Raw genomic sequence first — 57,184 nt, forward strand, 5'->3', positions numbered from 1 at the left:
CGAGCATCGGCTCGACCCAGCGCGGGTCGTTGATGCCCTGGCTGTTGGTGTAGCCGTAGTGCTCGAGCAGGGCCAGCAGCAGCTTGACGTTCACCGAGCTGTCGTCGACCACCAGGATATAGGCGTCCCTGTGGAGCGGGGCGGTTGACTGCATCGGTCCTCCTGGCGGGCGATGGGGCGTGCGGCGGGAAAAGGGGGGGGCTGTCGGGAGCCGGCGCAAGGCTGTTCCGCAACGCTATCGGCAGGGGCGGCGAAAACTTTATGAAAATATGACATTTTTTGGACGTCCGACTGTTGACGCGCGTCGAGGCGCGATCCGCCCGGCGGGCGCGGTGCAGCTGGTGGTCCGCCGGCGACACCCGTTCCGGGCTCAACCATTCTCCAGGCCAGTCCGTGGCGTGCCGGGCCATCTTCCGCAGCGGGCAATTTCGCATCACGGCTTCAGAAGTGCGCCGCCGCTGCCGATAGATGGGCAAGGGCACGTCCGGGTGGCGTGTCGTCTTGTCCATCGGTCCGCACATGGAGTCTGCATGAATCCCTCCACGCTAATCGGCATCCTTTCCAGCGTCGCGCTGCTGGCGGTGGTGCTGATGTTTTCCGCCGAGGATCCGGCCCTCTTCCTCGACCTGCCCAGCCTGGGCATCGTGCTGGTGGGCACCATGGCGGCCACCTTCATCAGCTACCCGCTGGGCGAGGTGCTGCGGGTGTTCGGCCTGTTCGCCACGGTGATGCGCAACGAGAAGCTGTACACCCGCGACGACATGGAGGAGCTGGTGAACATCTCGCGGCTGTGGATGTCCGGCAACCTGCGCCAGATCGAGGAGGCGCTGCAGCACGTGCGCAATCCCTTCCTGCGCACCGGCGTCCAGCTGGTGGTCGACAACACGCCCGAGGAGGACATCATCGAGCTGCTGCAGTGGCGCATCTCGCGCCTGCGCGCGCGCGAGCATGCCGAGGCGCAGCTGTTCCGGGTGATGGCCAGCTTCGCGCCGGCGTTCGGCATGGTCGGCACCCTGGTGGGCCTGGTCAACCTGATGTTCCTGCTCGGCGACGGCGACATGACCGCCATCGGTCGGCAGATGGCGATCGCGCTGATCACCACCTTCTACGGCGTACTGCTGGCCAACCTGGTGTTCAAGCCGGTGGCGGTGAAGCTGGAGCGGCGCACCGAGCAGCGCGTGGTGGTGATGAACATGGTGGTGCAGGGCATCTCGATGATGTGCAACAAGCGCAGCCCGGGGCTGATGCGCGAGACGCTGAAGTCGTTCATGGCCCAGTACCAGGACGAGATCAACGACGGCGGCGCCGGGGCGCGCAGCGCCGATGGCCGCCGAGCCTGAGGAGCGCCGAGCGATGAGCGAACAGGCGACCGAGGGCACCGAGAACGGTGCCGGCAGCACGACGGCGATCCCCGCCAAGCAGGCGCTGCTGATGCGCCAGCGCGAGCTGGAGGCCGAGCTGGCCCATGCGCGGCAGGTGGCCGGGCGGGCCAGACGCAAGACGGGCGGCGACGAGGTGTTGGCCACCGAGCCGGAGGAGGAGAGCTGGCTGCTCACCTACCTGGACATGATGACCCTGATGCTGGTGCTGCTGGTGGTCATGCTGGCCTTCGCCGGCAAGGGCGCGCTGGACGGGCTGCGCCAGGCGTCCAGCCACCTGCGGCCGGCCCACGAGGGGGTGCTGCCGGCCAGCGACGGCCTGCTGCCGGAGACGGCCCTGCAGGTGCCGTCGCCCCTGCCGTCCAAGGCGCCGGTCGATCCGCTCAAGGGCCTGCCGCTGGACCAGCTCGGCGACGACATCGACGTGGTGGTCAACGAGAGCACGGTGAGCTTCCGCATCAGCAGCGAGATCCTGTTCAGCTCCGGCCAGGCCGATCTCAGCCTGGCCGGTCTGGCGGTGCTCAAGCGCCTGGTGCCGGTGCTCAACAGCAGCGACCACCGCATCGCGGTGGAAGGGCACACCGACTCGGTGCCGGTGCGCAGTGGCCGCTATCCGTCCAACTGGGAGCTGTCCGGTTCGCGGGCGGGCGGGGTGGTGCGCTATCTGGAGGCCAACGGCGTGGCCAGCGAGCGCCTGCGCGCGGTGGGCTATGCCGACACCCGGCCGCTGGGCGACAACGCTACAGCCGAGGGTCGGGCGAGCAACCGGCGCGTCGAGCTGATCATGGAGGCGCCTGGTTCATGATGGTGCACTGAGCTGCACCATCATGATGCGCGTGCCCGCCAATCGGGCGCGGGGGATTTCGGCTGCACGCAATATGCTGGCATTTTGATGGCATGGATCTTGCTGGGCGCAGTGGTCAATTCGCTGTAAGGAAGAACCACCATGTCGTCACTGCAAAGCAAGCTCATGGAACTGTCGTCTGCCGAGCGGCGCTGGCTGCCCTGGCTGGGCAGGACCGGCAAGCTGGCCATGGGCTGGTCGTGCTGGCTGAACCGCGACACCTGCCACGAGGTGGAGAAGGTCTTCGAGGGCATCGCCCAGACCCGCGGCCGCCTGCTGCAGAACTGGGCGCGCAGCCAGTGGGCCTGGCTGGCGGAACTCGCCGACTGCCTGGCGCGTGACTTCACCTGGCTGGACAACCGCCTTCTGCAGGACAAGCTCGGCCAGGCCGCGGACTGCACCGAGCTGTTCGTGGTGTCGCCGCAGGGGCTGGTGCTGGCCTCCAGCTGGGCCGCGCATTGCAACGCGCAGGATCTCGATCCCGCCGCCCTGGCGGCCGGCCTGCGCCAGCCGTTCCTGCACGGCCCCTACGTCGATCCGCTGACCCTGGAAATCGGCCCGTCCAGTTCGCGCTTCCACGACGAGGTGACGCTGATGTTCTATCAGCCGATCCGCCGCGACGATCAGTTGCTCGGCTGCCTGTGCGCGCGGGTGCCCAACGACGTGCTGGGCGACCTCATCCAGCGCGAGGCTGGCCACGTCTACGCCGAATCCGGCGACAACTACCTGTTCATGGTCGAGTCGCGCTTCGACCCGCGCATCCTGCCGGGCACCGCGCTGTCGCGCTCGCGCTTCGAGGACGACACCTTCAGCCACGGCGACAACCTCAAGGCCGGGGTGCGCACCCGCTGGGGCACGGTGCAGGTGCGCCGCCACACCGAGCTGGAGTTGCGCTTCATCGATCCGGCCACCGGCGAACTGCACCCGGGCGTGCGCGAAACCATCCGCAAGGGCGCCAACCTGTTCGTCACCTATCCGGGCTACTCCGACTACCGGCACGTGCCGGTGGTCGGCAAGGGGGTGACCTTCCGCCTGCCCGGCTCGCCGGATCGCTGGGGGATGATGTGCGAGGCCGACCTCGAGGAGGTCTACCGGCGCCGTTCGCTGACCTTCGGCCTGATGCAGACCTTCCTGCTGGTGATGGGCGGCTGGTACGCCGCCAGCACCGCCCTGCGGCACTACAGCGGCCTGCCGCAGGGCCTGCTGGATCTGCTCGAGCTCGGCCTGCTGGGGCTGTGCGCGCTGCTGTTCGCCGCCTTCGGTCCGCGGCGGCTGGCCGCGCGCATGCGCGAGATGAGCGGGGTGATCCGCACCATCGCCGAGGGGGGCGGCAACCTCAGCCAGCGCCTCGACCGCAGCGACATGGCCGGCGACGAGACCGGCGATCTGGCGCGCTGGATCAACAGCTTCATCGACAATCTCGACGGCATCGTCGGCGAGGTGATCCGTGCCTCGCACAGCGTCGGCCAGACCAACGCGCAGATGCTCACGCACAACAGCGAGGCCTGCACCACCTCGACGGCGGTGGCCGCGTCCATGGGCGACATGCTGCGCTTGGTCGAGGCGCAGCTGGCCGAGATCCAGCAGGCCTCGCTGACCGCCGAGGAAATGAAGAGCGCCATGGAGGCGGTGATCGGCAGCGCCCGCGAGAGCACCCAGGCGATCCGCAACGTGGTCGATCGCTCGGCGCGCAGCGTGCAGTCGCTGGACAGCCGCATGGGGCAGATCGGCAACATCGTCTCGCTGATCAGCGAGATCACCATCCAGACCAACCTGCTGGCGCTCAACGCCGCCATCGAGGCGGCGCGCGCCGGCAGCCACGGCCGGGGCTTCGCCGTGGTGGCCGGGGAGATCCGCACCCTGGCCTCGCGCACCGCCAGCGCCGCCGACGAGATCCGTCAGGTGATCGAGGGGCTGCAGACGGAAACCCGCGACGCGGTGGCCTTCATGACCCACGGCGTGGCCAACGTCGACGTCAGCCTGCGCCAGGCCGAGCAGGGCTCCAGCGAGAACCTGCGCCTGCAGCAGGCCGTGCAGCGCATGTTCGAGCTGATCAAGCAGCTCGACCAGCGCAGCCAGCACTACGGCACCACCATCCGCGGTGTCGACCGCGTCTCCCAGGACATGCAGCAGACCCTGCGGGTCCTGCAGGGCAGCACCTCGCGGGTCCGCCACACCACCAGCCGCTTGCAGCAGCTGGTGGGGCAGTTCGCGGTCAGTCAGGGCTGAAGTCTGCGGCACCGGCGGGCATGCTGATGCCGGCCGGTGCGGAGCGGGCTGGGCTCAGCCGCCGAAGGCGGCGGCGAGGGAGGCGGCGAGTTCGTTGTCCTCGGCGTTGTCCACCTCGCAGTCGAGGCCGAGCTTGGCGAAGGCGGCGACCTGGCTCCAGTCCACGGCGGCCAGCAGGTGGTCGCTGCCCAGGTAACTCTGCAGCACGGCGACCTGGACGACATCGGCGTAGTCGGCCTCGTCGCTGTCGCGGCTGAAGTTCAGGTGCTGCGAGGGAATCGAGGCGATCGACTCGGGGAAGTTCCACTGGTGCAGGATGCGGTTGCCGATGCTCGGGTGGACCTCGTCGATGACGAAGGTCAGGCTCTGCGGGTCCTGCAGCAGCTCGGGGTGGCTTTCGGCGTAGGTCAGCACCGGCAGGGCGCCGATCTGGTGGACCAGCCCGGCCAGGGCGGCCTGGTCCGGCACCAGGGTCGTGTAGTTGCGGCACAGCACGTAGCTGATGCTCGACACCTCGAGGCTCTTGCTCCAGATCTCGTGCATCTTGCGCTGGATCAGCGGCGACTTGGCGCGGAACATCTGCTCCAGCGCGACGCCGATGGCCAGGGTGCTGGTGTAGTTGATGCCAAGACGGCTGATCGCCATCTGCAGATCGGTGATCTCCGTGCGAGCGCGCAGCAGCGGGCTGTTGGCCACCCGGATCAGGCGTGCGCTGAGGGCGGTGTCGCTGCCGATCTCCCGCGCCAGCTCGGTGATGCCGATGTCCGGCTGTTGCACGGCATTGCGGATCCGCAGGGCCGCCTCGGGCAGGGTGGGGAGGACCAGTTGATCATCGCGAATGGCCTGCAGCAGCTCCCGACTGACCGTCTCTGCAAGTCGGCTCATGGCTTGGTGTTCCTTATCGATTCTGGATGTGACGCTGGTGGAGCGCAGGGCTGGCACCGGGGTCGGCAGTATTGCCGATCCGGCAGACGAGCGCGAGATAGCGGAACGGTTTCGTTGCCCCCGGCTGTGACGTGATACCAGGCTGCGCGTGGATGCGACACGGCCAGCGGCCGCTGCCGGAGGCGATGACGGCACGGTCGTCAGTCCGGATGGCCCGGCTCGTTCCCCGGAGCGGCGTGCTCCACCGCCTCGTCGACCACCTGCAGGAACGCCTCGATCAGCCTGCGCGCGCTCTGCTCGCGCAGGCACACCAGCGTCTCGGTCATCCGCTGCCGGCAGTCGCGGATCGGCAGGGCGTGCACCTGCGGGTGATCGCCCAGCTCCGCCGCCGACACCACGCCGACGCCCATTCCCGCCAACACCAGCTCGCGCACCGCCTCGCGGCCTTCGACCTCGATGGCCGGGCGCAGGCGCAGGCCGGCCTGGCGCATCTCCTCCTCGAGCAACTGGCGGGTCATCGAGCCCTGCTCGCGCAGCACCACCGGCAGGTCGTCGAGGTCGGCCAGGGCGATGTCGCGGCGCTGCGCCCACGGATGGCTGCGCGCGACGAAGGCCGCCAGCGGGCCGCGGCTCAGGGTCCGGCACAGCAGGCGCTCGTCCTCCACCGGACGGCCGACCACGGCGAGATCGGCGCGGTAGCCGAACAGACGACCGAGGGCTTCGTCGGTGTTGCCGGTGACCAGGCTGATGCGGATGCCGGGGTAGCGCGCGTTGAACCGAGCGATGTAGGGCAGCACGTGGATGGGCGCATCCACCGCCAGGGTCAGCTGGCCGGTGCGCAGGGCGCGCGAGCTGGACAGCAGCTCCTCGGCTTCGCCCTCGGCGGCGAACAGACGCTGGGTGATGGTCAGCAGACGCTCGCCCAGCTCGCTGAGCTGCACCGAGCGCTTGGTGCGGTGGAACAGCTGCACCCCGTAGTGCTCCTCGAGCTTGCGCACCTGGTCGGAGATCGCCGGCTGGCTGAGGAACAGGCGCTCGGCGGCGCGGGTGAAGCTGCCGTGCACCGCCACCGCGTGGAAGGCCTTGAGCTGGGCATGGGAGATCGCCATGGGTTTCTCGCATTAATAAGCTGTAGTTGTTTTTGAAATACCATAAAACGATTTTATTTATTAGTGCCGAATTGATTTGATCGTCGCCAGGCAGTCATCCACTGCGTCCTACCGAACAGGAGACGATCATGAGCAAAGCCGAATTCATCGCCGTATCCCAGCCGCTGCCCGCGCCGGCCCAGGGCGAGCCCTTCCTGCTCACCCCCGGGCCGCTGACTACCTCGCTGGCCACCAAGCAGGCCATGCTGCGCGATTGGGGGTCGTGGGACGGTGAGTTCAACCAGGTCACCGCCGAGATCCGCCGCGAGCTGGTGGCGATGGCCGGGGTGGCGGACGACAGCTACGTCTGCGTACCGCTGCAGGGCAGCGGCACCTTTGCCGTCGAGGCGGCGCTGGCCGCCGCGGTGCCGCGCGACGGCAAGGCGCTGGTGCTGATGAACGGCGCCTACGGCAAGCGCGCGCGGCAGACCCTCGACTACCTCGGCCGCGCCCACGTCAGCCTGGACAAGGGCGACTACCTGCCGCCGCAGCCCGAAGAGGTCGACCAGCTGCTGCGCGAGCACCCCGAGGTCACCACGGTGTTCCTGGTCCACTGCGAGACCAGCTCGGGCATCCTCAACCCGCTGCGCGAGATCGCCGCGGTGGTCAAGGCGCACGGCAAGCTGCTGATGGTCGACGCCATGAGCTCGTTCGGCGCGGTGCCGCTGACCGTCGACGAGATTCCCTTCGATATCCTGGTGTCCTCGGCCAACAAGTGCATCGAGGGCATCCCCGGCTTCGGCTTCGTCATCGCCCGACGCGACCTGCTGGAGGCCTCCCAGGGGCGCTTTCACTCGCTGAGCCTCGACCTGTTCGAGCAGTGGCAGTACATGGAGCGCAGCGGCCAGTGGCGCTTCACCCCACCGACCCACAGCGTGGTGGCCTTCCGCAGCGCACTCGAACAGCACCGCGCCGAGGGCGGGGTGGCCGGACGCCTGGCGCGCTACTCGCGCAACCGCGACGTGCTGGTGGCCGGCATGCGCGCCCTGGGCTTCCGCACCCTGCTCGAGGACCGCTGGCTGTCGCCGATCATCACCACCTTCTTCTGCCCCGAGCACCCGAACTTCGAGTTCAAGCGCTTCTACGACGAGCTGAAACAGCGCCAGTTCATCATCTACCCCGGCAAGCTGACCCTCGCCGAGAGCTTCCGCATCGGCCACATCGGCCAGATCGACGAGGGCATCGTCCACCAGTTGCTGCGCGCCATCGCCGACAGCCTGGCCGCGATGCAGGTGGACATCCGCCGCCCGGCCGCCTGAAGCGTCGGCCGCGAGTCCGGCTGGCTCGCGGCAGCCCACCCCGTGGCGGTGCGCGCCAGGCCGATCGACGGCCCTTCGCGCACGTCGCCCGGTGCGATAACAAGAACGACTTCCAGCTTTGAACTGCCGATTCCTACAAGCAAAAGAGGCCAGATTCATGACGCAGCACGCGAGCGGTTCGTCCTTCCGATTGTTCAGCAGCGATCTCCAGCGCTGGCGCTGGCAGATCTTCGCCATCACCTGGCTGGCCTACGCCGCCTTCTACTTCACCCGCAAGGCCTTCTCGGTGGCCAAGCTCGGCATCGGCGAGGACCCCGACTTCACCCTCGACAAGGCCGCCATGGCCAACCTCGACGCCCTCTACCTCGGCGCCTACGCCGTCGGCCAGTTCGTCTGGGGAGTGTTCGCCGACCGCTTCGGCACCCGCGTGGTGGTGTTCGGCGGCCTTCTGGTCTCGGCGCTGGCCGCCCTGCTGATGGGCACCTTCGCCACCCTGCCGATCTTCGCCACCTGCATGGTGGTGCAGGGCCTGGCGCAGTCCACCGGCTGGTCGGGGCTGTGCAAGAACATCGGCTGCTTCTTCGCTACCCGCGAGCGTGGCCGTGTGCTCGGCCTGTGGAGCAGCTGCTACGCCTTCGGCGGCCTGGTCGCCGCGCCCTTCACCGGCTGGTGGGCCTACCAGGCGTTCGGCGACTGGCGCATGGCTTTCGTCTCCGGCGCGGCGGTGGTGGCGGTGGTCGCCGTGCTGTTCCTCTGGCTGCAGCGCAACCGCCCGCAGGACGTCGGCCTGCCGGCGGTGGAGGAGGAGCACGCCGCGGTGGGCGAGCACCCGGGCTTCTGGGAATCGCTGCGCACCATCCTGCGCAACCGCACGGTGCTGGTGCTCGGCCTGGCCTACTTCCTGCTCAAGCCGGCGCGCTACGCGATCCTGTTCTGGGGGCCGGTGATGGTCTACGAGCGCATGCCGGAGCTGGGCAAGGTGGCCGCCGCGCTGGTGCCGTCGGCCTTCGAGGTCGCCGGCCTGGTCGGCCCGCTGCTGATCGGCCTGCTCTCCGACAAGCTGTTCGGCGCGCGGCGCTTCCCGGCCTGCGTGGTCAGCCTGCTGGCCCTGGCGGTGGTGCTGGCCCTGTTCGTCCCGGCCATGCAGAGCGGCAGCGTGCTGCTGGTGGTCGGCCTGCTGTTCCTCATGGGCCTGACCCTGTACGGGCCGGACTCGATGATCAGCAGCTCGGCGGCCATCGACTTCAGCAAGGGCGCCGCCGGCACCGCCTCGGGCTTCGTCAACGGCTGCGGCTCCACCGGCGCCATCCTCGGCGGTCTGCTGCCCGGCTACTTCGACACCGAAACCGTGTTCCTCGTCTTCACCTGCACCGCGCTGGTGGCCACCGTGCTGCTGATCCCGCACTGGAACAGCCGCCCGCAGGCCAGCGCCGAACCGGCCGTGGCCGGCGGCCCGCGCAAGGCCCTGGCCTGAGTCCCAATTCCTTTATCCGTCGTCATCCGGAGTAACCAGAAATGAACTATCAAGCACCCACCCAGCTGCAAGCCGCCATCCTCGACTGGGCCGGCACCGTGGTCGACTTCGGCTCCTTCGCGCCGACCCAGATCTTCGTCGAGGCGTTCGCCGAGTTCGGCGTCGAGGTCAGCCTGGCCGAGGCCCGCGGGCCGATGGGCATGGGCAAGTGGGACCACATCCGCACCCTGTGCGACGTGCCGGAGATCGCCGAGCGCTACCGGGCGCGCTTCGGCCGCCTGCCCAGCGACGCCGACGTCACCGCCATCTACGAGCGCTTCATGCCGCTGCAGATCGAGAAGATCGCCGAGCACTCGGCGCTGATCCCCGGCGCCCTGGAGGCCATCGCCGCGCTGCGCGATAAGGGCCTGAAGATCGGCTCCTGCTCCGGCTACCCGGCGGTGGTGATGGACAAGGTGGTCAAGCTGGCCGCCAGCAACGGCTACGTCGCCGACCACGTGGTGGCCACCGACGAGGTGCCCAACGGCCGCCCGCACCCGGCCCAGGCGCTGGCCAACGTGATCGCCCTCGGCATCAGCGACGTCTCCGCCTGCGTCAAGGTAGACGACACCTGGCCGGGCATCCTCGAGGGGCGCAGCGCCGGCATGTGGACGGTGGCGCTGACCATGTCCGGCAACGCCCTCGGCCTCACCTACGCCGAGTACCAGGCGCTGCCGGCCGAGCGCCGCGTCGCCGAGCGGGCGCGCATCGCCCAGCTGTTCGAGGGCGCGCGCCCGCACTACCTGATCGACACCATCGCCGAGCTGCCGGCGGTGATCGACGACATCAACGCCCGCCTGCAGCGCGGCGAGACGCCGCAAGGCTGCTGAGCCGTGCCCGGGGCCGCTGCGGCGGCCCCGGCCTTCGCCACATCGTGTCGCCACAACGCCAACAACAGAGGCCGCCAGATGATCTACGCACAACCGGGCACCGCCGGTGCCATCGTTTCCTTCAAGCCGCGCTACGGCAACTTCATCAATGGTGAGTTCGTGGCTCCGGTGAAGGGCCAGTACTTCACCAACACCACGCCGGTCACCGGCGAGGCCATAGCCGAGTTCCCGCGCTCCGATGCCGCCGACATCGAGCTGGCGCTGGACGCCGCCCACGCCGCCGCCGACGCTTGGGGGCGCACCTCGGTGCAGGACCGCGCCAACATCCTGCTGAAGATCGCCGATCGCATCGAGCAGAACCTCGAAGTGCTGGCCGTGGCCGAGACCTGGGACAACGGCAAGGCCGTGCGCGAGACCCTCAACGCCGACGTGCCGCTGTCCGCCGACCACTTCCGCTACTTCGCCGGCTGCATCCGCGCCCAGGAAGGCAGCGCCGCCGAGATCAACGACACCACCGCCGCCTACCACTTCCACGAGCCGCTGGGCGTGGTCGGCCAGATCATCCCGTGGAACTTCCCGCTGCTGATGGCCGCCTGGAAGCTGGCCCCGGCGCTGGCCGCCGGCAACTGCATCGTGCTCAAGCCGGCCGAGCAGACCCCGCTGTCGATCATGGTGCTGGCCGAGATCATCGCCGACCTGCTGCCGCCGGGCGTGCTGAACATCGTCCAGGGCTTCGGCCGCGAGGCCGGCGAGGCGCTGGCCACTAGCAAGCGCATCGCCAAGATCGCCTTCACCGGCTCCACCCCGGTCGGCTCGCACATCCTCAAGTGCGCCGCCGAGAACATCATCCCCAGCACCGTCGAGCTGGGCGGCAAGTCGCCGAACATCTTCTTCGAAGACATCATGCGCGCCGAGCCGCAGTTCATCGAGAAGGCCGCCGAGGGCCTGGTGCTGGCGTTCTTCAACCAGGGCGAGGTCTGCACCTGCCCGTCGCGCGCGCTGATCCAGGAGTCGATCTACGACGAGTTCATGGCCGTGGTGATGAACAAGGTCAAGCAGATCAAGCGCGGCAACCCGCTGGACACGGAGACCATGGTCGGCGCCCAGGCGTCCAGCCAGCAGTTCGAGAAGATCCTCTCCTACATGGACATCGCCCGCGAGGAGGGTGCCGAGATCCTCACCGGCGGCGCCGCCGAGAAGCTCGAGGGCAGCCTGGCCAGCGGCTACTACGTGCAGCCGACCCTGATCAAGGGCACCAACGACATGCGCGTGTTCCAGGAGGAGATCTTCGGCCCGGTGGTCGGCGTGACCACCTTCAAGGACGAGGCCGAGGCGCTGGCGATCGCCAACGACACCGAGTTCGGCCTGGGCGCCGGCGTGTGGACCCGCGACATCAACCGCGCCTACCGCATGGGCCGCGGCATCAAGGCCGGCCGCGTGTGGACCAACTGCTACCACCTGTACCCGGCGCACGCCGCCTTCGGTGGCTACAAGAAGTCCGGCGTGGGCCGCGAGACCCACAAGATGATGCTCGACCACTACCAGCAGACCAAGAACCTGCTGGTCAGCTACGACATCAAGCCGCTGGGCTTCTTCTGACCCTGCCGTTCTCCACGCGCCCCGACGCAAGGGTCGGCAGGTCGGGGCCGTCCGGGGTGGCTGCCGGTTTCCCTCAGTCTCCGGCAGCACCTCTTCGCAGCGCGGCTTCGGCCGCGCTCTTTTTTGCCTGCGCGAATCAGCCGGCCGCCTCGCCGAGCAGCGCCGCGATGGTCCGCTCGCCCAGCGCCGGGCCGACGCTCATGCCCAGCCCGGTGTGCATCAGCACCGCGGTGACGCCTTCGGCCGCCTTGGTGACCGAGAAGGGCGCCGGCCCGCGCCCGCCGTACACGCCCTGCCAGCGCTCGACCACCCGCAGCGGGGTGGCCAGGGTGTGCTCGGCGAGCTGCAGCAGCAGCTTGTCCACTTCCTCGGCGTTGAACGGCGAGGCGTCCTGGCCGTAGTCGTGGGAGTCGCCGATGATCAGCTCGCCGCTCGGCGTCGGGCTGACCAAGAGGTGGATGCCGAAGCGCTCCAGCGCCGGACACTCGCGGCGGATCTGCGCGCGCACCGCCTCGGCTTCCGGCAGGTCGTCGAAGGCGCCGTAGTGCACGCCGGACAGGCCGGTGAGCACCGCGTGCTGCAGGTCCAGCGCCTGCTGCGGGGCGACGCGCAGCATCTGCAGGCGGCAGACCTGCGGCTCGAGCGCGCGCAGCTGCTCGGCCAGCAGGGTCAGGTAGTCGTGACCGGAGCAGACGACGATCTGCCCCGCCTGGAAGCGCCCGGCGGTGGTGTGCAGCAGGCCCGGCTCGACGTCGCGTACCAGGGTGGCGAAGTGGAACTCCACGCCGAACTCGCGCGCCAGCCAGGCGGCCAGTGCCGGCAGCGCCTCGCGCGAGTACAGCTGCTGGTCGTCGAAGCCGTGCAGGGCGGCGCGGTGGTGGCGGAAGCGGCCGGCGTAGATGCTGCCCAGCGCCTCGCGGCCGAGCAGCTCGACACGGTAGCCGTGCTCGCGGGCGCGGCCGGCGCAGAACGCCTCCAGCAGCCGTTCCTCGGCTTCGCTGCGAGCGAACAGCAGCGAGCCCTCGCGCTTGACCGCGAAGCCCGCGGCCTGCGCCCAGCCGGCCCAGATCGGCCGGCTGGCGCGGGCCAGCTCGAGCATCGGGCCGGGCGCCTGGCCGGTGATCAGGCCCATGCCGAAGTTGCGCACCGAGGCGCCGAGGGCGCGCTCGCTGCGCTCGAACACGCGGACCTTGAGGCCGCGGCGGGCGGCGGCGAAGGCGTGGGCCAGGCCGAGGATGCCGGCGCCGACGATGGCGATGTCGCAGTGGTTGCTCATGCCGGGCTCCTCACTGCTTCTCGGACTTGCCGTCGTAGCGCTGGCGCCACTCGGCGAGGATGCGCTCGCGCTCCTTCGAGGCCCAGGCGAAGTCGTTGGCGATCAGGCGCTGCTCGTAGTCGGCCGGCAGCTCGCTGATGCGCTGGGCGATACCCGGCTGGGCCAGCACGGCGAAGTTCTGGCTGTACAGCTGCATGGCTTCCGGGCTGGCGGAGAAGTCGGCGAGCTTGCGCGCCGCCTCCATGGCGTCGCTGCCCTTGAGGATGGCGGTCGCCTCCACCTCCCAGCCGAGGCCCTCCTTGGGCAGCACGATGTCCAGCGGCGCGCCCTGGCGCTGCAGCTGGATGGCCGGGTACTCGAAGGAGATGCCGATCGGGAACTCGCCGGCGGCGGCCAGCTTGCACGGCTTGGAGCCGGAGTGGGTGTACTGGCCGATGTTGGCGTGCAGCTTGTCCATGAACGCCCAGCCCTGCTGCTCGCCGAAGGTCTGCAGCCAGGCGCTGACGTCCAGGTAGCCGGTGCCGGAGGAGGCCGGGTTGGGCATGACGATCTTGCCCTGGTAGACCGGGTCGGTCAGGTCTTCCCAGCGTACCGGCTTGGGCAGGCCCTGCTTCTCGGCCTCGACGTGGTTGAAGCACACGGTGGCGGCCCACACGTCCATGCCGACCCAGCTCGGCGGATTGGCGGCGTCGCGGTACTTGGCGTCGATCTTGGCGAGGTTCTGCGGCGCGTAGGCCTCCAGCATGCCCTGCTGGTCGAGGATCGCCAGGCTGGAGGCGGCCAGGCCCCAGACCGCGTCGGCCTGCGGGCGATCCTTCTCGGCCAGCAGCTTGGCGGTGATGATGCCGGTGGAGTCGCGCACCCAGCGGATCTCGATGTCCGGGTGTTTTTTCTCGAAGGCTTCCTTGTAGGCCTTGAGCTGCTCCACCTCGAGGGCGGTGTAGACGGTCAGTTCGGTGGCGGCCTGGGCCTGCAGGCTGAGGCCGGCGGCTACGGCGATGGCGAGGGCGAGACGTTTGCGCATGGTGGTTCTCCGGGAGTGAGTCAGGGGTTCGGGTCCTGGCGCCAGGCCTGGCTGCGGCGCAGCAGCCCGCGTGAGGCGGCGGCCAGCAGCAGGGACACGGCGGCGGAAGTGAGCAGGATCAGGGTGGACATGGCGGCGGCGCCGCCGACGTTGCCGGCGTCGTCCATGTTCAGCACGGCGATGGCGGCGAGCATGCTGTCCGGGCTGTAGAGGAAGATCACCGCCGAGACGGTGGTCATCGCCGAGACGAACAGGTAGCGGACGATGTCCAGCAGCGCCGGCAGGCACAGCGGCAGGGTGACGCGCAGGTAGTGGCGATACAGCGGTACGCGCAGCGACAGCGCGGCCGCCTCGAACTCGCCGTCGAGCTGGCGCAGCGCGGTGCTTGCGGTGATCTGCGCGGTGCTCAGAAAATGCGCCACGGTGCAGACGGTGAGCAGCAGCAGGCTGCCGTACAGGCCGCCGAGCGGGTTGCCCGGCAGGTTGAAGAAGAACACGTAGCCGAGGCCGAGCACGAGACCGGGCACCGCCATCGGCACGAAGCACAGCAGGCGCAGGACCTGGGTGAGGGCGTCCTGGCGGGTCTTCTCCAGCAGCCAGGCGCCGGTGAAGATCAGCAAACCGCCGATCAGCGCGCTGGCGGAGGCCATCAGCAGGCTGTTGAAGTACGGCTGCCAGCCGCCGGGCAGGTCGGCGAAGGCGTAGTGGCGCAGCGACAGCGCCAGGTTGTACGGCCAGAACTTGACCAGCGAGGAGTACACCGCCATGCCGAACACCAGCAGGAGCAGGCTGCACAGGGCGATCACTACGGCGAGGAACACGGCGTCGCGTCGCGGCGCAGGCACCGGGCGGTAGAGCTGGGCGCGGCCGCTCATGGCGTCGCGCTGGCGGCGGCGCAGCCAGGCGTCGACCGCGAAGCTGAGCAGCGCCGGCACCAGCAGCACCAGGCCGATCAGCGCGCCGCGGCCGAACTGCTGCTGGCCGACCACCGCCTTGTAGGCCTCCAGGGCCAGCACCTGGTAGTCGCCGCCGATCACCACCGGCACGCCGAAGTCGGTGATGGTCAGGGTGAACACCAGGCAGAAGGCGGCGAACACGCCCTGGCGGCTGCCCGGCCAGGTGATGCTGCGAAACGCCTTCCACGGACTCGCGCCCATGCTCGCCGCGGCGTCGAACAGCCGTGCGTCGGCCAGCGCCAGCGCCGAGAGCAGGATCATCAGCGCGTGGGGGAAGGTGTAGATCACCTCGCCGAGGACGATGCCCCAGAAGCCGTAGATGTTGTCGGCGAACAGCCCGCGCAGCAGGCCCTGGTTGCCGAACAGGTAGATCAGCGCGATGCCCGGCAGCATCGACGGCGCCAAGAGCGGCAGCAGCGAGATGCCGCGCCACAGGCCCTTGGCCGGGATCAGCGTGCGCTGCAGGGCGTAGGCGAACAGGTAGGCCAGCGGCACCACGATCAGCGCCACGGTCAGCGCCACCTTGAGGCTGTTGCCGAGCAGCCAGCGGAAGTTGGCGCTGGCCAGCAGCTCGGTCGCTGCGGCCAGACCGCCGCCCTGGCCCGGCTCGCCGGCAAAGCCGCGCCAGAGCATGGCGGTCAGCGGCAGCAGCACGGCGAGGACGAGGAGGGCGAGCATCAGCCACTTGCCGCCGTCGACGAACAGGCGGTCGGCGCGGGCGCAGCGCAGGCCGGCTTGGGCGCCGGCGGGGAGGGAGAGGGTCCGATGCATGTCAGGCGAACACCTGCAGGCGGTGCGGCGGCAGGGCGACCCACAGCTCGCTGGCCGGATGTGGCAGCGCCTCCGGGGCGACCTCGGCCTGCAGGGGGTGGCCGGGCAGCTCGGCCAGCTCGAAGCTCAGCCGGCAGCGGTTGCCGAGGAAGGTGATCTCGCGCATCTGCGCGCGGCACAGGTTGGGCTCGTGCACCGGCGGGTTGATCACGATGGCCTCGGGGCGGCAGAACAGCCGGCCGCGCGCGGCGCCGGTCGCCACCGGCAGGCGCAGGTCGAGGTTGCCGACCCGGGCGAAGCCCTCGCCGGAGCGCTCGAAGGGCAGCCAGTTGCCCTGGCCGACGAACTCGGCGACGAACGGGCTGGCCGGATGGGCGTAGATATCCCTGGGGGTGGCGTACTGCTCGACGCGGCCGTGGTTGATCACCGCGATGCGGTCGGCCATCAGCATGGCCTCGTCTTGGTTGTGGGTGACCATCAGGGTGGTGATGCCGAGCTGGCGCTGCAGGGCGCGCAACTCGGTGCACAGGTGCTCGCGCACGCGGGCGTCGAGCGCCGACATCGGCTCGTCGAGCAGCAGCAGCGAGGGTGCCGGCGCCAGTGCGCGGGCCAGGGCGACGCGCTGCTGCTGGCCGCCGGAGAGCTGGCCGGGATACTTCTTCTCGCTGCCGGTCAGACCGACCAGTTCGAGCATCTGCGCGACCCGCGAACGGATCGCCTCGCGCTCGCTGCCGGCCAGGCCATAGGCGATGTTCTGCTCGACGGTGAGGTTGGGGAACAGTGCGTAGGACTGGAACAGGATGCCGTAGTCGCGCGCCTGCGGCGGCAGTTCGGAGATGTTGCGCGAGCCGATGTGCAGGGTGCCGCCGTCCTGGCGCTCGAGGCCGGCTACGCAGCGCAGCAGGGTGGTCTTGCCGCAGCCGGAGGGGCCGAGCAGGCAGACCAGTTCGCCGGCGGCGATGTCCAGCGACACGCCATCGAGGGCGGTGAAACCGGCGAAGCGCTTGCGCAGCTCGTGCACGCGCAGGTGCGGGGTGGACGTGGGGAGCATGATGCGTTCCTCGTGGAGCGGTATGACGCGACGAGGGTCATGCTAGGGCGTCCGTGCGAAAGCCCTGTGGCAGTTGGGCAAAGACTGCCGATGGGTGTATCGGGATTTTTGCGAAGCTACGCTGACGTGCTGTTTTCGGTCAGTTCGCGCGCCACGGCGAGGAAGGCCGCCGGCAGGCGCGCCAGGCGGCGCTCCTTCAGGCAGTAGAGGTATTCGACGATCTGCGGCGCGTCCTCCAGCGCCAGCACGCGCAGCTCCGGGCTGTGCGGCACCTCGTGACGGGCGATGATGCTCACCCCGATGTTGCGCAGCACCGCCTCGCGGATCGACTCGCGGCTGCCGATCTCCAGCAGCGCCTGCGGGCGCACGCCGGCCTCGGCGAGCATCCGCTCTGTCAGTTCGCGGGTGGTGGAGCCGGCCTCGCGCATCAGCAGGCAGTGGCGGGCCAGGGCGGTCAGCGGCACGCTGCTCAGCGCCGCCAGCGGATGCTCGCGGTGCACCGCCAGCACCAGCGGATCGCGGCCCAGTTCCAGGCGCACCAGGCGCGGGTCGTCGAGGCGCTGCGAGGAGGCGGCCAGGTCGACGCGGAACTCGTCGAGCGCCTCCAGCACCTCCTGGGAATTGCCGATCTGCACCGCCACCTCGACCTGCGGCAGGCGCTCGCGGAAGCGCTTGAGCAGGTCGAGCACGTAGTAGGGCGCGGTGGCGCCGAGGCGCAGGCTGCCCTGCTGCTGGCCGCTGTTGCGCAGGAAGAACTCGATGTCGGCCTCCTGCTGCAGCAGCGCGCGCACCCTGGGCAGCAGCTCGGCGCCGACGTCGCTCAAGGTCAGCCGGCGGCCGCCGCGGTAGAACAGCTCGATACCGTAGCGCGCCTCCAGCTGGCGGATCTGGGTGGTCACCGTCGGCTGGCTGAGACCGAGCTTCTTCGCTGCCTGGGTGATGCTGCCCAGTTGCGCCACCTGGTAGAAGGCTTTCAGTTCGCTGCTCAAGATCGTCGTCTCTGCGGATGGAGCGCCTAGTCTAAGGCCTCGGCCGCGGGAGCTGTCGATCCGCCGTGCCCTCGCGGCCGCTCAGGGCAGCGCCTTGCGCGCCTCGGCGCCTGCCAGCCGGTCGAGGGTGGCCACGCTCTTGCCCAGGTACAGGCTGGCGCTGCGCGCGACCACCTGCTGTTCGCTGGTCTTCAGGCGCTGGCGGACGAAACCGTAGTTCTGCCGGACTTCACGCAGCTCGTTGCCGGCCTCGGGCAGCAGTTGCGCCAGGTTCTCGTGGCTGGCGCCAATCCGCTGGTCGAGTTCGCTGAAGCTGTTCTCGTGGACATCGAACGAATAGATACCGGTGCGGCTGAATGCCTGGCTCTCGTAGAGCAGCAGCATGCGGCCGATGTCCAGACTCAGGCTATGCAGGGTGGCCAGGCTTGCCTGCTGCTCGCCGGACGCCTGATAGGCTGCCGCGGCATGTCTGTCGAGGTCGCCCTGCGCGCGCAGCACCGGATTGAGCCAGACGCTGTATTCGATCTGGCTGTCCTCGGGCTGCTTCTCCAGCCGGGCGATGGCCGACTGCAGCTCGCGCAGCGCTGCGCTCAGCGCGGGTCTGTCCCGCAGCGGCGCGCTGAGTGCGTCGAGCTCGGCAAGATGCTGCCGGTAGGCCTCGCGCGCCGCGGGATAGAACGCCGCGGCCGGGTCCAGATTGTTGTAGTAGACCAGCAGGTTGGCGCAGAGCAGAAAGCCCCGGGTGCGGATCTCGTGCAGGCGCTGGGCGTCGGATACGTCCGCGCGCGCCGGGCCGCAAAGAATAGACAAGACCAATGCAAGAATAAGCCCGTTCTTCATGTTTTTTATCCGTGGGTGCGAATTGGCATCTATGTCGAATCCTGTCTTCGACGGTAGTTCGCCAGAAGTTGCAACACTCAATGACTCTTGCGTCCGGCGAAGTTGCCATTAGAGCCGCACTCCGTTGCCCGGCCATAGTCTGGATGGACGATGATCCCGCCGCTGGCGGCAATAGAATCGGAAGCGGAAACAGCGACCCCGTGAAGGAAACCCTGAACAGGTAGGCGTTGCCGTGCAGGCGTGGATCCAGAGGGCTCCGGCCCATTTCACGCAAGTGCGCCGGCAAGTGTCCGCTTCGGCGTTTTCCGAGCGTCTCCGACTGCTGGAAGGCTCGCGATGAAAATAGAAAAACAAACTCTGATTCTGCTGCTGTTGTTCGTCGTCACGGCCGCCATGCTGGTATTCGTGGCCGTGCACGATCCTTATGCCGAGCGATCCCGTAACGAGATCATGCACCTGATACTGCCGTTGATGAGCGGCGTGCCGTTCTTCAACTGACGAGTTTCCCCTGTGGTTTTCCCACACTTGCGCTGAGCGACTGGCGGCACTCCTGCAAAAGGGTGCCGCATTTTTTTGCCCGCAATTCGGCCGCCGCCCGTCATGACGCCCAGCCGGCGGCAGGAGTCCCGCCGGCTGGGCGCAGGCGTCAGCCGTCGCCGACCGTCAGCGGCGGCACCGCCGGCGCGCCCTGGCGGAACAGCGCGTAGACACGCAGCAGCAACAGCAGCGGCACCACCACCGTCAGGCTGCTGGCCAGCAGGGCATAGCGCAGCGACTCCTGGCCGAAGGCCGGCAGCAGCAGATCGCTGAGCATGCCGGTGGCCAGCGGGCCGAGGCCGACGCCGAGGATGGTGGAGAGGATGGTCTGCAGGGCCATCGCCGTGCCGCGCCGGTCCGGGGCGACCAGGTGGGTGATCAGGGTGTAGGACGGCGCCACCCACCACACGCTGAAGAAGCAGGCCAGCGCGCACCACAGCAGCGCCGTCGGCACCGCCAGGGCGCCGAACTGGGCGAGGGTGCCGGCCGGCCACAGCAGGTAGGCGCTGATCGCCAGGGCGCCGAGCAGGTTGCCGAGCAGCGGGATGCCGAGCAGCCACAGGCGGCTGCGCTGCGCCAGGCGATCGGTCAGCCAGCCGCTGGTCAGGGTGCCGATGCCGGCCACGCCGCCGCCGACCAGGCCGGCGAGCAGCCCGGCCTGCTGCAGCGACAGGCCGTGGGAGCGCACCAGGAAGCTGGCGTTCCACATCGCCAGGGCGTAGCCGCTCAGGGTGCAGAAGCCGCCGGCGATGAGCAGGCAGCGCAGCGCCGGCTCGCGCCACAGCTCCAGCGCGGTGCGCAGCAGGCCCTGCGGTGCTGCCGGTACATGACTGATCTCCCAGCGGCCGCGCTGCGGCTCGCGCACGGTCACGGCCAGCAGCGCAGCGATCAGCAGCCCCGGCAGGCCGATGAGGATGAAGGTGCTGCGCCAGCCGTGGGTTTCCACCAGCCAGGCGCCGACCGACAGGCCGAGCAGCGCGGCGAAGGTCGGCGCGGCGGTGAAGCAGCTGATGGCGAACGAGCGGCGGTGCGGCGGGTAGAGGTCGGCGATCAGCGAGAAGGCGGTCGGCGTCGCCGGCGCCTCGGCGCTGGCCACCGCCATGCGGATCAGCACCAGTACCACGAAGCCGCCGGCCAGCCCGCAGGCCATGGTCGCCAGCGCCCACAACAGGCAGGAGGCGGCGAGCAGGCGGGTGCGCGGCAGGCGGTCGGCCAGACGCCCGGCGGGCAGGCCGAGCACCGCGTAGACGGCGGCGAAGGCGAGGCCCGAGATCAGCCCCATGGCGCTGTCGCTGGCGCCGAACTCCTGCTTGATCGGCTCTATCATCACCGCGAGGATCTGGCGGCCGACGAAGTTGTCGGCGTACATCAAGGCCAGCAGGAACAGCAGGCCGTGGCTGTGCCACAGGCCGGGGGAGGGGGTGGCGCGGGCCATGGCGGCCTCCTTGGCGGGGGAGTCGTGGTGCGCAGGGCGCACCCTACGGGTCGTGTCTGGTGCATGCCGTAGGGTGCGCCGCGCGCACCATGGGCGCGGCGGAGGCTTCCCGGTGCGCATGGCGCACCCTACGGGGCGTGTCTGTGCATGGCCGTAGGGTGCGCCGCGCGCACCATGGGCGCGGTGGAGGCTTCCCGGTGCGCAGGGCGCACCCTACGGGTCGTGTCTGTGCATGCCGTAGGGTGCGCCGCGCGCACCATGGGCGCGGTAGAGGCTTCCCGGTGCGCATGGCGCACCCTACGGGGCGTGTCTGGTGCATGCCGTAGGGTGCGCCGCGCGCACCACGGGCGCGGTAGAGGCTTCCCGGCGCGCATGGCGCACCCTACGGGGCGTGTCTGGTGCATGCCGTAGGGTGCGTCGCGCGCACCACGGGCGCGGTAGAGGCTTCCCGGCGCGCAGGGCGCACCCTACGGGTCGTGTCTGGTGCATGGCCGTAGGGTGCGCCGCGCGCACCATGGGCGCGGTGGAGGCTTCCCGGTGCGCATGGCGCACCCTACGGGTCGTGTCTGTGCATGGCCGTAGGGTGCGCCGCGCGCACCATGGGCACGGTGGAGGCTTCCCGGTGCGCAGGGCGCACCCTACGGGTCGTATCTGGTGCATGTCGTAGGGTGCGCCGCGCGCACCATGGGCGCGGTGGAGGCTTTCCGGTGCGCATGGCGCACCCTACGGGCTCAGACCGGCAGGCCGCGCTGGCGGGCCATGGTCATCGCGGTGTCCTCGATCATGTCCTCCTGGCCGCCGACCATGCCGCGGCGGCCCATCTCGACGAGGATCTCGCGGGCCGACACGCCGTACTTCTTCTCGGCGCGCTTGGCGAACAGCAGGAACGAGCCGTACACCCCGGCGTAGCCCATGGTCAGGGCGTCGCGGTCGCTGCGGATCGGGAAGTCCATGATCGGCACCACCAGGTCCTCGGCCACGTCCTGGATGCCGAACACGCTGACGCCGGTCTCGATGCCCATGCGGTCGCACACCGCGACGAGGATCTCCATCGGCGTGTTGCCGGCCCCGGCGCCGAGGCCGGCGCAGGCGGCGTCGATGCGGGTGGCACCGGCGCCGATGGCGGCGATGGAGTTGGACACGCCCATCGACAGGTTGTGGTGGCCGTGGAAGCCGATCTCGGTGGCCGGGTCGAGCACCGCGCGCAGCGCGGCGACCCGCGCGGCCACGTCGTCGGGCAGCAGGTAGCCGGCCGAGTCGGTGATGTACACGCAGTTGGCGCCGAAGCTCTCCATCAGCTTGCCTTGTTTGGCCAGGCCTTCGGGGCTGTTCATGTGCGCCATCATCAGGAAGCCGACGGTGTCCATACCCAGCTTGCGGGCGATGCTGATGTGCTGCTCGGAGACGTCCGCCTCGGTGCAGTGGGTAGCCACGCGGATGGTGGAGACGCCCAGCTCGTGGGCCATGCGCAGGTGGTCGACGGTGCCGATGCCCGGCAGCAGCAGGGCGGAGACCTTGGCCTGCTTCATCAGCGGGATCACCGCCGACAGGTATTCCTCGTCGCTGTGCGCCGGGAAGCCATAGTTCACCGAACGCCCGCCGAGGCCGTCGCCGTGGGTCACCTCGATCAGCGGCACGCCGGCGGCGTCCAGGCCGCTGGCGATGTCCTTCATCTGCTGCAGGCTGATCTGGTGGCGCTTGGGGTGCATGCCGTCGCGCAGGCACATGTCGTGGACGGTGATTTTCTTGCCGCGAAGATCCATGGTCGGCTCCTTAGGCGAGGGCGGGTTGCGGGGCGAGGGTCAGTTCGCCCTTGAGGATTTCCTCGGCGAACATCTCGGCGGTGCGCGCGGCGGCGGCGGTCATGATGTCGAGGTTGCCGGCGTACTTGGGCAGGTAGTCGCCCAGGCCCTCCACCTCCATGAAGATCGACACGCGGTTGCCGTCGAACACCGGGCCGTTGACCAGCTTGTAGCCGGGCACGTACTGCTGGACCTGCTCGATCATCGCCAGGATGGCGGCGGTGATCGCTTCGCGGTCCGGCGCGGTCTCGGTCAGGCAGTGCACGGTGTCGCGCATGATCAGCGGCGGCTCGGCCGGGTTGATGACGATGATCGCCTTGCCCTGCTTGGCGCCGCCGACCTTCTCGATGGCGCCGGCGGTGGTGCGGGTGAATTCGTCGATGTTCTTGCGGGTGCCCGGGCCGACCGACTTGGAGGCGGCGGTGGCGACGATCTCGGCGTATTCCACCGGCTGCACGCTGGACACCGCGGCGACCAGCGGGATGGTCGCCTGGCCGCCGCAGGTGACCATGTTGACGTTCATCGCCCCGGCCTTGAGGTTGTGCTTGAGGTTGACCGGCGGCACGCAGTAGGGGCCGATGGCGGCCGGGGTCAGGTCGATCATCAGCACGCCCAGTTCGTTGAGCTTGCGGCTGTTCTCGGCGTGCACGTAGGCGCTGGTGGCGTCGAAGGCGATCTGGATGTTGTCTTCCAGCACGTGGGGCAGCAGACCGTCGACGCCGTCGCTGGTGGTCTTCAGGCCCATCTCGCGGGCACGGGCCAGGCCCTCGGAGGTGGCGTCGATGCCGACCATCCATACCGGCTCCAGCACCGGGCTGCGCTTGAGCTTGTAGAGCAGGTCGGTGCCGATATTGCCCGGCCCGATCAGGGCACATCTGATCTTCTTGGTCATGGTTTCGCTCTCGAAAATTGGGGCGTCAGGGCACGAAGCGCAGCGAGGCTTCGCCCAGGCCACTGAGGGAGAGGTGGATGCTGTCGCCGGCGGTCACCGGCACCAGCGGGGCGAGGGCGCCGGAGAGGATCACCTCGCCCTTGCGGAACGGGATGCCCAGTTCGCCCAGGGTGTTGGCCAGCCAGGCCACCGCCGCGCAGGGATGGCCCTGCACCGCGCTGCCCAGGCCGCTGCCGGCCGGTTGGCCGTTCTTGCTCATCTCCAGGCGCACGGCGGCCAGATCCAGGCTGCGCGGGTCGATGCGCTGCTCGCCGAGGGCGAACACGCCGCAGGAGGCGTTGTCGGCCACGGTGTCCTGGATGCGGATCTTCCACTCGTGGATGCGCGAGTCGACGATCTCGAAGCAGGGCACCACCCAGGCGGTGGCGGCCAGCACGTCCTCGGCGGTGATGCCGGGGCCGACCAGGTCCTCGGCGAGGATGAAGGCGATCTCGCCCTCGGCGCGCGGCTGGATCAGGCGGTGCTCGGTGAGGCTGACGTCGCTGCCGTCGGCCACCTGCATGCGGTCGGTGAGGAAGCCGAAGTCCGGCTGGTGGACGTTGAGCATGTCCTGCACGGCCTTGCTGGTGACGCCGATCTTCTTGCCGATCACCTGCTCGCCCTGCTGCTCGCGCTGGCGGAGGAAGCGCAGCGAGATGCGGTAGGCGTCGTCCAGGGTGATGTCCGGGTGGCGCTCGGTGAGCGGCGCCAGGGTGCGCCGGTCGCGCAGGGCGGCGAACAGCTCGTCGCCGAGGGTGTCGATCAGGGATTCGTTCATGCGATTGCCTTTGCTGTAGGGGCGAATTCATTCGCCACATCACCCCGGCAAGGCGAATAAATTCGCCCCTACAGGGGATATTTTGGGGCTTCAGCCCGGCCAGACGCTGTTCTCGGCGCCGCCGTCGACCTCGAGGATCTTGCCGGTCACCCAGCGCGCGGCCGGGCTGGCCAGGTACAGGGCGGCGCAGGCGATGTCCTCGACCTCGCCGAGGCTGCCCAGCGGGGTGCCGGTCTCCATCGCCGCGCGCATCTCCGCCGGCATCACCCGCTGCAGGGCGTCGGTGAGGATCGGTCCGGGGGCGATGCCGTTGACCCGCACCTCGGGGGCGAAGTCCTGGGCCAGCAGGCGGGTCATCTGGGTCAGCGCTGCCTTGGCGGTGCCATAGGCGCTGAACTGGCGCTGGGCGTAGCGCGCGGCGCCGGAGGTGATGTTGATGACGTTGCCGCCGCCGGCCGCGCGCATGTGCGGCACGCACAGCTGGGTGAGGTGGTAGGCCGAGGTGACGTTGAAGCGCAGGATCTCCTCCAGGCGCTCCGGGGTCAGCGTCAGCGGGTCGTTGGGACCGGCGCCGCCGGCGTTGTTGACCAGGTGGGTGATGCGCCCGAACTGCTCGCGGGCGGCCGCCACCAGCGCCTCGCGCTGCGCGCCGTCGTTGACGTCGCAGGTGAGGGCCAGGGCGCGGCGGCCGAGGGCGCGGACCTCGTCAGCCACGCCCTGCACGTCGGCCAGGGTGCGCGCGGCGCAGACCACGTCGGCGCCGGCTTCGGCGTAGGCCAGGGCGATGGCGCGGCCGATGCCGCGGCCGGCGCCGGTGATCACCGCGACGCTGCCGTCGAGGGTGAAGCGCTGCAGGATGTTCATGGCGTATCTCCTTATGGTTGTCAGCCTGTAGGGGCGAATTCATTCGCCATGGGCTGCAACGCGGCCCCAGGGGTTGCCAAGGGCAGGCCGGTGGCCTGCGTGGCGAATGAATTCGCCCCTACGAAAAACTCAGCGGGCGGCCCACAGGTCGGGCAGGCCCGGATCGGTGGCGGCGACCAGGCGCTTGAGCAGCACCTTGAGCGCCATCACGTCGCCGGGTTCCAGCTGGTCGGCGACCTCGCTCTCGACGGCCTTGGCCAGGGCGATCTCGTGCAGCGAACGCTCGCGGCCGGCGGCGGTCAGCAGGTAGCGGCGGGTGCCATCGCCGTCCTGCTCGCCGGCGATCAGCTCGTTGCGCTCCAGCTCGGCCAGCGTCTGCGCGCTCACCCGGTGGCCGGTGTAGCCGACGAAGGCGTTGAGCTCGTCGAGGGTCAGGTTGTCGCGGATGCACAGCACCGAGAGGATGAAGAACACGTGCTCGTCGAGGCTCTGCGCGGCCAGCAGGCGGCGCAGGCTGTCGAGCATCTGGTAGTGGGCGCGGCCGAGCAGGTAGCCGAGCAGGTCCTCGGTGTAGCTGCACTCCGGCGGCGGGGTGGCGCCCAGGCGCAGTTCCTGGCGCGGCTTGCGCGCGGCCAGCGCGTACTGGCCGCTCTGGAATGCCAGCGGCGGCCGCGCGCTGCTGTCGAAGGCGAGCACCTCGCCGACGAAAATCACGTGGTCGCCGCCCTCGTACTGGAAGGCGGTGCGGCACTGGAAGCGCGCGGTGCAGTCGGGCAGCAGCGGCGCGGGGCCGATTCCTTCGTCCAGCTCGATGCCGTCGAACTTGTCGCTGCCCTGGGTGGCGAAGCGCCCGGACAGCGGCTCCTGCTCGGCCGCCAGCACGTGCACGTTCCAGAAGCGGCTGTCGCTGAACGCCGCCAGGCTGCGCGCGCTCTTGGCCAGGCTCCACAGCACCAGCGGCGGGTTGAGCGACACCGAGTTGAAGCTGTTGGCGGTGATGCCGACCGCCTCGCCCTCGGCGGTGCGGGTGGTGATGATGGTCACCCCGGTGGTGAAGGTGCCCAGGGCGGCACGGAAGGCCTGCGGGTCGAAGGTAGCCGGAGCGTTCATGCTCTGCCTCGCTGGATCGGGGGTTATGGTGAGGCGAGTATTCGCAGCGCAGGTGGGACGTGGCATCGTCTCTATGGACGAGGCGTCGGCAAGGCGGCCCTCGCCACTATCGCCGCAGGGCGCCGCACCGGCCGCCGCCGCAGGGATTTCGAGGAGGTTCGATGAGTTCCGTGATTACATCCGTCGAGGGGCTGGCCACGCTGCTGGCCGCGCAGAAGTCCGCCTTCGTCGCCGAGGGCGCCGTCCCTGCCGCCGAGCGGCGCCGGCGCATCCAGCAGGTGATCGACCTGCTGGTGGCCTGGCACAAGCCGCTGGCGCAGGCGATGGATGAGGACTTCGGCCACCGCCCGGCGGGCTTCTCGCTGATGAACGACGTGCTCGGCTCGCTGGCCTCGCTCAAGCACGCCTGCGACCACCTGGAAGAGTGGATGCAGCCGCAGGAACGCCAGCCGTTCCCGCCCTACGACCAGCTCGGCGCCAAGGCGCGGGTGCTCTACCAGCCCAAGGGCTCGGTGGCCATCGTCGGCACCTGGAACGCGCCGCTGTTCACCCTGCTCAGCCCGCTGGCCTACGTGCTGGCCGCCGGCAACCGAGCGATCCTCAAGCCCTCGGAAATCGCCCCGCACACCGCCGAGGTGCTGGCCGCCGCCTGCGCCGAGCACCTCGATCCGCTAGTGGTCGGCGTGGCCATGGGCGGTGCCGAGATGGCCGAGGCGGTGACCCGCCAGCCGTTCGACCACCTGGTGTTCACCGGCAGCACCGCCATCGGCAAGCTGGTGATGCGCAACGCCGCCGACAACCTGGTGCCGCTCACCCTGGAGCTGGGCGGCAAGTCGCCGACCATCGTCTCGCGCAGCGCGGATCTGGCCACCGCCGCCTTCCGCATCGCCGCCGCCAAGGCCAGCAACGGCGGCCAGCTGTGCGTCAACCCGGATCTGGTGTACGTGCCGCGCGAGCAGACCGAGGCCTTCCTCGCCGAGCTGAAGGGCGCCTACGCCAGCCTGTTCCCGCAGGTGCAGGGCAACCCGGACGTGGTGGCGGTGGTCAACGAACGCCATCTGGCGCGGGTCGAGGGACTGGTGGAGGACGCCGTGGCCGCCGGGGTGCGCGTCGAGTCGCTGCCCGAAGCATTGCCAGCCGATGCCGCCGACCGCCGCCGGCCGCTGCGCGTGGTGGTCGATCCGCCGGCCGGCTGCCGCATCCAGCAGGAGGAGATCTTCGGTCCGGCCATGGTGCTGCTGCCCTACGACACCATCGACGCGGTGCTCGCCGACATCAACGGTCGCGACCGGCCGCTGGCGCTGTACTGGTTCGGCAGCGACGAGGCCGAGAAGCAGCGGGTGCTGGAAAACACCCTGTCCGGCGGGGTGACCATCAACGACGCGATGATGCACGCCGCCATGCAGGACGCCCCGTTCGGCGGCATCGGCGCCTCCGGCATGGGCCACTACCACGGCCGCGAGGGCTTCCTCGAATTCAGCCACGCGCGCACCGTGTTCGAGGCCGGCGCCTACGACCCGCGCCGCGAGTGGGGGCTGTTGCCGCCCTATGGCGAGCATTTCCTCGCGGCGATGGAGGCGCAGATTACGCCCTGATCGGCTCGTCATGACTCGCGGGCGGGAGGCTATGGTGGTGGTCTCCCGCCCGTGGTCGTTTTGGGACGCGAGTTCGTTTGCGAGGGTAGGGGGCTATGGCTGTTAGCTGTAGCCGGCTATAAGCAACACCCGCGCTTTTCTGCTGGTAGCTGCCAGGAGCGGCAGCAGTTTAGAAACCTTGTATCGGCCTCAACGGCGGCCCGGAGATGAAGCGCAGAGAGGCGTTCTTCTACCAGGTCGCCACCAGCGGCCACGCTGAAAGCGACCAGTTGCTGTGATCGACGCGGCTCGGCGTGGTTGATGCGCGACGCGAGGATCGGTTGGCGACCCTCGCGAATGGCTGTGGTGGCGGCGCTTACGCGAGCTGACTACTGCGCCAAGGCAACAAGTGGCGACTGGCAGGAATCGGCCATTAGCTGCCCTTCGTGACCGGTTGCCACCTTCCGACTACACAGTGTTATCGTTGTGCTCTGTCCCGACCGCAGACGCCTCAGGTGACGTTTTTTAGGTAATGCAATCTGAGAAAAAACGCCACTAACAGTCAGCAACGACGCGGTTTTCAGGGAATTTCGGTTTCTGCGAATATCGGAGATTTTTTGACCTTGCTTCCGTCCACCGGCCTCCAAGATGGCAATTTTTGACTGAGAAACAGATTAGGGCATGCACTACAGGGAAAAACAAAGGGCTAACGAAAAAGGCGTGGAATTTTATGTCGCAACCTGAAAGTGAAGAACAAATTTCGCATGAGCCTGAGAGCGAACGGTCAGAGAAGCGAACTCCTATTTATCAGATCCAATTGGAGGATCTATCTGTTGAGCATATTGATGAGATCAAGATGCTTGAGGAGGGCTGGTTTGTAGAGTTCAAGTCAATTTTTACCGATACGGCAAAAATTGCAAAAAGCATTAGCTCTTTTGCAAATGCTTACGGTGGCGTGCTAATTGTTGGAGTCCAGGAGGCCGCGAAAGGCAGAAAGTTTGATCATTTCACCCCGTTAAGCAAGAATGAAGCGGAGGAGACGATTTTACGACTTAGGCACGCAGTTGAGGCACACCTTAGTCCGTGCCCTTTTTTTGAAAGCAAACTAATTGCAATCCCGGAATTTGGCGTCGCCGACCCTCACGATAAATGGATTGTTTTTGTAAAGATTCCGAAAGGTGAAAAAGCGCCTTACTTGCACAGTAGTGGTGCTGTATACACAAGAAAAGGAGATTCATCTTCACCTGTTGCACTCACAGATCAAGGCCTATTAGAGAGATTATGGTCTGATCGCACCAAGAAAGTGGGGGAAATAGAGAGTAGAATTAATTTTCTGCGCGAGCAGTCTGCAAGCGATTTACCAAGGCTTGATATATTTATAGCAAGAACTGTGAGTCCTAGAAGGGCCGCCGGCGCCATTAATTTCAAGGACTTTATTGATGTAGCTAGTCAACCTGTTTTTCCAGGGAATCCTCCTCTCTTAGATAATTTCTACCCAATAGATAGTTCGTTTGTTGCTAGGCGCACAGAGGGCACCCTCGACAATTATGGAATAATGTGGGATTTCGATTGGCACAGATATATTCACCATATTCATATCCCTCTAGCCTGCCATGAATGGGACGGGTCTGGGCTTAATAATGAACGGTCTGGGAACGAGAGGATTGCAGCTCTTGAAGATTATCTCGCCACCAGAAAAGAATTTGAAGGGAAAAGGATTTTTATCGTAGACCTGACACTCTCCATCTTCATAATGTCGGCGATTTTTTACATGGTATCGAAGCTTCACCTAAATAGAGGCGACGAAGATAAGTTTGCTATAAACATAAAGGCATCCTCGATAAGAAAGGTTGTCGTTTATTCAGATCTCCCCAGATACAAGGAGCACCTGGAGAAAATGGGGCTTCCATTTGTTCATCGCGATATAGGGTTCCTGTCTAGCTCTATGAATCCTGATGACTGGCTGGAGTTCCCCATAGCCGAGAACAATAAAGTTCTATATGAGAATGCCAATCTCGATGTTAGAAATGCATTTTTGAATTTTATCGATATGGCTCAAGCTTTGGGCATTTCGCGACATGTATTGCTTGGTCAGCACGACCGCTCTAGTGGGGAGTCAACCGTTAGTGATTTGCTTGATGCATTTGGAAGAATAATTTCCACAAGCTTTTCATATTCGTGCTCTCCAAATCCGGCTAGTTAAGTTCGAATGCCTCACTCAACGCAGTCCATTTTTTGTAACTGATGCACTTAAATTTCGGAATCATCGGAGGATGTCGTTTGAAGAGCGTAGAAGAAGCGGTACTGCCGTCGACGCGAGCGACCTCCTCCTGCCGCGATCAAAACATGCATCGTTGGCCCCTCCCATCACACCCTCTCAATCTGCATCCTCAACCGCTGATCGACCAGTTCGGCCCGTGCCGATAGCGGCCCTTGGCGCAATGCAGCAGGCATAGGGTGCTCACACGACCAAGGGAGGCCCTTCGATAACCCAGATGGCAGCGTGGGAGCGCCAGGCGGGCATGGCGCGGCAGGGCGGTGAGGCCCATCCCCCGCACCATGATTCGCGGACCCGCTATCGGCTCAACTCATACGCACACATATTGACCGTCGTCGCCAGGTTCAGCGATTCGATGCTGCCGCAGCCGGCAATCGTGAAGGGCTGGGCATGCAAGGCGGTCAGCTGCTCGCGGGGCACGCCGCGGGCTTCGTTGCCGAACAGGTAGCAATCGAAGTCCCTGAAGCTGGCCGCCTGCACGCGCTCGCCCTGCATGTCCAGGCAGGCGATGCGGGCAAAGCGCGTGCGCAGCGAATCCAGCTCGACATCCAGCTCCAGCGGCGTATGGAAGATGGCGCCCATGCTGGCGCGCACCACCTTGGGGTTGTACGGATCGACGCTGTTGGGGCTGAGCAGGCAGCGAAAACCGCCGAACCAGGCCAGGGTGCGCAGGATGGTGCCGAGGTTGCCCGGGTCCTGGATTTCGTGCAGGTAGATGGCGCGCTCGTGCCCTGCGGGAGCGGCAAGCGGCGCGGCGGTTTCCGGCATCGGCACCACGGCAAGGATGCCTTGCGGGGTCTTGGTGTCGGCGATCTGCGCCATCTGGCGCTCGCTGATCACTTGCGTCTTGAACGGGCTTTGCCAGTGCTCGTAGGCGCCGGTCACGTACAGCTGACTGCGCAGCAGCCGCGGGTCGTGGACCGCGGCTTTCTGCAGCTCCAGCAGCAGGTGCTCGCCCTCCACCAGAAAATGCCCGAACTCGGCCCGGTACTTTTTCTGGTGCAGTTTCTTGATGTCGTCGAGTTTCATCGAGGCTCGCTCAGTGGCTCTGCGCGGCGGCCAGCATCGACTTGGCCACCGCTTCGGCGACCTTGATGCCATCCACGCCCGCCGACAGGATGCCGCCCGCATAACCGGCGCCCTCACCGGCCGGGAACAGGCCGCGCAGGTTGAGGCTTTGCAGGGTCTCCGGGTCGCGGGTGATGCGCACCGGCGACGAGGTGCGGGTTTCGATGCCGGTGAGTACCGCATCGTTGCGGTCGAAGCCGCGGATCTGCTTGCCGAACACCGGCAGCGCCTCGCGGATGGCCTCGATCGCATAGTCCGGCAGCGAGGGCGCCAGATCGCCGAGGCGCACGCCGGGCTTGTAGGAAGGCTCGACCTCGCCGAACTCGCTCGACGGCACGCCGCGGATGAAGTCGCCGACCAGTTGCGCGGGTGCGCAGTAGTCGCGGCCGCCCAGCTCGTAGGCGCGCGACTCCAGGCGCTCCTGCAGCTCCACGCCGGCCAGCGGGCCGCCGGGGAAGTCCTGCTCCGGGTTGATGCCGACGACGATGCCGGCGTTGGCGTTGCGCTCGTTGCGCGAGTACTGGCTCATGCCGTTGGTCACCACGCGCTCCGGTTCGGAGGTGGCGGCCACCACGGTGCCGCCCGGGCACATGCAGAAGCTGTACACCGCGCGGCCGTTCTTGGCCTGGTGCACCAGCTTGTAGTCGGCGGCGCCCAGCTCCGGATGGCCGGCGTATTTGCCCAGGCGCGCCTGGTCGATCATCGATTGCGGGTGTTCGATACGGAAGCCCACGGCGAACGGCTTGGCTTCGATGAACACGCCCTGGCGGTGCAGCATGCGGAAGGTGTCGCGCGAGCTGTGGCCCAGCGCCAGCACCACATGGCGGCTGCGCAGGGTTTCGCCGCTCTCCAGCACCACGCCCTCGAGCTGGCCGTCGTCGATCAGCAGGTCGGTCACCTTGCTTTCGAAGCGCACCTCGCCACCCAGGGCGATGATCTCCTCGCGCATGGTCGAGACCACGCCGGTCAGGCGGAAGGTGCCGATGTGCGGCTTGCTGACGTACATGATCTCTTCCGGCGCGCCGGCGCGGACGAACTCGTGCATCACCTTGCGGCCGTAGAACTTGGGGTCCTTGATCTGGCTGTAGAGCTTGCCGTCGGAAAACAGGCCGGCACCGCCCTCGCCGAACTGCACGTTGGATTCCGGGGTCAGGGTCTTCTTGCGCCACAGCGCCCAGGTGTCCTTGGTGCGCCGGCGCACGTCCTTGCCGCGCTCCAGCACGATGGGCTTGAAGCCCATCTGCGCCAGCAGCAGGGCGGCGAACAGGCCGCAGGGACCGAAACCCACCACCAGCGGTCGCTCGCTCAGCTCGGCCGGCGCCTGGCCTACCGGGTAGTAGTTGGTGTCCGGGGCCGGGCGGATGTTCTTGTCGTCGGCCAGGCGCGCCAGGATCGAGGCTTCGTCGCGGGCTTCCAGGTCGATGATGTAGATGAACAGGATGACGCTGTTCTTCTTGCGCGCATCGTAGCTGCGCTTGAACACGCTGAAGTTCAGCAGGTCGGCGTCGCGGATGTTCAGGCGCTTGACGATGGCCGCGCGCAGCTCCTCGGGGGAGTGGTCGAGGGGCAGGGACAGTTCGTTGATGCGAATCATGGGGTAATCCTGGCCGGTGTCTCCGGCAAAGGAAGCAACTGGGGGAGGGGAAAGGCGCGAATTGTAGCTGCTGGCGCCGCCCGCTGTCAGGCCGCCCTGCCGGGGCGGTGCCGCGCGAAGCCCTATCGGCGTATACTTGCCGCCATTTTGCGGCCCCATGCCCCCTGCGCTGGCCCGCTACTCACCTGATTTCCGTGGTTGGCTCCATCATGAAACGCTCCAAAAGCAGCAGCCGCTGGCTGAACGAACACGTCAACGATCCCTACGTCAAACAGGCGCAGAAGGACGGCTATCGCTCGCGCGCCGCCTACAAGCTGCTCGAGCTGAACGAGAAGGACAAGCTGATCCGCCCCGGCATGCTGCTCATGGACCTGGGTTCCGCGCCCGGTGGCTGGTCGCAGGTGGCGGGCCGTCTCGTTGGCGACCAGGGCCGCGTGCTGGCCAGCGACATCCTGCCGATGGACTCGCTGGAAAACGTCGACTTCATCCAGGGCGACTTTTCCGACGACAAGGTGTTCCAGCAGATTCTCGACAAGCTCGATGGCCGGCAGCCCGACCTGATCATCTCCGACATGGCCCCCAACATCAGCGGGGTTGCCGCCGCCGATCAGGCCTCCTCGATGTACCTGGCCGAACTGGTCCTCGACATGGTCCGCCAGGTGCTCAAGCCCAACGGCAACTTCGCGATCAAGATCTTCCAGGGCGAAGGCTCGGACGACTACCTGAGGGATGTCCGCAGCTCGTTCGAAAAGGTCGTGGTGCGCAAGCCCGACGCCTCGCGCTCGCGCTCGCGCGAGGTGTATTTCGTGGCCAAGGGCTTCAAAGGCTAAGCCAGCCACGGCACTGTTCGCGCAAGGCCTGCGAGCCGTCACGCCACGCCGCTACCGACTCCCCATCTTCCTCTGCCCAAGGCCCGGCCCCAGCGCCGGGCCTTTTGCTGTCCGCCGTCCACACGCTTCTGCCTAGTCCGGTTTGACGATGAGCGCAGCCGGGCCGCGCCGGATCATCGAGTCATGAGCAGATTCGCTCGATGAGATCGACGGAGGAGTAGGCGATGCATGTGATGCGAGAGAAAACCGCGGTAGAGATCGAGCTGATCGCTCGCGCCCGCCGCCTGGTTCCCGCCCTGCGCGAGCGGGCCGAGCGGGCCGACCGCGAGGGCAAGGTGCCCGACGAGACCATCCGCGAGATGCAGGAGGCCGGCCTGTTCCGCGCCCTGCAGCCGAAGCAGTGGGACGGCTACGAGGTCGACCCGCGCACCTTCTTCGAGATCCAGATGACGCTGGCCGAAGGCTGCATGTCCACCGCCTGGATCTACGGCGTGATGGGCGTGCACCCCTGGCAGCTGGCCCGCTACCCGGTCGAGGCCCAGCAGGACGTGTGGGGCGAGGACACCAGCACGCTGATCTCCTCCACCTACATGCCGGTGGCCAAGGTCACTCCGGTGGAAGGCGGCTACCGCATCAGCGGGCGCTGGGGCTTCTCCAGCGGCAGCGAGCACTGCCAGTGGTGCCTGCTCGGCGGCATCCTGCCGGGTACTGAGGAGCAGCCGGCCGAGCACGGCACCTTCCTGGTGCCGCGCAGCGACTACCGCATCGAGAAGAACTGGGATGTGCTCGGCCTGCGCGGCACCGGCAGCCACGACATCGTGATCGAGGACGCCTTCGTCCCCGCCCACCGCGTGCAGCGCACCAACAACTCCAGCCTGGCGGCCACCCCGGGGCGCGAGGTCAACACCAACCCGATCTACGCGCTGCCTTTCGCCCAGGTGTTCACCCGCGCGGTGTCCAGCTCATGCCTCGGCGCCCTGCAGGGGGCGATCAACGAGTTCAGCGACAACGCCAAGAAGCACATCGGCAAGCACGGCGCCAGGACCGCCGAGGACCCGGTGGCGCAGACCGCGGTGGCCGAGGCGATCACCACCGTCGATGCCTTCAAGCTGGTGCTCGAACGCAACTTCGCGCACATGCTGGCGCTGGCCGAGCAGGGCGAGATCCCCGACACCGAGACCCGCCTGCTGTACCGCTACCAGTCCGCCCAGGTCACCAACGTGTGCGCCGAGCGGGTCAGCGACCTGCTGCGCTCGATGGCCGCCTCCGGCCTGTACAACACCAACCCGGTGGCGCGCACCTTCCGCGACCTGCACCAGGCGCGCGGACACATCTCCAACAACGTGGCCGCCTACGGGCGCAGCTACGGCGCGGTGCAGCTCGGCCTGCCCAACCCCGATCCCTACGTCTGAACATCCAGCGACCACGGCACAGGACAGCACAACAATGACAACACAGGTTCGGCCTCAAACCGCCTACGACGTGATCGTCGTCGGCTCCGGCGCGGGCGCCATGTCGGCGGCGGTGGTCGCCGCCGACCAGGGCCTCTCGGTGCTGGTCGTCGAGAAGAGCGACAAGTACGGCGGCACCTCGGCGATCTCCGGCGGCGGCATCTGGATCCCCAACAACCACTACTTCGCCGAGAAGGGTGGCAAGGACAGCTACGACAAGGCCTTCACCTACCTGAAGGCCTCGACCAACGGCCTGGTCGACGAGGAGCGCCTGCGCGCCTACCTCGAATACGCGCCGCGGATGATCCACTACCTCGAGACGCGCAGCCGTGTGCGCTACGCGGTGGCGGAGAAGTATCCCGACTACTACCAGCACCTGCCCGGCTCGCTGCCCGGCGGGCGCAGCCTCGACCCCGAGCTGTTCGACACCAGCCTGCTCGGCGACGAATACGACAACATGCGCAAGCCGTCGCCGACCACCCTGCTGATGGGCTGCATCGCCTGGACCGCGCGCCACGCGCACAAGGCGATGTCCCGCGAGTTCGGCTGGCGGCTGATGATTCTCGGCCTGATCGCCCGCTACAAGCTCGACTTCAAGTGGCGGCGCAAGACCAAGATGGACCGCCGCGCCGCCCTCGGCGCCTCGCTGATCGCCGCGCTGCGCCGTTCGCTGATGGACCGCGACGTGCCGCTGTGGCTGAACACCGACTTCCGCGAGCTGGTGGTGGAGAACGGCCGGGTGACCGGCATCACGGTGGTGCAGGGCGGCCAGAAGATGACCCTGCAGGCGCGCCGCGGGGTGATCTTCGGCAGCGGCGGCTTCGAGCAGAACCAGGCGCTGCGCGACAAGTACCTGCCGCAGCCGACCAAGGTCGGCTGGAGCGCCACCCCGCCGGGCAACAACACCGGCGCCGCGCTGGAGGCCGCGCAGGCCATCGGCGCCGCCACCGACCTGATGGACTGGGGCTGGTGGGCGCCGACCATCCACGTCCCCGGCGAGGAGAAGCCGCGCGGCATCTTCGCCGAGCGCGCCTTCCCCGGCGCCATCGTGGTCAACGGCCACGGCAAGCGCTTCGTCAACGAGGCGGCGCCGTACCTGGAGTTCGTCGACGCCATGTACCGCGAGCACCAGAAGGACGGCAAGAGCATCCCGGCCTGGGTGATCTTCGACGCCCACTACCGCTTCAACTACGCCATGGGCCCGCTGATGCCGGCGCAGGTGATGCCCGACAGCCGCCTGCGCAAGGAATGGCTGAACAGCGTGTACTGGAAGGCCGACAGCCTGGCCGACCTGGCCAAGCAGATCGGCGTCGATCCCGCCGGCCTGGATGCCACGGTGAAGCGCGTCAACGAGTTCGCCCGCAGCGGCGTCGACGCCGATTTCGCCCGCGGCGGCAACGTGTTCGACCGCTACTACGGCGACAGCAACGTCAAGCCCAACCCGTGTCTGGCGCCGATCGCCAAGGGGCCGTTCTACGCCATGCGCCTGGACGCCGGCGACATCGGCACCAAGGGCGGCCTGCTGACCGACGCCAACGCCCGGGTGCTGCACGAGAACGGCCAGCCGATCCCCGGCCTGTACGCCATCGGCAACACCTCGGCCTCGGTGATGGGCACCAGCTATCCCGGCGCCGGCGGCACCCTCGGCCCGGCGATGACCTTCGGCTACATCGCCGCCCGGCACATTGCCGCCAGCGCCTGAGGAGAGCGGTCATGAAGCACGATGCGATTTCCACCTGCACTGACATCCAGCTGCCGCTGCAGGTGGCCGATGCCGGCAGCCTGCAGTGGGACGATCAGTGCGACGTGCTGGTGATCGGCTGGGGCGCGGCCGGCGCCTGCGCGGCGCTGGAGGCCCGCGCCCAGGGCGCCGACGTGCTGGTCGCCGACCGCTTCACCGGCGGCGGCGCCAGCGCCAAGAGCGGCGGGGTGGTGTACGCCGGCGGCGGCACCCGCCAGCAGCGCGACGCCGGCTACGCCGACAGCCCCGAGGCGATGTTCGACTACCTCAGGCACGAGACCCAGGGCGTGATCGGCGACGCCACCCTGCGCCGCTTCTGCGAGTCCAGCGCGGCCAACCTGGAATGGCTGGAAGGCCACGGCGCGCGCTACGAGCACAGCATGCCGCCGGGCGGCGGCAAGACCTCCTATCCGCCGGACGGCTACTTCCTCTACTACTCGGGCAACGAGATGGTGCCCTCGCACCGCGGCCAGCACACGCCGGCACCGCGCGGGCACCGTACCGTGGGCAAGGGCCAGTGCGGCGCGGTGCTCTACGGCCATCTGCAGCGCGCCTGCCTGAAGGCCGGCGTGCGGGCGCAGACGCAATCCGCCGCGCGCCGCCTGGTGCTGGACGCCCGGGGCCGGGTGATCGGCGCCGAGCTGTGGTGCCTGCCCGCCGGCAGCAAGGCGGCGAAAGAGCATGCCCGCCTCGCGGCGCGCGCCGAGCGCCTGCAGAACTTCGCCCCGAGCTACTGCGACGGCCTGCGCCGCAAGCTGGCGCGGATCGAGCAGCAGCACGCCAGGCCACGGCTGGTGCAGGCGCGCCGCGGGGTGATCCTCAGCACCGGCGGCTTCATCTTCAACCGGGCGATGATCGGTGAACACGCACCCAAGTACCGGCGCAACTTCAAGGTCGGCGCCACCGGCTGCGACGGCAGCGGCCTGCGCCTGGGCCTGTCCGCCGGGGCGGCCAGCGACCGCCTGCAGCAGGTCTCGCCGTGGCGCTTCATCAACCCGCCGCTGTGCTGGCCCAAAGGCATCGTGGTCAACATCGCCGGGCAGCGCTTCGTCAACGAGGAAGTCTACGGCGGCACCCTCGGCTATCCGCTGTGCGAGGAGCAGGGCGGCAAGGCCTGGCTGGTGCTGGACGCGCGCCTGCGCCGCCAGGCCATCAAACAGGCGCTGTTCGGCGGCTACTGGTGGTTCCAGAGCGTGCCGGCGCTGGCGTTGATGCTGCTGAAGGTGCGCAAGGGCCGCACGGCCCGCGAGCTGGCCGGCGCCACCGGCATGCAGCCGGCGCTGCTCGAGGAGTCCTTGCGCGCCTACAACGCCGCCGCGCGCGGCACCGCGCCGGACCCGGTCGGCAAGTCGCAGAGCAGCCGCCAGGTGCTCGACCAGGGGCCGTTCTACGCCTGCGACATCTCGGTGGGCAACCCGGTGTTCCCGCTCGGCGCGCTGACCCTCGGCGGCCTCAAGGTCGACGAGGACAACGGCGCGGTGCTCGACGGCCAGGGCCAGGCGATCCCCGGCCTGTATGCCGCCGGGCGCACCGCCATCGGCATTCCCTCGCACCTCTACATCAGCGGCCTGTCGCTGGCCGACTGCGTGTTCTCCGGCCGTCGCGCCGGCGAAGCGGCGGCCCATGCCGGCCACACCACCACCCAGGCCGCGCCGCTCGGCGCGCACGCCTGAACCAGGAGACGAACATGACAGGACGGGTACAGGACAAGATCGCCCTGGTCACCGGCGGCGCCAGCGGCATCGGCCGCGCCATCGTGCAGGCGCTGGTGGGCGAGGGCGCCCGGGTGCTGATCAGCGACCTCAACGCCGACGCCGGCCAGGCGCTGGCCGACCAACTTAATGAACAGCGGGGCGGCGCGGCCAGCTTCGTCCGCCACGACGCCGCCAGCGAGGCCGACTGGAACGCGGTCGCCGAGCTGGTGCGCGAGCGCTACGGCCGTCTCGACGTGCTGGTCAACAACGCCGGCATCCTGCTCAAGGGCTCTATCGAGGAAACCAGCCTTGAGGATTGGCACAAGCTGCTGCGGGTCAACGCCGACAGCGCCTTCCTCGGCTGCCGCATGGCCGTCGCGCTGATGAAGGACAGCGGCGGCGGCTCGATCATCAACGTCTCGTCCATCGCCGCCCTGGCCGGGCGCGACGACTACGCCGCCTACGGCGCCTCCAAGGGCGCGGTGGCCGCCCTCAACCGCGCCGTTGCGGCCCACTGCCGCCGGCAGAAGTACCGCATCCGCTGCAACTCGCTGCATCCCGACGGCGTGCTGACGCCGATGACCGTCGCCAGCTACCCGCCGGGCATCGACCCGGCGAAGTTCACCATCGACAGCGACCCGATGAACCGCATGTGCCTGCCCGAGGACGTCGCTTCCGCCGCCCTGTACCTGGCCAGCGACGAGTCGCGCGCCATCAACGGCATGGAACTGCGCATCGACAGCGGCCAGTTCGTCATGAGTATCTGAACATGAACAGTCCCGAATACATCTCCCTGCGCGTCGCGCAGGTCATCGAGGAAACCGCCGACGCCCGCTCGCTGGTGTTCGAGGTACCGGCCGAGCTGGCCGAGCGCTTCCGCTACAAGCCGGGGCAGTTCCTCACCCTGCGCATCCCCTTTGAGGGCAGCTGGCTGCCGCGCTGCTACTCGCTGTCCAGCACGCCGCTGCTGGACGAGCCGCTGCGCGTCACCGTCAAGCGCGTCAAGGACGGCCGCGCCTCCAACTGGCTGTGCGACGTGCCCAAGGCCGGCGATGCCATCGAGGTGATGGCGCCGGCCGGGGTGTTCGTGCCGCGCAGCCTGGACGGCGACTTCCTGCTGTTCGGCGGCGGCAGCGGCGTCACCCCGGTGCTGTCGATCCTGCGCTCGGTGCTGCACGCCGGCCAAGGCCGCGTGCTGCTGATCTACGCCAACCGCGACGAGGCCTCGGTGATCTTCCGCGACGAGCTGAAGGCACTGGCCGCCGCCCATCCGCGCCGCCTGCAGGTGATCCACTGGCTGGACTCGGTGCAGGGCATCCCCGCCGTCGAGCAGCTCGCCGAACTGGCGCGGCCGTTCCGGCACGCCGAGACCTTCATCTGCGGCCCCGGCCCGTTCATGGACGCCGCGGTGTCCGCGCTGCATAGCCTCGAGGTGCCCAGCGCCAAGGTGCACGTCGAGCGCTTCGTCTCGCTGCCCGGCGAGGGCGAGCAGGGCGAGGCGCCGGTCAGCGAGGCGGCGGTGGCCGCGCGTCTGGAGGTCAGCCTCGATGGCGCCGAACACGCCCTCGACTGCGAACCGGGCGAGACCCTGCTCGACGCCATGCGCCGCAATGGGGTGCGCGCGCCGCACTCCTGCCTGGTCGGCGCCTGCGCCTCGTGCATGTGCACGGTGGAGCAGGGCGAGGTCGAGCTGCTGCGCAACGAGGCCCTCGACCAGCAGGAACTGAACGAAGGCTGGACCCTGGCCTGCCAGGCCGTGGCCACCAGCGCGCACGTGCGCGTGCGCTTCCCCGACTGAGATACGGATGGCCGAGATGACCGATATTCCGCTGACCACCCCGGCCGCCGAGGGCGTGCCGCCGACCATTCCCGCCCTGGTGTTCGCTTGCGCGCGTCGCCACGCCGGGATCTGCGCCCTGGCCGACGGCGAGGTGCGCATCGACTACGCCGAGCTGCCCGAGCGGGTGCTGGCGGTGAGCCGTGCGCTGATCGCCGAGGGCATTCAGCCCGGCGACCGCGTCGCCGTGTGGGGGCCGAACCGCCACGACTGGGTGCTGGCCGCGCTGGGCATCCACTGCGCCGGCGGCGTGCTGGTGCCGATCAACACGCGCATGAAGGGCGTTGAAGCCGCCGACATCCTCGAACGCAGCGGCACCCGCCTGCTGTTCTGCGTCGGCCAGTTCCTCGGCATCGACTACCCGGCCATGCTCGAACCCCACCGCCCGGCTAGTCTCGAGCGCGTGGTGGTGCTGCCCTGCGAGGCGCCCTCCGACCATGGCGACCTGAGCTGGCAGGGCTTTCTTGCCGCCGGCGCAGCGGTCGACATGGACGAGGCCCAGGCGCGCGCCCTGACCGTGCGCCCGGACGATCTGTCCGACCTGCTGTTCACCTCCGGCACCACCGGCAAGCCCAAGGGCGTGATGAGCGCCCACGGCCAGAACCTGCGCGCCTTCGCCGAATACGTGCAGGTCATCGGCCTGCGCCCCGGCGACCGCTACCTGATCGTCAACCCGTTCTTCCACGCCTTCGGCTACAAGGCCGGCTGGCTGACCTGCCTGCTCGGCGGCGCGACCATCCTGCCGCACCCGGTGTTCGACGCCGAGGCGGTGTTCCAGCGCATCGAGCGCGACCAGATCACCGTGCTGCCCGGCCCGCCGACCCTGTACCTGTCGATGCTCGCCCACCCCAAGCTGGCAGAAAGCGACCTGTCCAGCCTGCGCATCGCCGTCACGGGAGCTGCGACCATCCCGCCGGTGCTGGTCGAGCGCATGCGCCGCGAACTGGGCTTCGCGGTGGTCACCACCGCCTACGGGCTGACCGAGTGCGGCGGCCTGGCGACCATCTGCGATCCGGCCGACGACGCCGAGACGGTGGCCACCACCTGCGGCCGCGCCATCCCCGGCACCGAGGTGCGCGTGGTCGACGGCGAAAACCGTGCGCTGCCGCCGGGCGAGGCGGGCGAGGTGTGCCTGCGCGGCTTCCACGTCATGCAGGGCTACTTCGAGAACCCGCAGGCCACCGCCGAGACCATCGACGCGGAGGGCTGGCTGCACACCGGCGACGTCGGCACCCTGGATGCGCGCGGCTACCTGCGCATCACCGACCGGCTCAAGGACATGTTCATCGTCGGCGGCTTCAACTGCTACCCGGCGGAGATCGAGGCCGGCCTGCTCGAACACCCGGCCATCGCCCAGGTCGCGGTGATCGGCGTGCCCGACGAGCGCATGGGCGAGGTCGGCTGCGCCTGCGTGGTACTGCGCCCCGGCCAGCAGCTCGACGAACCCGACCTGATCGCTTGGTCGCGCCAGCGCATGGCCAACTACAAGGTGCCGCGCCTGGTGCGCTTCTTCGAGGTGCTGCCGGTGAATGCGTCGAACAAGGTGGTGAAGGCCGAGCTGCGCGCCGCGGTGGGCTGAGGGCGGGCCGGCTGGCAGTTGCATAACCCACTGTAGGGGCGAATTCATTCGCCAAAATGCCCCGCGCAGGCGAATGAATTCGCCCCTACGGGCCGGGACATCGCTTGCGCGATTGCCCTGCAGATCGCCGCCGAAAGTTCACCGGCACGGCTATACACTGGAGAGCCATCCCGCAAGGACACTCCTCGTGACCGTCTATGGCATCGTACTGTTCGCGGCCCTGCTGCACGCCTCCTGGAACGCCATCGTCAAGGGCGGCAGTGACAAGCTGCTCACCACCGTACTGGTCGCCGGCTCGGCCGCGCTGCTCGCCGGTGTGGCGCTGCCGTTCCTCGACCAGCCGGCCGCGTCGAGCTGGCCGTACATCGCCGCGTCGGTGCTGCTCCAGGTGGTCTATTACGCCCTGCTGGCCAGGGCCTATCAGGTCGCCGACATGAGCCATGCCTACCCGCTGATGCGCGGCTGCGCGCCCCTGCTGGTCGCGGTGCTCGGCGTCTACTGGTTGGGCGAGCCGCTGAGCGGCAGCGCCTGGCTGGGCATCGCGATCATCTGTGGCGGCATCCTGGGGATGGCCGGACGCGGGCTCGCCGGCAGTGCCGGGCTGGGGATCGCGCTGGCCAATGCCGGGGTGATCGCCGGCTATACCCTGATCGACGGCGTCGGCGTGCGCCTGTCCGGGGCACCGGTCGCCTATGGCCTGTGGATCTTCCTGCTCAGCGGCCTGGCCCTGGTGGCCTGGGCGCTGGCGCAGTTGCAGCGGCGCGGGGCGCTGGTCCGCTACCTCGGCGGCAACTGGCACTACGGCCTGATCGGCGGCTTCGGCACCATCGCCTCGTACAGCCTGGCGCTGTGGGCCATGACCCTGGCGCCGGTGGCGGTGATCGCCGCCCTGCGGGAAACCTCGATCCTGTTCGCCACGGCCATCTCGGGGTTGATCCTCAAGGAACGGCTGAGTGCGGTGCGCATCGCCGCCGCCTGCGTCATCGCGCTCGGCGCGGTGACCCTGCGGCTTCCTTGACTGGCTTGGGGGGATCGTTCACCTGCAGCCGGCCGACGCAGCCGCAACTGCGCCGGTCGTGACTGCGCCTTTCATGCCCTAGTTGGTGCAGCCGGAGGTCTCCGGATACAGGTAGACCAGGCCGCGCTTCTCACCCTTGGAGTCCTCGTAGGTCATGGCCGCGGGAATGACTCCGCAGAAGGTCTTGGCCTGATCGGGAATGAAGTACTCGACCTTGACCACCTTGGAGATGTCCAGGGGCATGCCGTACTGGTACTGCTTGAACTCGGGGGTCTGCACGTCCTTCACGCCCTTCATCACCATCAGCGGGGGCGGGGTATCGGTTTCGGTTTGCGCGATGACCACGGACGTGGTGGACACGGCCGAGAGCACGGCGACGGCACAGCACAACTGCACTGATCGACTTTTCAACAGCTTCATGGGATGCCTCCCGGAAACAGGAATCGGGCTCCATCAAGATCGTTCGATGCAGGGCACCGGGTTGGGCATCGGCTGGCCGGCAACCCTGCACGGGTTCCGTCAGCGGTAACGCTAGCAGACTGGATCGGCGCTGCTGCCGTGGGCGTGTCCGTTCGTCCGCTTCTCGCGGGGCCGGCCCGCTGCGTGCTAGGGCCGACGCCGTGGCCTGATCGGCGCGCCCAGGGCGCGCGCGTCTAGACCGCCCTCCTGGCTGGCCCCGGCGTGCCGGCCAGCGGCGGCGTGACGGCGAGCGGGGCCGGCTGGCGCGGCCTACCGTTCATCGCCTGGAGCACCCGGGACGGCGCCCGCATGGCCCATGCGCGTCGCCGAAGGCGGTGTATGATCCGGCCCAGTCGCCTCTCGAAACCCTCTGCAGGAACCCGGTCATGGAAGCCAACAGCCGTCCCCTGATGCGCATCTTCGAACCCACCGTCTGCTACCAGATCCCGCTGTTCCAGCGCCCCTACGTGTGGCGGCGCGAGGGTAACTGGCAACCCTTGTGGGACGACTTCGAGCGGCAGCTCGGTCAGGCGCTGGCTGGCCAGCGACTGCGCCCGCACTTCCTCGGCGCGGTGGTGATCGAGCAGCTGTTCGACGCCAGCGGCTGGGTGCAGTTGCGCCAGGTCATCGACGGCCAGCAGCGCTTCACCACCCTGCAACTGCTGCTGATCGCCCTGCGCGACCTGTGCGCCAGCCTGGGCAGCGCGCGCTACTTCGAGCGCTTCGACTCGCTGGTCTCCAACCGTGCCGCGCTGGTCGACCGGCCGGAAGAAATCTGCAAGTTGCTGCCGACCAACTTCGACCGCCGCGCCTACGCCCAGGTACACCGGGCCGGCAGCCCCGAGGCGCTGCTGGCGCAGTTGCAGGCGGAGGGCGAAACGCTCGACCGCGAGCAGGGCATCGCCGGCGCCTACCTGTACTTTCACGCGCAGGCCAGCGACTGGCTGGCGCAGCCGGTCGAGGAGCGCCCCTACCTGGAGCTGGAGGACCGCCTCGAAGCGCTCTGGGCGGTGGTGCAGAAGGGCCTGCAGTTCGTGGTGATCGAGCTCGGCGAGCACGACGAGGCCCAGGTGATCTTCGAGACCCTCAACGCCCGTGGCACCCAGCTGCTGCCGGCCGACCTGATCAAGAACTTCCTGTTCCGCCGCGCCCAGGCCGAGGGCGACGACATCGACCGGCTGTACCAGACCTACTGGGCTGAATTCGACGGCGAGTTCTGGCGCGAGGAAGTCCGCCAGGGCCGCGACAGCCGGCCGCGCATCGACATCTTCATGCGCCACTTCCTCACCCTGGCCATGCGCCGGGACGTCCGCTTCGTGCACCTGTTCGACGAGTACAAGCACTACGTGCAGTACACGGACGACTGGCGCTCGTGCCTGATCGGCGAGGCCAGCAGCGCCCGCGAGCACCTGGCGCTGCTCGCCAGCTACGCCGAACACTTCCGCGAATTCGCCAGCCCCGCGCCGGGCTCGCACCTGGCACGCTTCCTCAAGCGCCTGGAAGCGCTCGACACCTCGGCGATTTATCCGCTGCTGCTGCTATGCAGCCAGCAACTGCGCCCGCAGCAGGAGGACGAGTTCGAGGCGATCCTCGACGTGCTTGAGTCATTCCTGTTCCGCCGCATGATCTGCGGCCTGACCAGCAAGAACTACAACCGCCCGTTCCTCGACCTGATCCGCCATCTGGAGGACCGGGGCAGCATCAGCGCCTGCGCCGTCGAGCAGTTCCTGCTGGCCAGCGAAGGCGAGGGCGCGCGCTTCCCGACCGACGCCGAACTCAAGCGCGCGATCCTCGACCACCCGCTGTACCAGTGGTGGCCGCAGTACCGCGTGCGCGCCGTGCTGGAGGCCCTCGACGCCGCGCTCGGCAACCAAGAAAGCGCGGCAGACGCCCAGCCGTCCGCGCTGGCCATCGAGCACATCCTGCCGCAGAAGTGGGACGAACACTGGCCGCTGCCGAAAGCCGTGCAGAAGAGCCCGCAAGGCAAACAGGCCTTCACCGAACAGCGCGACCGTCTCAAGCACACCCTCGGCAACCTGACCCTGCTCGCCGGCAGCCTGAACCCGGCGCTGTCGCGCTCGCCGTGGGAAGTGAAGAAGGCGGAGCTGCTCAGGTACGGCCAGCCGGGGCTGAGCCGCGAGCTGCATGAGCTGGAGGACTGGGCGGAGCGGGAGATTCTGGCCAGGGGGGAGGTGCTGGCGGAGGTGGCTTGTGGGGTGTGGCGTTATCCGGTGAGGGAGCGGGAGGTGGTGTGAGCTGCCGAGCCTGATCGCTTGGTCCTACAGCCCATGGCGATCTACAGGATGCCGGGATTGATGTGTTGCTTCGGCGCACTGCCGGTGAATGCTCGAGCAAATGGTGGTGATGGAAGGCGCAGCTCCTAGGGAGTGATTCAGGCGCTACCGACCGGGGCAGCTGGGCTGCCTCGGTCGTTGCTTGGTTTTGATGGGGCAGGATTTAGAATTCTCGTTTTTTGTCCCGAATAGAGAAAACTTACCGAAAGACAATTGTTACGTTAACGTTTGGTTGTGCGCTAACGCTAGCCAACCGGCTTTGCCAGGGACGGATTGCACGACTTACACAAACACCTCCCATTCGAAAGCGACGTCTGGCCGCCATGGGCCCACTGTTCTTGATGGTCAGCATGCATATCATCCAGGTTGATTTCAATCCCGCAATTCGCGCACTTTTTACCACCAATAATCCAAATTGCAAGCCTTTCTTCGTCGGTGAATAAACGCTTAGGATCTTTTACGGATACATCCGGATTATCTAGTAGAAAGTAGCGCGTAAGGACTGATACGCGATCGCGGAGGCTATTTAGGTCGTTTGTTCCCTGTTGCATCAATCTGCCAAACTCAATTAACACAGGGTCTCTGTCATCCTCGGGAAGGTCGAGGTTTGCAGTGCGGCGGACATGGAAGTCCGTCAGGAAACCCCTGATCTTGCTTGCAAGCTTTGCGTGTCCGTACTCATGCATCACCCTCTTGATAAAGATGTAGTAAAGTGGTGGGTATGCTTGTTTTGATAAAAGAGCGTCATGATCGGCGAATATCTTTGAGAGATTTTTAAGTTGGTCGGTCACTCTCCTTTCTAGGCCGCTTGCATCGGCAGCGCTCATCTGTTTGTTCTTTTTTACTAGGTCGTCTAAAAATCTTTTCTTAAGGTCTGAGTATGGTCCACCACCGCCCTGCGCAGTCCGCTCCAAGAGCAGAAACTTTGCGGCGATCTCGTAGTGCTGATATCTCTTGTTTGAGATTTTTAGCTTTTTCTTGAAGAATTCGTCCGATGCGATATCACGAATGAGGCGGCACATTTCTCCACCCATTGCGTTTCGCTTTTCTGCAGCATTGAGAGGTTCACCATTGTTTAGTCGAGAGAATAGTTCCTCAATGTCTTCATCCGCAGCGTTTTGAATAAGAACAACCGAGAGCGACGTCGCCTTAAATTCTTCTCTCCAGAACTCAGAGAGTTCTGAAAATTTTGCTCCTGGTTGAGGGCTAGGTTGGCCAGGTCGTTCCTCCATTAGTGAAAAATCTGTTGCTAGTTGGAGGTTGTCTTGCATAAACGCATAGATGGTGTGAAGTCGCTGCTTTCCATCAACAATTGCATATTCGTATATGCCCTTGTTGTTGCGAAGGTCGTGAAAGTAGAGTTTCGGAACATCGAATCTATTAAGGATGGAGTCAATGAAAAGTTGTTGTCTCTCGGTGGACCAGATGGCTGATTCGCGCTGATACTCAGGATTCTCCTGAATGGAATTGCGATTGACCCAGAGCTTTGAAATTGTAAATGGCTGATCTATGCAGTGCATTTCCTTCTCCTTTTCGATTCATTCTGACTCATAACGAACAAATTAATAGGCGCAAGCTTGTGTTGAGAGTGTTCCGAGTAAGCGCAAAAGTCTCGCATGGTTGGATTTATTTGCTTGCCGGGTCTTTCAGGTTTCTGAGAGCTATATCTTGGGGGTGGAGGTTGTTTGTTAGATTTGTTCATGTGCACTCAGTAATCTAAAAGAAACCTTGTTGATGTATGGGCTCCTGTAAGGTCCTGATTAATAGCGTTTCGAGCTGAACGTAATAGATGGCATCTGGATTGCGAGTTGGGTGAGGGGGGTTGAGAACTTATACATCATTACAGCAACTCCCTATGCGTGAGGCATTCGAATAGGTATCGAGATTAGCGCGAGCCAAAGAAGAAAGACAACTGGAAAAGCCTGTCGGAATGCATCGAGACTTCCAGGGTCTACTCTGGGGCGAACTCTGCCAGCCTCAGAGTTCTTGGGCAGATGGCCCCCTCTCTAGCGCCAACCCTAACCCAACCATGGACTCACTCCATCCCCCCCCCATTCCTTGCTCCAGATCAACAAAGCCCCCACTACCCGCGCGGCTAATCCATTCGGATGATGTTGCCCCTCGGCCCCCGCCAAAGAATCCGACCCGTGTCACACAGGGCGAGCCGCCGCTGAAAACTGGGCGGTTCGCGACTTCTTCCCGCACGACCATGGGTGAGTCGATGGAGCAAACAACAAGAATTTCCCCCGAGGAGCTGGTGGCCCGTGCCCGGGCGCTGGTGCCGCTGCTGGCCGAGCGTGCCGCGCAGGCCGAGGCCGAGCTGAAGGTGGCCGACGATGTGATCGCCGCGCTGCAGGAGGCGCAGCTTTTCCGCGTCATGCAGCCGAAACGTCACGGCGGCTTCGAGTTCGGGCCCAAGGTGTTCGCCGAGATCCAGCAGACGCTGGCCGAGGGTTGCATGTCCACCGCCTGGATGTATGGCGTGGTGGCGGTGCATCCGTGGCAGCTGGCGCTGTTCCCCGAGCAGGCGCAGCAGGAGGTATGGGGCGAGGATGCCTCGACGCTGGTGGCCTCGACCTACATGCCGGTGGCCAGGGTCACGGAAGTGGAGGGCGGCTACCGCATCAGCGGGCGCTGGGGCTTCTCCACCGGCTGCGAGCACTGCGACTGGGTGTTCCTCGGCGGCAACCTGACGCCGGGCGTCGGCAAGGGCAACAGCTACCGCACCTTCCTGCTACCCAAGAGCGACTACCGCATCGAGCGCAACTGGGAGGTGATCGGCCTGCGCGGCACCGGCAGCCACGACATCGTGGTCGAGGACGCCTTCGTGCCGCTGCACCGTACCCACGCCACCCAGCAGCACGACGACGCGGCCAACCCCGGCCGCGAGCTGAACAGCGCGCCGCTGTACCGGGTGCCGTTCGCCCAGATGTTCATCCCGGCGGTGTCCAACGCCTGCCTCGGCGGCCTGGCGGCGGCCATCCAGCACTTCAAGGACTACGCCAAGCAGGGCATCAGCAAGAACGTCGGCATGCGCACGGTGGACGATCCCAACGCGCAGCTGGCCTATGCCCGCGCGGTGGTGGCCCATGAGCAGATGGTGGAGAACCGCAAGCGCCACTACGACGTGCAGATGAGCTACGCCGAGCGCGGCGAGGCGGCGCCGGTCAACGAACGGCTGCGCCAGCGCTACCAGCTCGCCCAGGTGGCCAACGAGTGCGCCCACCAAATCAACGAGCTGCTGCGCTGCTGCGGCGCTGCCGGCACCTACCGCAGCTATCCGCTGACGCGGATCTTCCTCGACGTGTTCACCGGCCGCGCGCACATCGCCAACAACGTCGACCTGTTCGGCCGCGCCTTCGGCTTCATCGCCCTCACCGACCAGACCACCACCGACAGCTTCCTCTGAGCCCAGGAGACCCGACCATGTCCATGAACCGCGCAAAGATCATCGCCGACCCGATCCCCGAGCGTTACGCCCGCGGCTGGCACTGCCTGGGCTCGGCGCAGAAGTATAAGGACGGCAAGCCGCACACGGTGAACGCCTTCGGCTACCGCCTGGTGGTGTTCCAGACCTCCGATGGCGCGCTGCAGGTGCTCGACGCCTGGTGCCCGCACATGGGCGGCGATCTCAGTCACGGCCGCCTGGAGGGCGACAACGTGGTCTGCCCGTTCCACGGCTGGCAGTTCGACCGCGAAGGCAAGGCGGTGAGCATTCCCTACTGCAAGCGCGTGCCGCCGAAGGCGCGGGTGGGCCGCTGGGCCACCGCCGAGCTGAACGAGGCGCTGTTCATCTGGCACGACCCGGACGGCAACCCGCCGATCGAGGGCCAGGAGATCCCGCGTCTGGAGGAGCTGTATTCGCCGGAGTACAGCGAGATGCGCTGGGCCGAGTGGGTGATCAACGCCAACAGCCGCGAGCTGGTGGACAACATCGTCGACATGGGGCACTTCGACGAGACGCACCAGTCGCCGTCGCTGTTCTTCGCCAACCTGTTCGAGGACCACAAGGCCACCCAGGTGCAGATCTCCGGCTCGCGGATCATGAGCGCGGGCGAGGCGGTGATCACCTACGCCACCTACTACGGACCGGGCGTGCTGCTGGTGTCGCTGAAGGGGCCGTACAAGGGCCACTACATGGAGACCATCTACATCGTCGGCAACACGGCGATCGACCACAACAGCTTCACCCTGCACTTCGGCGTGGCCACCAAGTTCATCCCGGGGCTGAGCAAGGCGGAGAACCAGCAGCTGATCGCCGAGTGGACCGAGCTGCAGCAGGTCGCCCTGGGCACCGACGTGGCCATCTGGGACAACAAGGTGCGCATCGGCAACCCGATGCTGTGCGAGAGCGACGGGCCGATCTACCACGCGCGCAAGTGGTACGACCAGTTCTTCCAGCCGATCAACGAGGCGTCCGAGGAGTCGACCCGCCGCTACGAGCATGAGATCGACATGGACTACGTCGGCGTGAAGCCGGAACTGCGCCACCTGCGCGGCTGATTGCGAACAGTGCGCCGGGCGCTCTCCTGTAGGGGCGAATTCATTCGCCTTCGCGGAGCGGTTTGGCGAATGAATTCGCCCCTACAGGGGGTGTTCATGCGCCGCCATGGTGGCCCCGCCCGGCGCCGCGACGAGGAGAATCCAATGATGGACATTCGTGGACTGGCCTACGTGGTGGCGAGCAGCCGCGACCTGGGCGCCTGGCGCCGGCAGGCCGAGGACGTGCTGGGCATGATGGTGGAGGAGGGGCCGCTGGGCGACCTCTATATCAAGATGGACGAGCGGCCGTTCCGCCTGTTCGTCTCCGGCGGGCCGGCCGACCGCTACGTGGCCAGCGGCTGGGAGCTGGCGGGCGAGGAAGCCTTCGAGCAGGCCTGCGCCGAGCTGGAGCGCGCCGGGGTGCCCTACGAGCGCGGCTGCGTCGAGCTGTGCGCGGTGCGCCGGGTAAACGGCCTGGCCAGCCTGCGCGATCCGTCCGGCAACCTGCACGAGCTGGTGTGGGGCGTGCGCTCGGACTTTCGCCGCTTCGTCTCGCCGGCCGGCGTGCCGGGCTTCGTCACCGGCGAACTGGGCATGGGCCACACCGTGCTGCCGGCGGCGAACTTCGAGGAAACCTGGGCGTTCCTGCGCGATGTCATGGGCTTCGGCCTGTCCGACATCCACCGCTTCCAGCCGGCGCCGGACGCCCCGGCCATCCCCATCTACTTCCTGCACTGCAACAACGGCCGCCACCACAGCCTGGCGCTGTTCGGCGCGCCGGTGCCCAGTGGCTGCGTGCACCTGATGGTGGAGGTGGAGAACCTGGTGGAGGTCGGCCGCGCCCACGACCGCATGCAGCGCGCGGGCGTGAAGCTGATGGCCACCCTCGGCCAGCACGTCAACGACCGCATGACCTCCTTCTACATGGACACCCCCTCGGGCTTCGCCATCGAGTACGGCTTCGGCGGTCTGGTCCTCGACTGGACGCGGCACAGCGTCTACGAGGCCAGCGAGGTGAGCGTGTGGGGGCATGACTTCGGCGTGGGCTTCAACGCGCCGGCCAACTGAGCCGCGACACCACCGGGCGTGCTGCCGACGGCATCACGCCCGGATATCCCTCAAATGGGTGATGTGTCGCCCACCCGCCCTTTCCCACACTGGACTCGTCCCCGCCGCGCCGGCTTCACGCGCGGCGGGGGCATGGACCTGCCCGCGTGGTGGCTTCGCCCGAGCGCGGGTGTGCGATGCCTGAACAAGAAAAACCAGGAGGCAGAATGCCCAAGGCAGCAAGAAAGGACTTCCGGCGAGGCGGGCAGCGCGAGCTGCTGGCCCTGGCCGTGGCGTTGAGCAGCGGGGCGGCGCACGCCCTGCCGACCCTCGAACTCGGCGAGTCGACCACCCTCGAATCGTCGCTGACGGTGAATTACACCGCCTCGGTGCGGACCGAGAAGGCTGACGACGAGTATCTCGACAACCGCAACTATGACGACGGCACGCGCAACTTCGACCGCGGCTCGCTGATCACCAACCGCGTCAGCCTGTTCGGCGAGGCGCTGTTGCGCCACGACAACCTCGGCGCCATGGTCCGTGCCAGCCACTTCTACGACGCGGCCTACCACGACAGCAACGACAACGACTCGCCGGCCACCGTCAACAAGGTCGGCGCCCACGACCACTTCATCGAGAAGACCCGCGAGCGCAGCGGCGGCGAGTTCCGCCTGCTGGACGCCTTCGTGTTCGGCAGCTGGGATTTCGATGACCGCTACCTGTCGGTGAAGGCCGGCCGCCACCTGGTGGCCTGGGGCGAGAGCCTGTTCTGGCCGAACATCAGCCAGGGCCAGGCGCCGGTCGACGCCACCAAATTCAACGTGCCGGGCACCGAGGCCAAGGATGCCTACCTGCCGGTCGGCCAGGTGTCGGCGTCCTTCTCGCTGACCGACGACCTGACCCTGGTCGGCTTCTGGCAGTACAAGTGGGAGGAGACCCTGCTCAACCCGGTGGGCGACTTCTTCGGCAGCGACTTCTTCGGCCCGGGCGCGCAGTTCTTTCGTCTGGATGACGGGGTGATCGGCAGCCTGCCGAACCAGACCGGCCTGGCGGTCAACTATGCCGGCGAGGTGGAGCCGGACGACGACGGCCAGTGGGGCCTGGGCCTGCGCTACCAGCTGGCGCAGAACACCGAGGTCGGTCTCTACCACTACCGCTACCACGACCGGGTGGCGGCGCTGTTCTTCGACTTCACCGGCGACACCCAGTACTCCTCGCTCAAGCGCGCGGGCCGCGGCACCGGGGCAGGCAACGCGCCGGCCTACCAGCTCGGCTACTTCGACGACATCGCCCTGACCGGGGTGAGCCTGAGCACCAAGCTCGGCGATGCGGTGCAGATCGGCAGCGACCTCAGCTACCGCGAGGACGCTGCGGTGTACCTGTCCAACGGCGCGCCGACCCGCGGCAACCTGATCCAGGGCAACCTCAACGCCGTGTACATCCTCGGCCCGAGCGCGCTGGCCCACCAGACCACGCTGATGGGCGAGGTGGTGCACCAGCGCATCGACAGCGTCGAGGACCTGGTCGTGACCGGCGGCCTGCCGGGGCAGAACGGCACCTTCGACGACTTCGAGCACGACGGCCAGACACGCGGCAGCACGCTGCTCGGCGTCGGCGCGATGTTCGACTACCCGAGCCTGTTCAGCGGCTGGGACCTGACCACCAAGCTGTTCTGGAACCAGAACGTCGCCGGCAGCGCCCTGTCCGGCCTGGGCCGCGACGAAAAGCGCATCACCGTCGGCGGCGACTTCAAGTACCTGGGCAACTTCCAGGTCGGCCTGACCTACGTCGGCTACCTCGGCTCGGCGGACATCGCCAACGGCCGCACCCTGGCGGATCGCGACTATGTGTCGCTGAACGCCAAGTACACCTATTAAGAAGGGGAGGGACCCATGAACAAGCAAACGCAACTCGCCAGCCTGCTCGCCTGCGGCGCGCTGCTCGCGCTCGCCACGCCGGCGCTGGCCAATACCGATGAAGCGGCCCGGCTGGACAGCAGCACCCTCACCTGCATGGGCGCCGAGCGCGCCGGCAACGCCGACGGCAGCATTCCGGAGTATTCCGGCAAGTGGTTGGGCGCGCCGCCGCACGTGAATTTCCAGGGCACCGGCAACCATCCGCTCGATCCCTACCCGGACGAGAAGCCGCTGTTCGTCATCACCGCGGCCAACATGGCCGAGCACGAGCAGCACCTCACCGACGGCATGAAGGCGCTGTTCCGGCAGTATCCGCAGACCTTCCGCATGCCGGTCTATCCCTCGCACCGCGACTTCCGCTTCAACGACAGCGTGTGCCAGGCGACCAAGGCCAACGTCGGCTACGCGCATCTGACCGATGACGGCGAGGGCGTGGTGGCCAAGACCGGCGGCACGCCGTTCCCGCTGCCGAAGAGTGGTCTGGAACTGCTGAAGAACGCCTCGCTGTTCACCGTGCGCGCGTGGACCGAGGAATACGTCTCGGACAACGCCTATGTGCTGCGCGACGGCAAGGTCAACTGGGGCCGCGTGCACTCGAAGAACCTGGCGCCGCACCTGGAGCCGGGCCGCATCGGCGACACCAGCGGCCAGTCGTCCTTCTACCTCAACGAGACCCTGCTGCCGCTGCGCGACAAGGGTGAGGTGAACACCGGCATGGAGTTCTGGAACGACAAGACCGAGCCGCGCCAGAGCTGGCGCTACGACCCGGGTACCCGTCGCGTGCGCCAGGCCCCCGGCTATGGCTTCGACATGGCGTTCCCCGGCACCGGCGGGTCGATCACCGTGGACGAGGTACGGCTGTTCAACGGTTCCGGCCAGCGCTACGACTGGAAGATCGTCGAGAAGAAGGAGCTGTACATCCCCTACAACGCCTATCGCATCCACTCGCCGGAGCTGAAGTACGCCGACCTGCTCAAGCCGGGCCATATCGACCCGACCCACATGCGCTACGAGAAGCACCGCGTGTGGGTGCTGGAAGGCACCCTCAAGGCCGACTACCGCCACCTGTACGGCAAGCGTCGCCTGTACATCGACGAGGACACCTGGTTCCCCATCGTCGCCGACAACTACGACAGCCGCGGCGAGCTGTGGCGTACCTCGATGCTCAACTTCTTCTACGCCTACGAGACCCAGACGATGCAGGCCGGTGTCGGCCTGTACCACGACCTGCTGGAGAACACCTACCTGGCGTTCAACCTGATCAACGAGCAGCCCAAGGGCTTCAAGCTGAACGTGGCGGGCTTCCGCCCGGCGATGTTCGGGCCGGAGGCGGCCCGCCGGGGCGGCCTGTGATGGACGGGGCAGGGGGCGCGTGCGCCCCTTGCCTCGCTGCGGGCACCAGCTACGCCGAACTGCAGGGGCTGATCGGCCTGGTCTACGACGGCCTGCTCGAGGACAAGCCGTGGAACGCCCTGCTCGACGCCCTGCGCCGGCAGTTCCGCGCCAACTACGCGTCGCTGACCATCCGGCTGCCGAGCGCCGAGGATCGCGGCCTGGTGGTGTTCGCCGGCGAGGCGCGACCGCACATCCACGCCCTGTACAGCAGCTCGCTGTACGCGGTCGATCCGTTCGTCAACCTGCCGCGCGACACCGTGGTGATGCTCGAGGAGCTGATCGACGAGCGCGAGTGGCTGGCCAGCGTGATCTACCGCGACTTCCTCGAACCGCTGCAGGTGCGCTACATGATGGGCGCCGACATCCGCAGCGACGACGGCCGCGAGCGCGAATTCCGCCTGCGCCTGAGCCGCCCGCCGCAGAGCGGGCCATTCAGCGAGACGGAGCGGGCGCTGTGCGGCCTGCTACTGCCGCACCTCAAGCGCGCGCTGCGCCTGTACGCCCATCTCGACCGGGTGGAGAGCGCCTGCCGCCTGTACGTCGGCACCTTGGAGCGCATCGGCATCGGCTCGATCCTGCTCGACGAGGACGGCAGCATCTGCCGGCTCAACAAGGTCGCCGAGGAGATCCTCGCCGAGGGCGAGTGCCTGCAACTGCACAACGGCATGCTCGAAGCCGTCGCCCCGCGCGACGACCGCCGCCTGTGGCGGCTGATCAAGCAGGCCGCCGCCGGCCGCAACGGCAGCGGCCTGGTGGAAGCCATCGCCCTGGATCGCGGCGGCCAGCCCGGCGGGCTCAGCGTACTGGTGCGCAGCATCCCGCTCACCGCCAGCGCCGAAGCCGGCCGCGCCGCGGCCGTCGAACTTATCCTGCGCGACAGCAGCCGCCCGGCGCAGCCTTCCGAACCCCTGCTGCGCCAGCTCTACCAGCTCACCCCGGCCGAAGCCGCACTGGCCGTGCTGCTCGGCGAAGGCCTGACCCTCGAGGAAAGCGCCAGCCGCCTCGGCATCAGCCGCAACACCGCCCGCAGCCACCTGCGCGCAGTGTTCGCCAAGACCGGGGTGAAACGGCAGACCGCGCTGGTGCAGTTGTTGCTGTGCAGTGTGGTGGCGCTGGATTGAGGGGGGCGTCACCGAGCGCGTGGGGAAAGCGACGGCTGGCCCGGGCGGGGGCGATTCCGTAACATCCGCAGCCGTTTTTCCCATCCCGCCGGCCGTTCGCGCCGGCCCAGATCGCAGGAACCCCATGAAACCAGCCCGTCTGCGCGCCGATGTCCTGGCCGGACTCACCACCTCCTTCGCCCTGGTGCCCGAGTGCATCGCCTTCGCCCTGGTCGCCCAGCTCAACCCGCTGATGGGCCTCTACGGCGCCTTCATCATCTGCACCCTCACCGCGCTGTTCGGCGGTCGGCCGGGCATGGTCTCCGGCGCCGCCGGCTCGATGGCGGTGGTGATAGTCGCGCTGGTGGTGCAGCACGGCGCGCAGTACCTGCTGGCCACCGTGTTGCTCGGCGGCCTGCTGATGGTCGCCTTCGGCCTGCTGCGCCTCGGCAAGCTGATCCGCATGGTGCCGCATCCGGTGATGCTCGGCTTCGTCAACGGCCTGGCGATCGTCATCGCGCTGTCCCAGCTGGAGCACTTCAGGCACGGCGAGGCGTGGCTGAGCGGCAATGCGCTGTACCTGATGCTGGGGCTGGTGGCGCTGACCATGGCCATCGTCTATCTGCTGCCGCGCCTGACCCGCGCGGTGCCGCCGGCGCTGGTGGCGATCCTGAGTGTCGGCCTGGCGGTCTGGCTGCTCGACCTGCCGACCCACACCCTCGGCGACATGGCCGACATCGCCGGCGGCCTGCCAATGTTCGCCCTGCCGGACATCCCCTGGAACCTGGAAACCCTGGGCATCATCGCGCCCTACGCGATCCTGATGGCCCTGGTCGGCCTGCTGGAAACCCTGCTGACCCTCAACCTCACCGACGAGATCACCGGCAGCCGCGGCTACCCCGACCGCGAGTGCACGGCCCTCGGCGCGGCCAACGTGGTCTCCGGGCTGTTCGGCGGCATGGGCGGCTGCGCGATGATCGGCCAGACCATGATCAACCTCAGCTCCGGCGGGCGTGGCCGTCTCTCCGGCGTGGTCGCCGGGGTGATGATCCTGCTGTTCGTGCTGTTCCTCTCGCCGCTGATCGAACGCATCCCGCTCGCCGCACTGGTCGGGGTGATGTTCGTGGTGGCGCAGCAGACCTTCGCCTGGGCCTCGCTGCGGGTGCTCGGCAAGGTGCCGCTGAACGACGCGCTGGTGATAGTCGCGGTGACCATCGTCACCGTGTTCACCGACCTGGCCACCGCCGTGCTGTGCGGCATCGTCATCGCCGCGCTCAACTTCGCCTGGCAGCAGGCCCGCGAGCTGTACGCCGACAGCCATCTGGAGGCCGACGGCAGCAAGCTCTACCGCCTGCACGGCACGCTGTTCTTCGCCTCCACCACGACCTTCCTCAACCAGTTCGACCCGGCCGGCGATCCCGATCAGGTGGTCCTCGACTGCCGCCATCTGAGCTTCGTCGACTACTCGGCCATCGCCGCGCTGAAGACCCTGCGCGAGCGCTACGCCAAGGCCGGCAAGCACCTGCGCGTGCTGCACCTGTCCGAGCGCTGCAAGCAGCTGCTCAAGCGGGCGGGGGTGCATCAGGGGGAGTGAGGCCTGGCTGGTGGAGGCTGCCAACCGCCAGGATCGGTGCTGGTGCGGTCGCTGCTGTGCAGCGTCATGGCGCTGGATTGGGGGCGTGAGCCGAATAGCTGGCTCTGTCGGCTCGTTGCTGGTCGGCAGGGGTAGGGTGCGCCGTGCGCACCTTGTCCGCATACGGACAAACGGTCCACTGGG

The 57,184-nt window shown here is 67.5% G+C and carries 45 protein-coding genes (1 of these 45 running past the window's edge); 26 read left to right on the forward strand and 19 right to left on the reverse strand.

The window, feature by feature from the left end; translation table 11 throughout:
- Positions 1-154, reverse strand: partial view of a putative bifunctional diguanylate cyclase/phosphodiesterase gene (locus BLT78_RS04455; protein WP_090347813.1) — the 5' end (the start) only. Its footprint begins 1,604 nt before the window's first position; 154 of the gene's 1,758 nt are visible here — the first part of the coding sequence; it begins with the start codon at positions 152-154; its stop codon lies off the left edge, out of view.
- A gap of 376 nt (positions 155-530) precedes the next feature.
- On the opposite strand from BLT78_RS04455, the gene BLT78_RS04460 reads away from it, so the two are divergent.
- From BLT78_RS04460 to BLT78_RS21950, 3 genes are all read left to right on the forward strand, one after another.
- Positions 531-1,340 (forward strand): motility protein A, encoded by an 810-nt coding sequence (locus BLT78_RS04460; RefSeq protein WP_090347814.1) that lies wholly within the window; start codon positions 531-533, stop codon positions 1,338-1,340.
- Positions 1,341-1,353: 13 nt separating this feature from the next.
- Positions 1,354-2,184, forward strand: a complete 831-nt coding sequence (locus BLT78_RS04465) for an OmpA/MotB family protein (RefSeq protein ID WP_090347815.1) — start codon at positions 1,354-1,356, stop codon at positions 2,182-2,184.
- 1,659 nt (positions 2,185-3,843) lie between these two features.
- Complete coding sequence (locus tag BLT78_RS21950; RefSeq protein WP_408003107.1) at positions 3,844-4,452, forward strand: methyl-accepting chemotaxis protein; 609 nt, start codon at positions 3,844-3,846, stop codon at positions 4,450-4,452.
- Positions 4,453-4,506: 54 nt separating this feature from the next.
- On the opposite strand, the gene BLT78_RS04475 is transcribed toward BLT78_RS21950, so the two are convergent.
- Positions 4,507-5,337 carry an HDOD domain-containing protein gene (locus tag BLT78_RS04475; protein WP_090347817.1) on the reverse strand — a complete coding sequence of 277 codons (831 nt, stop codon included), beginning with the start codon at positions 5,335-5,337 and terminating at the stop codon, positions 4,507-4,509.
- 200 nt (positions 5,338-5,537) lie between these two features.
- Entirely contained in the window at positions 5,538-6,446 is a 909-nt protein-coding gene (locus tag BLT78_RS04480) for a LysR substrate-binding domain-containing protein (RefSeq protein ID WP_090347818.1), read from the reverse strand.
- 128 nt (positions 6,447-6,574) lie between these two features.
- On the opposite strand from BLT78_RS04480, the gene BLT78_RS04485 reads away from it, so the two are divergent.
- From BLT78_RS04485 to exaC, 4 genes are all read left to right on the forward strand, one after another.
- The gene (locus BLT78_RS04485) at positions 6,575-7,744 is read left to right on the forward strand and encodes a 2-aminoethylphosphonate--pyruvate transaminase (RefSeq protein ID WP_090347819.1); all 1,170 of its coding nucleotides are present in this window, start codon (positions 6,575-6,577) and stop codon (positions 7,742-7,744) included.
- Positions 7,745-7,901: 157 nt separating this feature from the next.
- Positions 7,902-9,218: an MFS transporter gene (locus BLT78_RS04490; protein WP_090347820.1), complete on the forward strand. Its 1,317-nt coding sequence runs from the start codon at positions 7,902-7,904 to the stop codon at positions 9,216-9,218.
- Between the two features lie 41 nt (positions 9,219-9,259).
- Positions 9,260-10,087, forward strand: coding sequence for a phosphonoacetaldehyde hydrolase (gene phnX / locus BLT78_RS04495; RefSeq protein WP_090347821.1), 828 nt, complete (start codon positions 9,260-9,262; stop codon positions 10,085-10,087).
- A 78-nt stretch (positions 10,088-10,165) separates the two neighbouring features.
- The gene (exaC, locus tag BLT78_RS04500; protein ID WP_090347822.1) at positions 10,166-11,686 is read left to right on the forward strand and encodes an acetaldehyde dehydrogenase ExaC; all 1,521 of its coding nucleotides are present in this window, start codon (positions 10,166-10,168) and stop codon (positions 11,684-11,686) included.
- 136 nt (positions 11,687-11,822) lie between these two features.
- On the opposite strand, the gene BLT78_RS04505 is transcribed toward exaC, so the two are convergent.
- The 6 genes from BLT78_RS04505 to BLT78_RS04530 form a co-directional block, all read right to left on the reverse strand.
- Positions 11,823-12,962 carry a TIGR03364 family FAD-dependent oxidoreductase gene (locus BLT78_RS04505; RefSeq protein WP_090347823.1) on the reverse strand — a complete coding sequence of 380 codons (1,140 nt, stop codon included), beginning with the start codon at positions 12,960-12,962 and terminating at the stop codon, positions 11,823-11,825.
- A gap of 10 nt (positions 12,963-12,972) precedes the next feature.
- Positions 12,973-13,986 (reverse strand): putative 2-aminoethylphosphonate ABC transporter substrate-binding protein, encoded by a 1,014-nt coding sequence (locus tag BLT78_RS04510; RefSeq protein ID WP_090347824.1) that lies wholly within the window; start codon positions 13,984-13,986, stop codon positions 12,973-12,975.
- Positions 13,987-14,006: 20 nt separating this feature from the next.
- The gene (locus BLT78_RS04515) at positions 14,007-15,713 is read right to left on the reverse strand and encodes a putative 2-aminoethylphosphonate ABC transporter permease subunit (RefSeq protein WP_090347825.1); all 1,707 of its coding nucleotides are present in this window, start codon (positions 15,711-15,713) and stop codon (positions 14,007-14,009) included.
- A 1-nt stretch (position 15,714) separates the two neighbouring features.
- Entirely contained in the window at positions 15,715-16,764 is a 1,050-nt protein-coding gene (locus BLT78_RS04520; protein ID WP_090347826.1) for a putative 2-aminoethylphosphonate ABC transporter ATP-binding protein, read from the reverse strand.
- 116 nt (positions 16,765-16,880) lie between these two features.
- Positions 16,881-17,756: a LysR substrate-binding domain-containing protein gene (locus tag BLT78_RS04525; protein WP_090347827.1), complete on the reverse strand. Its 876-nt coding sequence runs from the start codon at positions 17,754-17,756 to the stop codon at positions 16,881-16,883.
- Between the two features lie 78 nt (positions 17,757-17,834).
- Positions 17,835-18,593 (reverse strand): hypothetical protein, encoded by a 759-nt coding sequence (locus BLT78_RS04530; RefSeq protein ID WP_157719477.1) that lies wholly within the window; start codon positions 18,591-18,593, stop codon positions 17,835-17,837.
- 336 nt (positions 18,594-18,929) lie between these two features.
- Between BLT78_RS04530 and BLT78_RS21305 the strand changes: the two genes are divergently transcribed.
- Positions 18,930-19,091, forward strand: a complete 162-nt coding sequence (locus BLT78_RS21305) for a hypothetical protein (protein WP_157719478.1) — start codon at positions 18,930-18,932, stop codon at positions 19,089-19,091.
- A gap of 148 nt (positions 19,092-19,239) precedes the next feature.
- Here BLT78_RS21305 and BLT78_RS04535 read toward each other — a convergent pair whose 3' ends face one another.
- The 6 genes from BLT78_RS04535 to BLT78_RS04560 form a co-directional block, all read right to left on the reverse strand.
- Positions 19,240-20,565 (reverse strand): spinster family MFS transporter, encoded by a 1,326-nt coding sequence (locus BLT78_RS04535; protein ID WP_090347829.1) that lies wholly within the window; start codon positions 20,563-20,565, stop codon positions 19,240-19,242.
- A gap of 731 nt (positions 20,566-21,296) precedes the next feature.
- Complete coding sequence (dmpG, locus tag BLT78_RS04540) at positions 21,297-22,328, reverse strand: 4-hydroxy-2-oxovalerate aldolase (protein ID WP_090347830.1); 1,032 nt, start codon at positions 22,326-22,328, stop codon at positions 21,297-21,299.
- Between the two features lie 10 nt (positions 22,329-22,338).
- Positions 22,339-23,259, reverse strand: a complete 921-nt coding sequence (locus BLT78_RS04545; RefSeq protein WP_090347831.1) for an acetaldehyde dehydrogenase (acetylating) — start codon at positions 23,257-23,259, stop codon at positions 22,339-22,341.
- Between the two features lie 25 nt (positions 23,260-23,284).
- Entirely contained in the window at positions 23,285-24,076 is a 792-nt protein-coding gene (locus BLT78_RS04550; protein WP_090347832.1) for a fumarylacetoacetate hydrolase family protein, read from the reverse strand.
- Positions 24,077-24,166: 90 nt separating this feature from the next.
- Entirely contained in the window at positions 24,167-24,940 is a 774-nt protein-coding gene (locus BLT78_RS04555; RefSeq protein ID WP_090347833.1) for a glucose 1-dehydrogenase, read from the reverse strand.
- Between the two features lie 129 nt (positions 24,941-25,069).
- Entirely contained in the window at positions 25,070-26,050 is a 981-nt protein-coding gene (locus BLT78_RS04560; protein ID WP_090347834.1) for a flavin reductase, read from the reverse strand.
- A gap of 161 nt (positions 26,051-26,211) precedes the next feature.
- Between BLT78_RS04560 and BLT78_RS04565 the strand changes: the two genes are divergently transcribed.
- Complete coding sequence (locus BLT78_RS04565) at positions 26,212-27,645, forward strand: aldehyde dehydrogenase family protein (protein WP_090347835.1); 1,434 nt, start codon at positions 26,212-26,214, stop codon at positions 27,643-27,645.
- Between the two features lie 637 nt (positions 27,646-28,282).
- Complete coding sequence (locus tag BLT78_RS04570; protein ID WP_157719479.1) at positions 28,283-29,827, forward strand: AlbA family DNA-binding domain-containing protein; 1,545 nt, start codon at positions 28,283-28,285, stop codon at positions 29,825-29,827.
- Between the two features lie 372 nt (positions 29,828-30,199).
- Here the strand turns inward: BLT78_RS04570 and BLT78_RS04575 are convergent, their stop codons facing one another.
- Complete coding sequence (locus tag BLT78_RS04575) at positions 30,200-30,931, reverse strand: TrmH family RNA methyltransferase (protein WP_090347837.1); 732 nt, start codon at positions 30,929-30,931, stop codon at positions 30,200-30,202.
- 10 nt (positions 30,932-30,941) lie between these two features.
- Positions 30,942-32,564, reverse strand: coding sequence for an NAD(P)/FAD-dependent oxidoreductase (locus BLT78_RS04580; protein ID WP_090347838.1), 1,623 nt, complete (start codon positions 32,562-32,564; stop codon positions 30,942-30,944).
- A gap of 209 nt (positions 32,565-32,773) precedes the next feature.
- Between BLT78_RS04580 and rlmE the strand changes: the two genes are divergently transcribed.
- The 8 genes from rlmE to BLT78_RS04620 all read left to right on the forward strand — a co-directional run bounded on the left by rlmE (position 32,774) and on the right by BLT78_RS04620 (position 42,714).
- Entirely contained in the window at positions 32,774-33,394 is a 621-nt protein-coding gene (gene rlmE / locus BLT78_RS04585; RefSeq protein WP_090347839.1) for a 23S rRNA (uridine(2552)-2'-O)-methyltransferase RlmE, read from the forward strand.
- A 224-nt stretch (positions 33,395-33,618) separates the two neighbouring features.
- A complete protein-coding gene (locus tag BLT78_RS04590) occupies positions 33,619-34,806 on the forward strand; it encodes an acyl-CoA dehydrogenase family protein (RefSeq protein ID WP_090347840.1) in 1,188 nt (395 codons plus the stop codon).
- Between the two features lie 34 nt (positions 34,807-34,840).
- Complete coding sequence (locus BLT78_RS04595; protein ID WP_090347841.1) at positions 34,841-36,547, forward strand: FAD-dependent oxidoreductase; 1,707 nt, start codon at positions 34,841-34,843, stop codon at positions 36,545-36,547.
- Positions 36,548-36,558: 11 nt separating this feature from the next.
- Positions 36,559-38,259, forward strand: a complete 1,701-nt coding sequence (locus tag BLT78_RS04600) for an FAD-binding protein (protein ID WP_090347842.1) — start codon at positions 36,559-36,561, stop codon at positions 38,257-38,259.
- A gap of 14 nt (positions 38,260-38,273) precedes the next feature.
- Positions 38,274-39,047 carry a glucose 1-dehydrogenase gene (locus BLT78_RS04605; RefSeq protein ID WP_090347843.1) on the forward strand — a complete coding sequence of 258 codons (774 nt, stop codon included), beginning with the start codon at positions 38,274-38,276 and terminating at the stop codon, positions 39,045-39,047.
- A gap of 2 nt (positions 39,048-39,049) precedes the next feature.
- Entirely contained in the window at positions 39,050-40,078 is a 1,029-nt protein-coding gene (locus BLT78_RS04610) for a ferredoxin--NADP reductase (RefSeq protein WP_090347844.1), read from the forward strand.
- A 16-nt stretch (positions 40,079-40,094) separates the two neighbouring features.
- Positions 40,095-41,696, forward strand: a complete 1,602-nt coding sequence (locus BLT78_RS04615) for a FadD3 family acyl-CoA ligase (protein WP_090352139.1) — start codon at positions 40,095-40,097, stop codon at positions 41,694-41,696.
- A gap of 187 nt (positions 41,697-41,883) precedes the next feature.
- A complete protein-coding gene (locus BLT78_RS04620) occupies positions 41,884-42,714 on the forward strand; it encodes a DMT family transporter (protein WP_231975703.1) in 831 nt (276 codons plus the stop codon).
- 78 nt (positions 42,715-42,792) lie between these two features.
- Here the strand turns inward: BLT78_RS04620 and BLT78_RS04625 are convergent, their stop codons facing one another.
- Positions 42,793-43,134 (reverse strand): DUF2790 domain-containing protein, encoded by a 342-nt coding sequence (locus BLT78_RS04625; RefSeq protein ID WP_090347846.1) that lies wholly within the window; start codon positions 43,132-43,134, stop codon positions 42,793-42,795.
- Between the two features lie 425 nt (positions 43,135-43,559).
- On the opposite strand from BLT78_RS04625, the gene BLT78_RS04630 reads away from it, so the two are divergent.
- Positions 43,560-45,428 (forward strand): DUF262 domain-containing protein, encoded by a 1,869-nt coding sequence (locus tag BLT78_RS04630; RefSeq protein ID WP_090347847.1) that lies wholly within the window; start codon positions 43,560-43,562, stop codon positions 45,426-45,428.
- Between the two features lie 284 nt (positions 45,429-45,712).
- Here the strand turns inward: BLT78_RS04630 and BLT78_RS04635 are convergent, their stop codons facing one another.
- The gene (locus BLT78_RS04635) at positions 45,713-46,987 is read right to left on the reverse strand and encodes a GmrSD restriction endonuclease domain-containing protein (RefSeq protein WP_090347848.1); all 1,275 of its coding nucleotides are present in this window, start codon (positions 46,985-46,987) and stop codon (positions 45,713-45,715) included.
- 689 nt (positions 46,988-47,676) lie between these two features.
- On the opposite strand from BLT78_RS04635, the gene BLT78_RS04640 reads away from it, so the two are divergent.
- The 7 genes from BLT78_RS04640 to BLT78_RS04670 all read left to right on the forward strand — a co-directional run bounded on the left by BLT78_RS04640 (position 47,677) and on the right by BLT78_RS04670 (position 57,001).
- Positions 47,677-48,876: an acyl-CoA dehydrogenase family protein gene (locus tag BLT78_RS04640; protein ID WP_231975704.1), complete on the forward strand. Its 1,200-nt coding sequence runs from the start codon at positions 47,677-47,679 to the stop codon at positions 48,874-48,876.
- A gap of 17 nt (positions 48,877-48,893) precedes the next feature.
- Positions 48,894-49,970 (forward strand): Rieske 2Fe-2S domain-containing protein, encoded by a 1,077-nt coding sequence (locus BLT78_RS04645; protein ID WP_090347850.1) that lies wholly within the window; start codon positions 48,894-48,896, stop codon positions 49,968-49,970.
- Positions 49,971-50,114: 144 nt separating this feature from the next.
- On the forward strand, positions 50,115-51,017 hold the full coding sequence (locus BLT78_RS04650; RefSeq protein ID WP_090347851.1) for a VOC family protein: 903 nt from the start codon (positions 50,115-50,117) through the stop codon (positions 51,015-51,017).
- 206 nt (positions 51,018-51,223) lie between these two features.
- The gene (locus BLT78_RS04655) at positions 51,224-52,873 is read left to right on the forward strand and encodes a DUF1302 domain-containing protein (protein ID WP_090347852.1); all 1,650 of its coding nucleotides are present in this window, start codon (positions 51,224-51,226) and stop codon (positions 52,871-52,873) included.
- 15 nt (positions 52,874-52,888) lie between these two features.
- Complete coding sequence (locus BLT78_RS04660) at positions 52,889-54,265, forward strand: DUF1329 domain-containing protein (protein ID WP_090347853.1); 1,377 nt, start codon at positions 52,889-52,891, stop codon at positions 54,263-54,265.
- Positions 54,265-55,428 carry a helix-turn-helix transcriptional regulator gene (locus BLT78_RS04665; protein WP_090347854.1) on the forward strand — a complete coding sequence of 388 codons (1,164 nt, stop codon included), beginning with the start codon at positions 54,265-54,267 and terminating at the stop codon, positions 55,426-55,428. Before BLT78_RS04660 ends, BLT78_RS04665 begins: the two co-directional genes overlap by 1 nt.
- Before the next feature lie 124 nt (positions 55,429-55,552).
- Positions 55,553-57,001: a SulP family inorganic anion transporter gene (locus BLT78_RS04670; protein WP_090347855.1), complete on the forward strand. Its 1,449-nt coding sequence runs from the start codon at positions 55,553-55,555 to the stop codon at positions 56,999-57,001.
- The last annotated feature ends 183 nt before the right edge of the window (positions 57,002-57,184 follow it).

Source organism: Pseudomonas oryzae (genome assembly GCF_900104805.1).
In the GTDB taxonomy this organism is placed as follows: domain Bacteria; phylum Pseudomonadota; class Gammaproteobacteria; order Pseudomonadales; family Pseudomonadaceae; genus Geopseudomonas; species Geopseudomonas oryzae.

What these genes read in the sequence shown, in the direction of transcription:
- BLT78_RS04460 (WP_090347814.1), top strand. Translation starts at nt 531, where the DNA reads ATGAATCCCTCCACGCTAATCGGCATCCTTTCCAGCGTCGCGCTGCTG.
- BLT78_RS04650 (WP_090347851.1), top strand. Translation starts at nt 50,115, where the DNA reads ATGATGGACATTCGTGGACTGGCCTACGTGGTGGCGAGCAGCCGCGAC.
- BLT78_RS04560 (WP_090347834.1), bottom strand. Translation starts at nt 26,050, where the DNA reads ATGAACGCTCCGGCTACCTTCGACCCGCAGGCCTTCCGTGCCGCCCTG.
- exaC (WP_090347822.1), top strand. Translation starts at nt 10,166, where the DNA reads ATGATCTACGCACAACCGGGCACCGCCGGTGCCATCGTTTCCTTCAAG.
- BLT78_RS04630 (WP_090347847.1), top strand. Translation starts at nt 43,560, where the DNA reads ATGGAAGCCAACAGCCGTCCCCTGATGCGCATCTTCGAACCCACCGTC.
- dmpG (WP_090347830.1), bottom strand. Translation starts at nt 22,328, where the DNA reads ATGGATCTTCGCGGCAAGAAAATCACCGTCCACGACATGTGCCTGCGC.
- BLT78_RS04515 (WP_090347825.1), bottom strand. Translation starts at nt 15,713, where the DNA reads ATGCATCGGACCCTCTCCCTCCCCGCCGGCGCCCAAGCCGGCCTGCGC.
- BLT78_RS04465 (WP_090347815.1), top strand. Translation starts at nt 1,354, where the DNA reads ATGAGCGAACAGGCGACCGAGGGCACCGAGAACGGTGCCGGCAGCACG.
- BLT78_RS04610 (WP_090347844.1), top strand. Translation starts at nt 39,050, where the DNA reads ATGAACAGTCCCGAATACATCTCCCTGCGCGTCGCGCAGGTCATCGAG.
- BLT78_RS04645 (WP_090347850.1), top strand. Translation starts at nt 48,894, where the DNA reads ATGTCCATGAACCGCGCAAAGATCATCGCCGACCCGATCCCCGAGCGT.
- BLT78_RS04545 (WP_090347831.1), bottom strand. Translation starts at nt 23,259, where the DNA reads ATGACCAAGAAGATCAGATGTGCCCTGATCGGGCCGGGCAATATCGGC.
- BLT78_RS04640 (WP_231975704.1), top strand. Translation starts at nt 47,677, where the DNA reads ATGGGTGAGTCGATGGAGCAAACAACAAGAATTTCCCCCGAGGAGCTG.
- BLT78_RS04485 (WP_090347819.1), top strand. Translation starts at nt 6,575, where the DNA reads ATGAGCAAAGCCGAATTCATCGCCGTATCCCAGCCGCTGCCCGCGCCG.
- rlmE (WP_090347839.1), top strand. Translation starts at nt 32,774, where the DNA reads ATGAAACGCTCCAAAAGCAGCAGCCGCTGGCTGAACGAACACGTCAAC.
- BLT78_RS04605 (WP_090347843.1), top strand. Translation starts at nt 38,274, where the DNA reads ATGACAGGACGGGTACAGGACAAGATCGCCCTGGTCACCGGCGGCGCC.
- BLT78_RS04505 (WP_090347823.1), bottom strand. Translation starts at nt 12,962, where the DNA reads ATGAGCAACCACTGCGACATCGCCATCGTCGGCGCCGGCATCCTCGGC.
- BLT78_RS04595 (WP_090347841.1), top strand. Translation starts at nt 34,841, where the DNA reads ATGACAACACAGGTTCGGCCTCAAACCGCCTACGACGTGATCGTCGTC.
- BLT78_RS21950 (WP_408003107.1), top strand. Translation starts at nt 3,844, where the DNA reads ATGGAGGCGGTGATCGGCAGCGCCCGCGAGAGCACCCAGGCGATCCGC.
- BLT78_RS04565 (WP_090347835.1), top strand. Translation starts at nt 26,212, where the DNA reads ATGAGTTCCGTGATTACATCCGTCGAGGGGCTGGCCACGCTGCTGGCC.
- BLT78_RS04625 (WP_090347846.1), bottom strand. Translation starts at nt 43,134, where the DNA reads ATGAAGCTGTTGAAAAGTCGATCAGTGCAGTTGTGCTGTGCCGTCGCC.
- BLT78_RS04660 (WP_090347853.1), top strand. Translation starts at nt 52,889, where the DNA reads ATGAACAAGCAAACGCAACTCGCCAGCCTGCTCGCCTGCGGCGCGCTG.
- BLT78_RS04615 (WP_090352139.1), top strand. Translation starts at nt 40,095, where the DNA reads ATGACCGATATTCCGCTGACCACCCCGGCCGCCGAGGGCGTGCCGCCG.
- BLT78_RS04575 (WP_090347837.1), bottom strand. Translation starts at nt 30,931, where the DNA reads ATGAAACTCGACGACATCAAGAAACTGCACCAGAAAAAGTACCGGGCC.
- BLT78_RS04665 (WP_090347854.1), top strand. Translation starts at nt 54,265, where the DNA reads ATGGACGGGGCAGGGGGCGCGTGCGCCCCTTGCCTCGCTGCGGGCACC.
- BLT78_RS04510 (WP_090347824.1), bottom strand. Translation starts at nt 13,986, where the DNA reads ATGCGCAAACGTCTCGCCCTCGCCATCGCCGTAGCCGCCGGCCTCAGC.
- BLT78_RS04535 (WP_090347829.1), bottom strand. Translation starts at nt 20,565, where the DNA reads ATGGCCCGCGCCACCCCCTCCCCCGGCCTGTGGCACAGCCACGGCCTG.
- BLT78_RS04670 (WP_090347855.1), top strand. Translation starts at nt 55,553, where the DNA reads ATGAAACCAGCCCGTCTGCGCGCCGATGTCCTGGCCGGACTCACCACC.
- phnX (WP_090347821.1), top strand. Translation starts at nt 9,260, where the DNA reads ATGAACTATCAAGCACCCACCCAGCTGCAAGCCGCCATCCTCGACTGG.
- BLT78_RS04600 (WP_090347842.1), top strand. Translation starts at nt 36,559, where the DNA reads ATGAAGCACGATGCGATTTCCACCTGCACTGACATCCAGCTGCCGCTG.
- BLT78_RS04580 (WP_090347838.1), bottom strand. Translation starts at nt 32,564, where the DNA reads ATGATTCGCATCAACGAACTGTCCCTGCCCCTCGACCACTCCCCCGAG.
- BLT78_RS21305 (WP_157719478.1), top strand. Translation starts at nt 18,930, where the DNA reads ATGAAAATAGAAAAACAAACTCTGATTCTGCTGCTGTTGTTCGTCGTC.
- BLT78_RS04550 (WP_090347832.1), bottom strand. Translation starts at nt 24,076, where the DNA reads ATGAACGAATCCCTGATCGACACCCTCGGCGACGAGCTGTTCGCCGCC.
- BLT78_RS04635 (WP_090347848.1), bottom strand. Translation starts at nt 46,987, where the DNA reads ATGCACTGCATAGATCAGCCATTTACAATTTCAAAGCTCTGGGTCAAT.
- BLT78_RS04490 (WP_090347820.1), top strand. Translation starts at nt 7,902, where the DNA reads ATGACGCAGCACGCGAGCGGTTCGTCCTTCCGATTGTTCAGCAGCGAT.
- BLT78_RS04530 (WP_157719477.1), bottom strand. Translation starts at nt 18,593, where the DNA reads ATGAAGAACGGGCTTATTCTTGCATTGGTCTTGTCTATTCTTTGCGGC.
- BLT78_RS04555 (WP_090347833.1), bottom strand. Translation starts at nt 24,940, where the DNA reads ATGAACATCCTGCAGCGCTTCACCCTCGACGGCAGCGTCGCGGTGATC.
- BLT78_RS04590 (WP_090347840.1), top strand. Translation starts at nt 33,619, where the DNA reads ATGCATGTGATGCGAGAGAAAACCGCGGTAGAGATCGAGCTGATCGCT.
- BLT78_RS04480 (WP_090347818.1), bottom strand. Translation starts at nt 6,446, where the DNA reads ATGGCGATCTCCCATGCCCAGCTCAAGGCCTTCCACGCGGTGGCGGTG.
- BLT78_RS04475 (WP_090347817.1), bottom strand. Translation starts at nt 5,337, where the DNA reads ATGAGCCGACTTGCAGAGACGGTCAGTCGGGAGCTGCTGCAGGCCATT.
- BLT78_RS04655 (WP_090347852.1), top strand. Translation starts at nt 51,224, where the DNA reads ATGCCCAAGGCAGCAAGAAAGGACTTCCGGCGAGGCGGGCAGCGCGAG.
- BLT78_RS04520 (WP_090347826.1), bottom strand. Translation starts at nt 16,764, where the DNA reads ATGCTCCCCACGTCCACCCCGCACCTGCGCGTGCACGAGCTGCGCAAG.